Origin of the sequence: Pedobacter cryoconitis (genome assembly GCF_014200605.1) — a bacterium.
GTDB lineage: Bacteria > Bacteroidota > Bacteroidia > Sphingobacteriales > Sphingobacteriaceae > Pedobacter > Pedobacter cryoconitis_B.
This window is the reverse complement of record NZ_JACHCE010000011.1, coordinates 57,672-115,342: the sequence shown is the minus strand read 5'-3', so window position 1 is coordinate 115,342 and position 57,671 is coordinate 57,672. Positions and strand designations below refer to the sequence as shown.

53 protein-coding genes are annotated in these 57,671 nt (G+C 38.4%); 21 read left to right on the top strand and 32 right to left on the bottom strand.

Going from position 1 to position 57,671, the window contains the following annotated elements; genetic code table 11:
• Window positions 1-217 precede the first annotated feature (217 nt).
• On the bottom strand, window positions 218-1,078 hold the full coding sequence (locus HDE68_RS24105) for a LysR family transcriptional regulator (RefSeq protein ID WP_183884873.1): 861 nt from the start codon (window positions 1,076-1,078) through the stop codon (window positions 218-220).
• 94 nt (window positions 1,079-1,172) lie between these two features.
• On the opposite strand from HDE68_RS24105, the gene HDE68_RS24100 reads away from it, so the two are divergent.
• Genes HDE68_RS24100 through HDE68_RS24090 form a run of 3 tightly spaced genes read left to right on the top strand, consistent with a single transcriptional unit; the run spans window position 1,173 to window position 3,244 of the window.
• Entirely contained in the window at window positions 1,173-2,213 is a 1,041-nt protein-coding gene (locus tag HDE68_RS24100; protein ID WP_183884871.1) for a threonine aldolase family protein, read from the top strand.
• Window positions 2,214-2,251: 38 nt separating this feature from the next.
• Window positions 2,252-3,025 (top strand): hypothetical protein, encoded by a 774-nt coding sequence (locus tag HDE68_RS24095; protein ID WP_183884869.1) that lies wholly within the window; start codon window positions 2,252-2,254, stop codon window positions 3,023-3,025.
• Window positions 3,026-3,067: 42 nt separating this feature from the next.
• On the top strand, window positions 3,068-3,244 hold the full coding sequence (locus tag HDE68_RS24090; RefSeq protein ID WP_183884866.1) for a hypothetical protein: 177 nt from the start codon (window positions 3,068-3,070) through the stop codon (window positions 3,242-3,244).
• Between the two features lie 210 nt (window positions 3,245-3,454).
• Here HDE68_RS24090 and HDE68_RS24085 read toward each other — a convergent pair whose 3' ends face one another.
• Window positions 3,455-4,510, bottom strand: a complete 1,056-nt coding sequence (locus tag HDE68_RS24085; protein ID WP_183884864.1) for a two-component regulator propeller domain-containing protein — start codon at window positions 4,508-4,510, stop codon at window positions 3,455-3,457.
• A 203-nt stretch (window positions 4,511-4,713) separates the two neighbouring features.
• Here HDE68_RS24085 and HDE68_RS24080 point away from each other — a divergent pair, with 203 nt between their 5' ends.
• The gene (locus tag HDE68_RS24080; protein ID WP_183884861.1) at window positions 4,714-5,604 is read left to right on the top strand and encodes a winged helix-turn-helix domain-containing protein; all 891 of its coding nucleotides are present in this window, start codon (window positions 4,714-4,716) and stop codon (window positions 5,602-5,604) included.
• A gap of 629 nt (window positions 5,605-6,233) precedes the next feature.
• Here the strand turns inward: HDE68_RS24080 and HDE68_RS24075 are convergent.
• Window positions 6,234-7,361, bottom strand: coding sequence for a hypothetical protein (locus tag HDE68_RS24075; protein ID WP_183884859.1), 1,128 nt, complete (start codon window positions 7,359-7,361; stop codon window positions 6,234-6,236).
• Window positions 7,362-7,766: 405 nt separating this feature from the next.
• Window positions 7,767-8,600, bottom strand: coding sequence for a helix-turn-helix domain-containing protein (locus tag HDE68_RS24070; protein WP_183884857.1), 834 nt, complete (start codon window positions 8,598-8,600; stop codon window positions 7,767-7,769).
• Between the two features lie 172 nt (window positions 8,601-8,772).
• Between HDE68_RS24070 and HDE68_RS24065 the strand changes: the two genes are divergently transcribed.
• The 5 genes from HDE68_RS24065 to HDE68_RS24045 all read left to right on the top strand — a co-directional run bounded on the left by HDE68_RS24065 (window position 8,773) and on the right by HDE68_RS24045 (window position 14,066).
• The gene (locus HDE68_RS24065; RefSeq protein WP_183884855.1) at window positions 8,773-10,137 is read left to right on the top strand and encodes an amidohydrolase family protein; all 1,365 of its coding nucleotides are present in this window, start codon (window positions 8,773-8,775) and stop codon (window positions 10,135-10,137) included.
• Window positions 10,138-10,140: 3 nt separating this feature from the next.
• Window positions 10,141-10,503, top strand: coding sequence for a VOC family protein (locus tag HDE68_RS24060; RefSeq protein WP_183884853.1), 363 nt, complete (start codon window positions 10,141-10,143; stop codon window positions 10,501-10,503).
• A gap of 2 nt (window positions 10,504-10,505) precedes the next feature.
• The gene (locus HDE68_RS24055) at window positions 10,506-11,633 is read left to right on the top strand and encodes an L-dopachrome tautomerase-related protein (protein ID WP_183884851.1); all 1,128 of its coding nucleotides are present in this window, start codon (window positions 10,506-10,508) and stop codon (window positions 11,631-11,633) included.
• A 28-nt stretch (window positions 11,634-11,661) separates the two neighbouring features.
• Window positions 11,662-12,711, top strand: a complete 1,050-nt coding sequence (locus HDE68_RS24050) for an aldo/keto reductase (protein ID WP_183884849.1) — start codon at window positions 11,662-11,664, stop codon at window positions 12,709-12,711.
• Between the two features lie 323 nt (window positions 12,712-13,034).
• A complete protein-coding gene (locus tag HDE68_RS24045) occupies window positions 13,035-14,066 on the top strand; it encodes an MAC/perforin domain-containing protein (protein WP_183884847.1) in 1,032 nt (343 codons plus the stop codon).
• 23 nt (window positions 14,067-14,089) lie between these two features.
• Here the strand turns inward: HDE68_RS24045 and HDE68_RS24040 are convergent, their stop codons facing one another.
• Window positions 14,090-15,142 (bottom strand): serine hydrolase domain-containing protein, encoded by a 1,053-nt coding sequence (locus tag HDE68_RS24040; RefSeq protein ID WP_183884845.1) that lies wholly within the window; start codon window positions 15,140-15,142, stop codon window positions 14,090-14,092.
• Window positions 15,143-15,294: 152 nt separating this feature from the next.
• Entirely contained in the window at window positions 15,295-15,966 is a 672-nt protein-coding gene (locus HDE68_RS26600) for a helix-turn-helix domain-containing protein (protein ID WP_260171855.1), read from the bottom strand.
• 611 nt (window positions 15,967-16,577) lie between these two features.
• On the opposite strand from HDE68_RS26600, the gene HDE68_RS24030 reads away from it, so the two are divergent.
• The 3 genes from HDE68_RS24030 (at window position 16,578) to HDE68_RS24020 (ending at window position 18,177) form a co-directional block, all read left to right on the top strand.
• Window positions 16,578-17,291 carry a helix-turn-helix transcriptional regulator gene (locus tag HDE68_RS24030; protein ID WP_183884841.1) on the top strand — a complete coding sequence of 238 codons (714 nt, stop codon included), beginning with the start codon at window positions 16,578-16,580 and terminating at the stop codon, window positions 17,289-17,291.
• 65 nt (window positions 17,292-17,356) lie between these two features.
• Complete coding sequence (locus tag HDE68_RS24025; protein WP_183884839.1) at window positions 17,357-17,752, top strand: VOC family protein; 396 nt, start codon at window positions 17,357-17,359, stop codon at window positions 17,750-17,752.
• Between the two features lie 149 nt (window positions 17,753-17,901).
• Complete coding sequence (locus tag HDE68_RS24020; protein WP_183884837.1) at window positions 17,902-18,177, top strand: hypothetical protein; 276 nt, start codon at window positions 17,902-17,904, stop codon at window positions 18,175-18,177.
• Between the two features lie 86 nt (window positions 18,178-18,263).
• Here the strand turns inward: HDE68_RS24020 and HDE68_RS24015 are convergent, their stop codons facing one another.
• Window positions 18,264-19,121 carry an AraC family transcriptional regulator gene (locus HDE68_RS24015; RefSeq protein ID WP_183884835.1) on the bottom strand — a complete coding sequence of 286 codons (858 nt, stop codon included), beginning with the start codon at window positions 19,119-19,121 and terminating at the stop codon, window positions 18,264-18,266.
• Between the two features lie 86 nt (window positions 19,122-19,207).
• Between HDE68_RS24015 and HDE68_RS24010 the strand changes: the two genes are divergently transcribed.
• A complete protein-coding gene (locus HDE68_RS24010) occupies window positions 19,208-20,644 on the top strand; it encodes an amidase (RefSeq protein ID WP_183884834.1) in 1,437 nt (478 codons plus the stop codon).
• A gap of 103 nt (window positions 20,645-20,747) precedes the next feature.
• Here the strand turns inward: HDE68_RS24010 and HDE68_RS24005 are convergent, their stop codons facing one another.
• From HDE68_RS24005 to HDE68_RS23985, 5 genes are read right to left on the bottom strand one after another with little or no spacing between them, the layout of a single operon-like run.
• Window positions 20,748-21,623 carry a sugar phosphate isomerase/epimerase family protein gene (locus HDE68_RS24005; protein ID WP_260171854.1) on the bottom strand — a complete coding sequence of 292 codons (876 nt, stop codon included), beginning with the start codon at window positions 21,621-21,623 and terminating at the stop codon, window positions 20,748-20,750.
• A gap of 53 nt (window positions 21,624-21,676) precedes the next feature.
• Window positions 21,677-22,057, bottom strand: a complete 381-nt coding sequence (locus tag HDE68_RS24000) for a c-type cytochrome (RefSeq protein WP_183884832.1) — start codon at window positions 22,055-22,057, stop codon at window positions 21,677-21,679.
• A 30-nt stretch (window positions 22,058-22,087) separates the two neighbouring features.
• A complete protein-coding gene (locus tag HDE68_RS23995; protein ID WP_183884830.1) occupies window positions 22,088-23,788 on the bottom strand; it encodes a GMC oxidoreductase in 1,701 nt (566 codons plus the stop codon).
• Between the two features lie 26 nt (window positions 23,789-23,814).
• Window positions 23,815-24,399 carry a gluconate 2-dehydrogenase subunit 3 family protein gene (locus HDE68_RS23990; protein ID WP_183884828.1) on the bottom strand — a complete coding sequence of 195 codons (585 nt, stop codon included), beginning with the start codon at window positions 24,397-24,399 and terminating at the stop codon, window positions 23,815-23,817.
• A gap of 49 nt (window positions 24,400-24,448) precedes the next feature.
• On the bottom strand, window positions 24,449-25,624 hold the full coding sequence (locus tag HDE68_RS23985; RefSeq protein ID WP_317617728.1) for an MFS transporter: 1,176 nt from the start codon (window positions 25,622-25,624) through the stop codon (window positions 24,449-24,451).
• Between the two features lie 246 nt (window positions 25,625-25,870).
• Here HDE68_RS23985 and HDE68_RS23980 point away from each other — a divergent pair, with 246 nt between their 5' ends.
• A complete protein-coding gene (locus HDE68_RS23980) occupies window positions 25,871-26,620 on the top strand; it encodes a DeoR/GlpR family DNA-binding transcription regulator (RefSeq protein ID WP_183884824.1) in 750 nt (249 codons plus the stop codon).
• A gap of 16 nt (window positions 26,621-26,636) precedes the next feature.
• Here the strand turns inward: HDE68_RS23980 and HDE68_RS23975 are convergent, their stop codons facing one another.
• Window positions 26,637-27,380, bottom strand: a complete 744-nt coding sequence (locus HDE68_RS23975; RefSeq protein ID WP_183884822.1) for a DUF1080 domain-containing protein — start codon at window positions 27,378-27,380, stop codon at window positions 26,637-26,639.
• Between the two features lie 574 nt (window positions 27,381-27,954).
• On the opposite strand from HDE68_RS23975, the gene HDE68_RS23970 reads away from it, so the two are divergent.
• Window positions 27,955-28,650: a hypothetical protein gene (locus HDE68_RS23970; RefSeq protein ID WP_183884820.1), complete on the top strand. Its 696-nt coding sequence runs from the start codon at window positions 27,955-27,957 to the stop codon at window positions 28,648-28,650.
• A gap of 1 nt (window position 28,651) precedes the next feature.
• Here HDE68_RS23970 and HDE68_RS23965 read toward each other — a convergent pair whose 3' ends face one another.
• A complete protein-coding gene (locus HDE68_RS23965; protein WP_183884818.1) occupies window positions 28,652-29,491 on the bottom strand; it encodes a helix-turn-helix transcriptional regulator in 840 nt (279 codons plus the stop codon).
• A 195-nt stretch (window positions 29,492-29,686) separates the two neighbouring features.
• On the opposite strand from HDE68_RS23965, the gene HDE68_RS23960 reads away from it, so the two are divergent.
• The 3 genes from HDE68_RS23960 (at window position 29,687) to HDE68_RS23950 (ending at window position 33,065) form a co-directional block, all read left to right on the top strand.
• On the top strand, window positions 29,687-30,754 hold the full coding sequence (locus tag HDE68_RS23960) for an L-dopachrome tautomerase-related protein (protein ID WP_221300940.1): 1,068 nt from the start codon (window positions 29,687-29,689) through the stop codon (window positions 30,752-30,754).
• Between the two features lie 80 nt (window positions 30,755-30,834).
• Window positions 30,835-31,059, top strand: coding sequence for a hypothetical protein (locus tag HDE68_RS23955; protein ID WP_183884814.1), 225 nt, complete (start codon window positions 30,835-30,837; stop codon window positions 31,057-31,059).
• Between the two features lie 878 nt (window positions 31,060-31,937).
• A complete protein-coding gene (locus HDE68_RS23950) occupies window positions 31,938-33,065 on the top strand; it encodes a linear amide C-N hydrolase (RefSeq protein ID WP_183884812.1) in 1,128 nt (375 codons plus the stop codon).
• A 148-nt stretch (window positions 33,066-33,213) separates the two neighbouring features.
• Here the strand turns inward: HDE68_RS23950 and HDE68_RS23945 are convergent, their stop codons facing one another.
• From HDE68_RS23945 to HDE68_RS23915, 7 genes are all read right to left on the bottom strand, one after another.
• Window positions 33,214-33,603 (bottom strand): nuclear transport factor 2 family protein, encoded by a 390-nt coding sequence (locus HDE68_RS23945; protein WP_183884810.1) that lies wholly within the window; start codon window positions 33,601-33,603, stop codon window positions 33,214-33,216.
• A 144-nt stretch (window positions 33,604-33,747) separates the two neighbouring features.
• Window positions 33,748-34,614, bottom strand: coding sequence for an AraC family transcriptional regulator (locus HDE68_RS23940; protein WP_183884808.1), 867 nt, complete (start codon window positions 34,612-34,614; stop codon window positions 33,748-33,750).
• Window positions 34,615-35,154: 540 nt separating this feature from the next.
• A complete protein-coding gene (locus HDE68_RS23935) occupies window positions 35,155-35,808 on the bottom strand; it encodes an MBL fold metallo-hydrolase (RefSeq protein WP_183884806.1) in 654 nt (217 codons plus the stop codon).
• A gap of 125 nt (window positions 35,809-35,933) precedes the next feature.
• On the bottom strand, window positions 35,934-36,182 hold the full coding sequence (locus HDE68_RS23930; protein ID WP_183884804.1) for a hypothetical protein: 249 nt from the start codon (window positions 36,180-36,182) through the stop codon (window positions 35,934-35,936).
• A 14-nt stretch (window positions 36,183-36,196) separates the two neighbouring features.
• Window positions 36,197-37,492 (bottom strand): TolC family protein, encoded by a 1,296-nt coding sequence (locus HDE68_RS23925; RefSeq protein WP_183884802.1) that lies wholly within the window; start codon window positions 37,490-37,492, stop codon window positions 36,197-36,199.
• A gap of 35 nt (window positions 37,493-37,527) precedes the next feature.
• Window positions 37,528-39,126, bottom strand: a complete 1,599-nt coding sequence (locus HDE68_RS23920) for a DHA2 family efflux MFS transporter permease subunit (protein ID WP_260171853.1) — start codon at window positions 39,124-39,126, stop codon at window positions 37,528-37,530.
• Window positions 39,127-39,141: 15 nt separating this feature from the next.
• The gene (locus HDE68_RS23915) at window positions 39,142-40,191 is read right to left on the bottom strand and encodes an HlyD family secretion protein (RefSeq protein WP_183884800.1); all 1,050 of its coding nucleotides are present in this window, start codon (window positions 40,189-40,191) and stop codon (window positions 39,142-39,144) included.
• 148 nt (window positions 40,192-40,339) lie between these two features.
• Here HDE68_RS23915 and HDE68_RS23910 point away from each other — a divergent pair, with 148 nt between their 5' ends.
• Entirely contained in the window at window positions 40,340-40,795 is a 456-nt protein-coding gene (locus HDE68_RS23910; RefSeq protein ID WP_183884798.1) for a MarR family winged helix-turn-helix transcriptional regulator, read from the top strand.
• 67 nt (window positions 40,796-40,862) lie between these two features.
• Here the strand turns inward: HDE68_RS23910 and HDE68_RS23905 are convergent, their stop codons facing one another.
• The gene (locus tag HDE68_RS23905; RefSeq protein ID WP_221300936.1) at window positions 40,863-41,693 is read right to left on the bottom strand and encodes a YXWGXW repeat-containing protein; all 831 of its coding nucleotides are present in this window, start codon (window positions 41,691-41,693) and stop codon (window positions 40,863-40,865) included.
• 311 nt (window positions 41,694-42,004) lie between these two features.
• Between HDE68_RS23905 and HDE68_RS23900 the strand changes: the two genes are divergently transcribed.
• The gene (locus HDE68_RS23900) at window positions 42,005-42,625 is read left to right on the top strand and encodes a flavin reductase family protein (RefSeq protein WP_183884797.1); all 621 of its coding nucleotides are present in this window, start codon (window positions 42,005-42,007) and stop codon (window positions 42,623-42,625) included.
• A 55-nt stretch (window positions 42,626-42,680) separates the two neighbouring features.
• Here the strand turns inward: HDE68_RS23900 and HDE68_RS23895 are convergent, their stop codons facing one another.
• Genes HDE68_RS23895 through HDE68_RS23885 form a run of 3 tightly spaced genes read right to left on the bottom strand, consistent with a single transcriptional unit; the run spans window position 42,681 to window position 46,443 of the window.
• Window positions 42,681-43,604 carry a carbohydrate kinase family protein gene (locus HDE68_RS23895; RefSeq protein WP_183884795.1) on the bottom strand — a complete coding sequence of 308 codons (924 nt, stop codon included), beginning with the start codon at window positions 43,602-43,604 and terminating at the stop codon, window positions 42,681-42,683.
• A gap of 45 nt (window positions 43,605-43,649) precedes the next feature.
• Window positions 43,650-44,969, bottom strand: a complete 1,320-nt coding sequence (locus tag HDE68_RS23890) for an MFS transporter (RefSeq protein WP_183884793.1) — start codon at window positions 44,967-44,969, stop codon at window positions 43,650-43,652.
• Between the two features lie 37 nt (window positions 44,970-45,006).
• Entirely contained in the window at window positions 45,007-46,443 is a 1,437-nt protein-coding gene (locus HDE68_RS23885) for a mannitol dehydrogenase family protein (protein WP_183884791.1), read from the bottom strand.
• A 155-nt stretch (window positions 46,444-46,598) separates the two neighbouring features.
• Between HDE68_RS23885 and HDE68_RS23880 the strand changes: the two genes are divergently transcribed.
• Window positions 46,599-47,606: a LacI family DNA-binding transcriptional regulator gene (locus tag HDE68_RS23880; protein WP_183884789.1), complete on the top strand. Its 1,008-nt coding sequence runs from the start codon at window positions 46,599-46,601 to the stop codon at window positions 47,604-47,606.
• A 21-nt stretch (window positions 47,607-47,627) separates the two neighbouring features.
• Here HDE68_RS23880 and HDE68_RS23875 read toward each other — a convergent pair whose 3' ends face one another.
• From HDE68_RS23875 to HDE68_RS23845, 7 genes are all read right to left on the bottom strand, one after another.
• The gene (locus HDE68_RS23875; protein ID WP_183884787.1) at window positions 47,628-48,167 is read right to left on the bottom strand and encodes a hypothetical protein; all 540 of its coding nucleotides are present in this window, start codon (window positions 48,165-48,167) and stop codon (window positions 47,628-47,630) included.
• A gap of 226 nt (window positions 48,168-48,393) precedes the next feature.
• Window positions 48,394-49,569: a PepSY-associated TM helix domain-containing protein gene (locus HDE68_RS23870; protein ID WP_183884785.1), complete on the bottom strand. Its 1,176-nt coding sequence runs from the start codon at window positions 49,567-49,569 to the stop codon at window positions 48,394-48,396.
• A 6-nt stretch (window positions 49,570-49,575) separates the two neighbouring features.
• Entirely contained in the window at window positions 49,576-52,146 is a 2,571-nt protein-coding gene (locus tag HDE68_RS23865; RefSeq protein WP_183884783.1) for a TonB-dependent receptor, read from the bottom strand.
• Between the two features lie 146 nt (window positions 52,147-52,292).
• Window positions 52,293-53,243 (bottom strand): FecR family protein, encoded by a 951-nt coding sequence (locus HDE68_RS23860; RefSeq protein ID WP_183884781.1) that lies wholly within the window; start codon window positions 53,241-53,243, stop codon window positions 52,293-52,295.
• A 57-nt stretch (window positions 53,244-53,300) separates the two neighbouring features.
• Window positions 53,301-53,828, bottom strand: a complete 528-nt coding sequence (locus HDE68_RS23855; protein WP_183884779.1) for an RNA polymerase sigma-70 factor — start codon at window positions 53,826-53,828, stop codon at window positions 53,301-53,303.
• 103 nt (window positions 53,829-53,931) lie between these two features.
• Window positions 53,932-56,322, bottom strand: a complete 2,391-nt coding sequence (locus HDE68_RS23850; RefSeq protein ID WP_183884777.1) for an outer membrane beta-barrel family protein — start codon at window positions 56,320-56,322, stop codon at window positions 53,932-53,934.
• A 115-nt stretch (window positions 56,323-56,437) separates the two neighbouring features.
• Window positions 56,438-57,499 carry a helix-turn-helix domain-containing protein gene (locus HDE68_RS23845; RefSeq protein WP_183884775.1) on the bottom strand — a complete coding sequence of 354 codons (1,062 nt, stop codon included), beginning with the start codon at window positions 57,497-57,499 and terminating at the stop codon, window positions 56,438-56,440.
• Window positions 57,500-57,671: the final 172 nt, after the last annotated feature.

Genomic DNA, 57,671 nt, shown 5'->3' with positions numbered 1-57,671 from the left:
GTTTAGATTTTCGTTGAACAAAAACTTACGATTACCATGTCCAATAAACCGATTATCTATTATTTTTTAAAGCTACTGCAGAACTTAAATGATAAGTTGCAGTATTTCTTTAACTGTATTTTGCCATTTCACTATTGTATTCTTGAAAAAGAGCGTTTAAGGAAGACATCCAATGTATGAAATCTTATATTTTAAATTTTAATATCACTCACCAATATCATGTTATTAATGAGATTACGTTTCTAATGAGTGGATTATCCTCATTTTTTCTCCAATAAAGATAAAGAGGAATGGTAAAAGGAATTTCTATAAATTTCACGCCAACGACAGAAGAGAACGAAACACTTATTGGAACTATGGAGATACCAATACCTGTAGCCACCAATGACACTACCGTTGATGCAAAATCTGATTCAATAACTATTGAAGGATTGATCTGGTAGTGATCAAAAATATTTTGAATTAATGCGGGGTAGCTATATCCCGGTTGTAAAGCAGGTAAAATAAATCTTTGCTTGTTGAGTATATCTGGTTTTAAATCACTATTTGACTTAATATCATGCATGTCAGATACGACAAAGGCAAAACTCTCCATTTCTATTAGTTTGGAGTCTAACATTTCACTAGAGTGTTTATATCTGCTAAATGCCATGTCTACTTTAAACTTGACTAAGAACTCTACTTCCTGGTCGTATCGCAATTGGATAAGTTCAGTTTTCACTAATGGATACTGCCCAGCTATTTTACTTAGAAATTGAGGTAATAACCTATGATCCATCGACCCAGGATGTGTGATGCTGACTGTGCCGAGAGAACCTTGCTCAATTTTTTTTGCATAGGCGATTGTAGCATCAAATTGCTCCATAATGGGTTCCCAATGATCTTTCAAGAATTTCCCTGCATCAGTCAATTCTACACTACGTTTGGTTCGTTTGAAAAGCTGAACGTTTAGCTCTTGCTCCAGTCCTTGAATATGTCTGCTGAGGGAGGACTGGGTAATATTTAACTGGTAAGAAGTTCTCCAATAATGGAGTTCTTTGGACAGCGCTAAGAAATATGATATCTGGTTTGATGTCATGACACTAATGTTTAAAGTGCATTAATAAATATAAAGTTAGCATTTCCAGGCATCAAACTCGAATGTACCTTTGTAGTATTATAATTGATATCAGATGAAAATTTATAGTTTTAAAAACGATTACAGCGTTGGTGCCCATCCCAATATACTCAAAGCACTTTGTGAGAGTAATGATACACTGCAACAAGGATATGGCGATGATGAATATTCGCTTTATGCGGCTAAGCTTATCCGTGAAAAACTTGGAGCAAGCGATGCCGGAATTTATTTGGTTTCAGGGGGAACACAAGCTAATTTAACTGTTATATCGTCAATACTTAAGCCCTACCAATCGGTTATTTCAGCTGCATCCGGACACATTAACCATCATGAAACAGGTGCAATTGAGGCTACAGGCCATCGAATTGAAGCTCTGTCAACTCTTGATGGCAAATTGTCACCAATGTTGATTCAATCATATCTCACGTCTGTTATGGAGATACATATGCGCATGCCGAAATTGGTATATATCTCCAATTCAACTGAAATTGGTACTCATTACACAAAGCTAGAACTGGTTGCCCTTTGGGAATTCTGTCAAGAAAATAACTTATATCTTTTCCTTGATGGTGCCCGTCTGGCATCTGGATTAAATGCCGGAGATATCAAATTCTCCGATCTTGCAAAGTACACAGATGTGTTTTACATAGGAGGAACAAAAAATGGAGCTTTACTTGGGGAAGCAATCGTAATTAATAATCCTCTATTAAGAGAAGACTTTGGCTATAACTTGAAGATGCGGGGCGCATTGCTTGCAAAAGGCAGGCTATTAGGTATTCAGTTTATCGAACTATTTAAGAATGACTTATACTTCGAGATTGGAGCACACCTTAACCGTACCGCTGCAGAACTTTCCGAAGGAATTAAAAAGCTAGGTTACGAACTATCCATAGACTCCAAGACAAACCAAATATTTCCTGTATTCCCTAATTCAGTTATTGCAGAGCTGGAGCAAAAATATGATTTCTACGTATGGGAACATCTTGTTGGCGAAAAGGCAGTAGTACGCCTGGTTACAAATTGGGCAATATCGAACCAGATAGTCCAGCAATTTATTGCAGATTTAGCGCAGTGTCATTCTCAACAAATTAACTAATCACAAATTTTAAAAGGATGCATTTTACAGATGGCAATATGAAAACGAAAATACTCTATTTTGACGCGCCAAAATTAACGCAAAACAACTCAATAATTGTTTTTACCGGAACAGATGAAAGAGGGTTTTATTTGATACCGAATGAGTCGTGTTTCTTCCCTGGTGGAGGAGGCCAAGAAACGGATAAAGGTGAGTTAGTTATTAATGGCGAGTTTTTTAATATAACAAACGCCAAGTTTATTGATAAGCAGCTTAGAATATATGTAGATCAAACATCGACACCCCTCTACCCGGGATTGTCAGCAGACATCATTATCGATCCTGTTAAAAGGTCGCTGAATTCCCTTTTACATTCCGCAGGTCATTTGCTTTCATCTGTAGTATATGAGGAATTGAGACTAGACCTTCAACCTATTAAAGGATTCCACTTCGAAGCCGGAAGCCATGTTGAGTTTATTTCCAAATCAGGAATAAACCAAGTTGACCTTAATGAAATCAACTACCGACTTCAACAAAATGTTGCAGCAAAGCATCCATTCACGTCAAAGATCGTTTCTTCGAAGTCGAAGGAATATGAAGACGCTTTTAGTATTACCGGGTTCTCACCTGAGGAAGATGACGCTGTACGGCTTGTAACAATTGGTGGTTTTCTCTCCTATGCTTGTGGAGGAACTCATGTTGAGCATACAGGGTGTCTGGAAGGGTTAAAAGTTAACGGATACAAGCAAAAAAAAGGAAATCTAAAAATAAAATATGGGTTTGAAAAGGCTGTAGAAGGTATTAAAAGCAATACTAGTCATAATTGTAGTTAGGTATAGAGACACCACAATTTATAGTTGATAAGACTTCTTGATATGAAAATGAAGAAAGAAAAAGAAATTAAGGAAAGTGGAGATTTAGCAATAGTGCCATTTGAACCTAAATATAGTGGGCCGTTCAGAGCATTGAATGCTGAGTGGATCAGCACATACTTCAAGATGGAAGATAAGGACTATCAATCATTTGATACCTTTAAAACTATATCAAAATGAATGAATTACATGTGCCCGGCAAATCACTAAAAAGTTTTGTATTAACGAAGGAGTTCAATAGTTCGAAGAATTTGCAAGTTCCTGCTTAAACTTTCGATATATCGGTGTTGGTTATGGTGAACCAGGCGTAGATAAGTCGTTTGCTGTATACTATAGGAATTATATTGATTAATAATAATTGACAAATGATTGTAAAATCAGTAATACACATTATTTCTGACCCTCTTTACTTTTAAAGTCCGTGATGGTCTTTCCATCATAACGATACACTCCGAAAAAAGATCCATATAAAATACTTCCATCATTAGCTTCTAAAATCCCACAAAGCATTCCTTTACCTCCTTCATATTTTGACTTTATTTCGGTTAGAGTGGGCTTTTTATTGTACAAGGATTTTTGATCATAACGGGAAAGTGCCCAATCCCCATTGGGTTTTACTGCACCAGTAGTCCAGATGTTTCCTTTTTTATCTTCGATTATAGCAGAAGCACCCCGATGCGTTACCTTAGTAAAGGTACTGCCGTCATAGCGCCAAAGACCATCTGAAACGAACAACGTATCGCCTTTTTTATCTTCGATTATCGACCCGCCGAACCAAATATTTCCTTTTCTATCTTCGATTAAACCTCTAACCTTGTTAAAGGCTTTACCGTCTTTATTTTTAAAAACAGTAAATGTTTTTCCATCATAAAAGCAAGCCTCGCCACTTGTGCCAAACCAGAATTTCCCGGTTTTATCTTCCATGATAGTAGTAATATCATTATTGGGCAGTCCGTCTTTCGTTGTAAAATTTCGAAAAAATTTCCCATCGTAACGACTTGCTCCACCTCCGGTGCCGAACCAAATATTACCTGTTTTATCTTCATAAATTTGAAAAGCTTGATTACTGGCAAGTCCCTCCCTAGTTGTAAAATGTTTAAAGGATTTTCCATTGTAATAATAAACTCCTGAATCAGTAGACGCGAACCAAAGGTTTCCTCGTCGATCTTCCAGAACATCCCAGAATCTGCGTGAACCAACTTTACTTGTAAGATTAGTAAAAGATTTTCCATCATATCGAAAAACACCACCAAATGATGCAGCAATCAAAATGGTGCCATTTCTGCCTTTTTTTATGTTACGAACCATTGTGTTAGGCCCGTAGGAAGTGACTGTGTCTTTGGTTTCGGGCTTAATATTAACTTTGGGTACGTTTGTTTGGTTATGTCCACAGGAAGTGTGAAAAATAGACATCAGGAACAAAGCATATAGGTGTATGTATTTCATAATTTATTTAATATGGGTAATAGCTGCACAGTTCCAATAGCTGTCAATGCAGCTACCTTCTTTCATTTTTTAGTAAACACTAAGACATTTTTATTTGTCGAAGTATATCAATTTGATTCAGCGAAATTACTTTGATATCTTTCGCCTTGAGAGATTTGGATTGTAAATAAAAATGTAAACTTTGTAAATAAAAACCTGACACTATGTTTGATAGCCGAAATCTCCTGTCCGGGAAAGGCAAGTACCTCTTTGGATTCATACTGCTTTTATCTATTTCTGCAATCTACGCAGCTTTCAGTATGAATGATAGCGACGACTTCGCTACCGCAAGAAGGGAAGTTTTACTCCGGAGGATCGGGCATGAACTACTTTTACAGTCGGGCGACAGTACATCAAGGGTGCTTCCGGTAAAAAAGATCGTTAAAAATGAGTACCAGATCAGTTTTGAGAATGAGCTTACTTTTCAAGCGGATTTCCTGGTAAATACTACCCGGCGTCTATTGGCCAAAGACCCGCTCGCAGGTGATTATGTTGTTAATGTTCTTAACAGTGGCAAACCCGGTATAGCCTATGGATATGCTATATCCAAAAATAAAAAAGATGATATTGTAGCTTGTATAGGAAGAAAGCAGCCCAGAGCACGTTACATGATCACCATTAAATTTAAACCGCCTAGCATAAATACAGTAAAGAATGAATTTCTGCTAGGCGGTTTGCCCTTTTTAGCATTTGTTGGTTTTATTTTTTTGAGATCTGTTAAGCCGAGTCGGGTCTTACGTGATGGTCAGAATACTGGTATAGTCACTTTGGGATCAATGTTGTTCGATGCAAAGAATCGTAAGCTCATGATAAATGGAAAGATGATAGAGCTGACCAGAACTGAAACCCGTGTATTGCATATTTTCGCATCTTCTCCTAACGAGACCATAGAGCGAAGCCGGTTACAAAAAGAGATATGGGAAGATGAAGGTGTTATAGTAGGTCGCAGTTTGGATATGTTCATATCCAAACTTAGAAAGAAACTGGAATGTGATCCGAACATCAAAATTGTTGTAATACGCGGTAAAGGATATAAGCTTGAAATTAGCGCTTAAGAAGAATCTTCCCGCTCCGAACTGATCTTATTAGCATTCAAATCCGGCATTTGTAAAACTCTATCCTGAACAACTAATGTGGTATAATTAAAGAACTACCCTAACCGGAGATCGAATCAAAAATGACGTTTTACAAGGGATTAAGCCACATTAAAGATCCACTAAAAACTACAACCCAAAACCAGAGTCGTCCATTCGGGACATCTAAATAATAAATCTGACTTGCGTTTTTTAGGATAAATGGTATATTTACTATATAGCATTTGTAGCTAAAATATATTAAAAAAAAAGGTGCGTTATTCGGGGAGTCGAATTTCAAAAGCCATCCAGATATTGTTTAATTGCTGATTTTTACAAAGGTGCAAATGCCAGCGGTATCACCAGATTCTATATCAAAACGTACAAACCCCTGCAAACTATAGTTTGCAGGGGTTTGCTTTTCCGGGGGTGTAAAAACTTGCACCAATTCTCCTATAAAAAGTGAGCGGTTCTAGGTATTGTTTCACCCTTAATCATTAAATAATGAAAACGAACTTCAGCCTGCTTTTTTATCTGAAAAATCATATTAAAAAACCGGATATTTAATAAAATAGCCGGCTCTTAACCAGTTCTTTATATGATTAATTGAATTATATCCCTCTTTCTGTGTCTTTAGTAACCTCAGGAATGAAAACCAGGTAGTCGTAACCTTTTATAATTCTTTCCAGCTTCAAATTCTCTACTTTAAGCTTGTTTTTAGAGATTGCTTGTTTCAAAGGTCTCAAATCATAGGCATACCAGTTGCCATCATTTACGACGGTTAAGAAAGATTTATATTGAACTAAATCAGTCAGTTTTTCACCTTTTTGCTTTCCGATGAGCATAATGTGTAATGACTTCCGGTAATTTGCCTCTTCAATATTGGAAACCAGGTTGCCGATATCGAATACTTCCATTAAACTCTCTCCTTTAGGCATGTGATTAGCACCAAATTTGAAAAGATTCTTCTTGTCTTTCCATTCAGGGAGTTTTCCAAAAACCAGATTTTTCATGTATTGAACTCTTAAACGATGAATTTGATTTAAATATAGTTCCCTGCTTAATTTTAGTGCTTCAAGCTGCTCTTTCTCATTGGCTGATAAATTCAGAGCGCTCAATGCGTTCATTTTTGCCAGACAATCGTCAGAGAACAAATAGAAGGTGGTGTTATTTTTTGTGTCATAAGCAGCGGAATTAGCGATCATCTGCTTATAAATTTCTTTTGCTTTAGCATTTTTGGATTGCTTACTCAATTCCGAAAGCAGTAACCGATCTGAAAATATATTAATTTGATCAGCTCCATATAATGTGATATTCTGCTGAACTATGTTTTTGAATAGATCAAACTCAGCTTCACCTTGTAAAAAAGATAAAGCTGAACCTGATTCATTACGGAATTTGTCTAGTTCAGCAGGAGATAAGGATTTAATTTTTGTTGATATTGTGTTGATTGTATATGGATCAATTTCCAGAATATAGTTGTCGAACTTAATATTATTGATAATCGCGTTTGTGAAGTAAGGGACTTCATTGGTGGAATGCAGCTCACCCAATAACACAGAATTGCTTTTGCTGATTTCATCCTGTAAAGTTGTCCAGCCTTTACCTTCGAAAGTATTATTATTGTTTTTTTTAAAGGTGGAATAGTTTTTTTGAATTAAACTATCCATTAAAGTGGTTTGTGCGTAACTGAAATTGGCAATAAACAGGATTAGAATTAGTAGTTTGGTTTTCTTCATTTCTTTTTTTCAGAAAGATATAATTTATTTATCATTAATTTTCCAGAAAATACCATTCTTTTGCCGCCAACTCCACAAGTTCCTTATCATTAAAAGGAACCCTAAATTCAGGAATCGAAACACCAAAACGCCCATCTACCAGAGCAAAGTGATCCCTTGAAAAGAACTAAAAGTATTGTATTGACGATTTCTCCGCAACAGGATTTTTTTAGGTTTTCGAAGAACAAAATTTATAGAGCTACACCGCAGCGTTGGTCAACATGCAAGAAGCTAAAACTTGCCCACTATCTACTTTCGGATAATAAACAAAAACCAGTTGAGGTATAGAGAGGTAGGCTTTGAAAACCTGTCACATTTTTCTTATGCTTTCAGGAAACAGTCCGGTTATGCACCCACAGAAACTCCCTACCCCTTCTGCCGAAAACTCATCGGACTTAATTCCCTCATACTTTTAAAAAAGTGAGACAAATGACTTTCATCAGTAAAGCCAAACTCATCCGCTATATGTTTCATACTCAGTGAAGGGTCCTTCAACCGCTTTTCAATCAGCTTTATGCGGTATTCATTTATATATGCGCGGTAACTGATCCCAAATTTATTCCTGAAATAGTCACTAAAATAAGTAACAGCAACATTAAAATGAGGGGCGATCTGCTTAATTCTAATCAGATACGGATCATAAATATGCTGGTGAATATATGAAATAAGCTCTTCCTTATCCGGCTGACCGTCATCAATACGGATACTCAGCTTTGCTGCTGCTTCCCTGATCAGTCCGAATATGGATAGTATCTGATAATAAATCAGTGGTGAAGAAGCCACATCTTTCCTACAATTATAAGCTACAATATTTTCTACAATCTTCCGGAGAATAGAAACACAGGGTTCGTCCATTTTCAGCTTCACCTCTTTCAGCAGCTTATGACTCATAATGGCCTCTGGTGTAGATAATATCAATGCATCAGGCCTATTCATCTTATGTCCGGCAAAGTAACTGTCTGTAAATTTAATGAAAGTAAAATGCGTACTTTTTCTGATTTCAAAATGATGATGGTCCTCAGGGCTCAGAATAAACAAATCTCCTGTAGTATAAGGAATTTTATTATTATTCAACAGGTGGATGCCCGAACCTTTACGAATGTAAACAAGTTCGTAATAAGTATGGCTATGTGCCGGCAGATGGAATACTTTCTCTTCAAAATCGTGAATCACTAACTGATCAAACTGTGTTCTCTTCATAAGACATTCAAAAATAGGAGAAATCTACAACAAAACACCAGATTTATACAAAGCAAACAAAATACGTTTACCGAATTTTGTATTCAGCAGAGATAACAAGACTCATCAAAAACAAAGCACCGCCGCTATAGGTTTATAAATAAATAACCACTTGAAATAATCGTATCAGTATATGAAAAATATTATCACAACAGGAGCTTTACTACTCAGTATAACACTGCTCATGCCCTCCTTCAAAAGTGTAGATTTACCCGGTAATACCGGCACCTTATTGAAAGATGTCACCCTGATTGATGGAAATGGCGGCAAGCCACAAGAACATATGGATATCCTGATACAAGGTGACAGCATTGCCGCCATAGGCAGCAAATTAAAAACCGGAGGGCTCCATGTCATTGATCTTAAAGGAAAAACCATTATGCCGGCACTCATTAGTGCACATATGCATATTGGTACACTAAAGGGAACAAACACTAAAGCAGCAAACTATACACGCGATAATATCCTGGCCCAGCTAAAAAAGTATCAGGACTATGGGGTAAACAATATCATGATCATGGGTACAGACCGGCCAATGCTATTTGAAAGTGGTCTTCGTGATTCGTCGGCCAACAGCTTATTGCCTGGCGCGCGGATACATTCTGCCGGTTATGGCTTTGGTGTCCCTAAAGGCGCCCCACCTGTAGAATTTGGAATGGACAATGTATATCGTCCTGCCTCCGCATCACAGGTTCCAGCCGAAATGGACAGCCTTTTAAAAGTAAAACCAGAAATGGTAAAAATGTGGGTAGATGATTTTGGCGGTAAATTCACCAGGATGAAGCCTGAAATCTATCAGCGGATCATCACCGAAGCACATCAGCGAAATCTGCGCGTAGCAGCACATGCCTATTACCTCAGTGACGCACGTAAACTCGTTAAAGATGGCCTGGATATCATTGGGCATAGCATCAGAGACAGCGTAATTACTGATGCCCTGGTACAAGAGATGAAAGCAAAAAATGTAGTTTATATCCCTACCCTGTCATTGGATGAATTTGCTTATATCTATGCACGTAAACCAGAATGGCTCAACGATCCTTTTTTTAAGACTTCACTAGAACCTGGTGTATATGAAATGATCACTTCAGAGAAATACCAGCGCGACCTGAAAAATTCACCAGACTATGCTAAAAACGTAAAAGCTTTTGAAACAGCACTTAAGAATCTTAAAAAGCTCAATGATGCTGGTATACTAATCGCGATGGGCACCGATAGCGGTGCTACCCCGGTAAGAGCACAGGGTTTTAGCGAACATCTGGAACTGGAACTAATGGTGCAGGCTGGATTAACGCCATTACAAGCCATTACCATAGGCACCAGAAATGCCGCTCAAGTATTAAAGATAGATCAGAAATTCGGTACCATAGCAAAAGGGAAAACAGCAGACTTGCTGATTATGGATGCCAACCCAGCTACAAACATTAAAAACACCCGTAAAATTTTCGCAGTATACAAAGCAGGAAAAGAGGTGAGTAAAGGACCATTAAAAAAATAAGATATGCTTGATCTCATCAGACTAGACCATCTGCTGATTATCATCCCGCCAGGATCAAAAAAAGCAGCAAGAAAGTTTTATGCCGAAATACTGCTTCTAAAGGAAGTTCCTGGCGGGCATCCCCGTGGAGCAATATGGTTTGAAATGGCAGACATACAAATACATCTCAGAGAAGAAGAAGGTCATAAAACTACCTCAGACCGGCATCCGGCTTTTGTTGTAGCTAAACTGGAAGCAGCCATAAACTTTCTGAAACAGCGGGCGATTCAGGTCAGCTACTCCAGTGAAATTAATGGCCGCGAACGCTGTTTCTTCCGCGATCCATGGGGTAACAGATATGAACTTATTGAATATAAAGAAAAATAAATATGATGAAATATCTTATCCGGACATCTTTTTTGCTCTTAAACCTATTTACTGCAAGCAGGCTAATAGCTCAGCAGCAGCAGCCCGAAATAATCGCAAGTATAACCCCTCCTGCACCCGATATGTCTGGTATTGCTGTCACTTCGGACAATAGAGTGTTCCTTGGTTTTCCGCGTCATGCCGACAATCACCAATCTTTTGCGCTGGCAGAATTAGTTGATGGGAAACCGATCCCCTTTCCTGCCGCCAGCTATGTCTACCCATCATCCAAAGCCTATAAAGACTGGCTGGTATCGCCACATGGATTATATATGGATAAAAATGATGTATTATGGATTTTGGATGATGGCAAGCGTGACGGAATAAAGGAAATACCCGAAGGTGCTGCTAAAGTAGTCGCACTGGACAGCAGGACAAAAAAAATTATCCATACCCTGGTGATCCCTAAACCAGTACTTTCTGATGATGCCCATTACAATGACCTGCGGGTAGACCTATCACATGGAAAACAAGGTACGGTATACATTGCAAATTCAGGCTTTGGGGAGCGTTACTCCCTGCTGATCATCGATGTGGCTACCCGTAAAACAAGGGAAGTTTTGCTCAACCATTACAGCACCTCACCCGAACCTGGCTTTATGGGCTTTCTGGAAGGCAAACCACTCATCTACGATTTTAAAGCCCAAACCTTTCCTTCTGGTGGTATTGATGGCCTGGCACTGAGCCCTGATAGTAAAACCTTATACTGGACAGCAATTACCGGTCGCCGGATGTACAGTCTGCCCACTGCAACCTTGAGCAATCCTGCTGTCAGCGAAAAGCAATTGAGCGATTCAGTGAAATACGAGGGCGAACATCCTGCCTGTGATGGATTGACGGAAGATGAAAAAGGGAACATCTATTTTGGTGCATTTGAGCAGCAATCGCTTGTGCAGCGAACAACTGACGGCAAATATCATTTACTTGCACACGACAAAGATAATTTCGTGTGGCCCGACGGTCTGGCTTACCGCAACGGTTACCTATACGTAACTTTGGGACAGTGGAACCGACTCCCCAGCTATAATGGAGGCAAAGATTTACGCAAACCACCCTATCTGGTAGAGCGTATCAAAGTAAATACCAATTAACAGATTATATATATTAAAAAAAATAAAAATGGAATACAGACAATTAGGCGCATCGGGATTACATGTACCTGTACTAAGTTTTGGGACAGCCACATTTGGTGGTGGTAATGATTTTTTCAAAGCCTGGGGAAGTACAGAAGCCGAAGAAGCAAAGAGATTAATCGATATCTGCCTGGAAGCAGGTGTAAACTTCTTTGATACTGCAGATATTTATTCAGATGGACTGGCCGAAGAAGTCCTTGGAAAAGCTATTGCTGGTAAACAAAGAGATAAACTCATCCTTTCTACCAAGTCAACCTTTACTTTTGGCGAAGGGCCTAACAACCAGGGTTCATCCCGTTTTCACATCTTAAAACAGATTGAAGGCAGTTTGAAACGCCTGGGCACTGATTATATCGATGTGTACCATATGCATGGTTTTGATGGTAATACTCCAGTAGAAGAAACACTGAGAACGCTTGATGATCTGGTACAGAGTGGTAAAGTCCGCTATATTGCAGCCTCTAATTTTTCCGGATGGCATTTAATGAAGTCGCTGGGAGCTTCAGAGAAAAACAGCTGGAACCGCTATGTAGCCCATCAGGTATATTACTCACTGGCCAACCGTGAATATGAATGGGAACTGATGCCGCTTGGTCTTGATCAAAATGTGGGCGCTATTGTCTGGTCTCCCCTTTCTGCTGGCCGTTTAGGTGGTAAATATGGCCGTAATAAACCTATTCCTAAAGAAGGACGGGTAGCACAGGGAGGCAGTCCGGTTCCGGAGATGGTAGTCAAAGAAGATGTATTTTACAATACCATTGATGCATTGGAAGAGGTAGCCGAAGAAACAAACAAAACGGTAGCACAAGTAGCCCTGAACTGGTTATTGCAACGCCCAACCGTATCCAGCATTATTATTGGTGCACGCAATGAAGAGCAGTTGAAACAAAATCTGGAGGCTATTGGATGGAATTTAAACGCAGACCAGGTAAAGAAACTGGACGAAGCCAGCACCGTACCGCCAACCTACCCTTACTGGCACCAATGGCAGAATAAGTCCCTGAATCCTACACCGGATTTCTATACTAACTTATAAATCCGACCTTAAATTATTAGGACTTACCAGCATCTTCAATCATTGTTGTTATCCAAAATTTAACCAGTTGTGAATCACAACTGGTTATCTATTCTCCTGTAAGCATTATAAATTATTCCAGCTGTCTTTCCGGCCAATAATAAACGCCTCTGCATAGGCCACGTTTATGATGATCAATTTCATTTTTTTCTTCTAAATGAAATAGCAATAATAAAAATGAAAAACTACCTTTGCTTTATCTTTAAAAAATGACATATAATTTTAAAATATATCGTTAAAAAGCCAATTTTAAAAACAATAATATACGCACAGATTCAAACTAAATGAAAAAAGAAATTTTAGTCATAGTACTTATTGCCTTATTTGTTTCCTGCAAGAAAAAATCTGACGAAATCACAAATCCAGATAAGAAAGAAAAATTATCATCAACTATTGAACTGGTAGTTAAGGGAGCAAAACAAGAAGATTTACCTCTATATCAATCGTCTGAAACCTATAATTTTTTAGGATTCGGATATGATATTACAGATAAATTTAATGATGAACTTTCCGTAAGGGCAAGTGTAGTAAATATCCCAGCTTATGCTGCCAGCGAGCCTCATGAAATTAACTTAATGAAAGGTACAGAAAGTTCATGGACAACTATTCAAGCTCAAAATGCAGTAGATCTATCAGAAAATTTTTCCAATTCATTTAAAGAAACCAGGGGTTTAAGACTTTTTGGAAACACCGCAGAAAAGTCATTTCCTGAATCAGTAGCCACTGATAAAAAGTATGTTTACGGATACTATTCCAATTACTCTGTTTGGAAAAGATGCAGGTTTTATTATGACCAATCTGTAAATAGCTTTCTAACAGCTGATTTTAAAAGAGATATTACTTTATTGAGTGCTCAAGAGCTTATACATAAATATGGGACACATGTGCTGAGCGGAATAGAAATAGGTTCAAAATTTGATGTCGTTTATCAGGCAGAGGCCCCTGAGAGAAATAGAGGGGATATTATTATGGAGGGATTACGTTATGCATTAAAAGAAACTTTTGGCTTAATGAGTGGCCATTTAGATGACGTGAACTTAGAGAACTTAAATGCAAATTCTTCAGCAAAGATCTATTATAGCTCTATTGGTGGTGATATTAGCAAATTGAAAACTGAAACTATAAATAATAAGCTAAAGTTGAATATTACCAACTGGCGTTCTTCTACAACAGAAGATAAGGCCAGATTTATTGGTATTGATACTAATGGTTTATTACCTCTTTATACTTTTATTGATAATAGCACAAAAAAAGCGGAAGTAAAATCTTATCTCGAACAGTATTTTGCCAATAAATCGGTCAAGCTGATAAATTAAATTTACCAGCTTGACCTGTCTATTTAAAACTGCATCAAAATCTCATCCAGAAGGTTTTGTCTCATCTTTGAGTTTTTTTGGTCCAGAAGTATAATGACACCCCAGTTTTTAACCCTATTGTAAAAAATAATCGAAGACTGTCCCATCGAATCTCCTGATTTTAAATAAATTGTATTTTTATCATCCGTTATGATATTTGTCCCTAATCCCATTTCTCTATTTTCATTTTTATAGAATGTTTTTTCCGTGAGCATAGCAGCTTTACCTATTAAACTTTCTTTATTTAAAACCGCTTTTAAAAACTTAACCATATCAGCAGCACTGGATTTGACTAATCCGGCAGGTTCCGTAACATTCCATTTAATAAACTCCTGAATACCACCATCAGGATTATGACCAGTTGTTCTGTTTTTTACGTTAAAATCTTTTGTCAATGTATGAGTCATCTGCAGAGGCTTAATAATTCTTTCTCTAATAATTTCACCATAGTTCTTGCCATATATGTTTTCTAATATTTGTCCAAGTAAAGTATACCCCATCGTAGAATAACGATATTTACCATAATCTTTTAACTCACTGCAATTATTGATTATAGTAACCAATGTTTTTTCAGTTACACCAGTTAAAGGCTGTTGCGGATTTAGTGCGATTAACTTTACAAAATCTATATCAGGCAAACCAGACTGATGAGAAGCGAGGTCTGAAATTTTTATTTTGTTTTTAAGATTTCCCTGCAATACGTACCCCTCTGGAAGAAAGTTATCGATATAATCATCTATTTTTATTTTATGCTCAATAACCGCTTGTGCAATCATATTTGAAGTTAAAATCTTAGTAATAGATGCAATTTCGAATAGGGAATTTTTATCAATTCTAACCTCACTTTCTGGATTCAACTTGCCATAGGCGGTATAGTACACTTCATTATTATTGATCAAACCAAGGCTGATACCTACCTCAGGATGTTTTTGATAATTATCCCTGATGATGGAATCAATCTTTTGGGTGATATTCTGCCCAAAAGAAAAGTTGCTTACTAATAATAATGCTGCTAAAAGTTTGAATGAAGTTTTCATTGTATCGTTTTTTATGTTAGAAATTATTTCGATACAAATATGTGATAGCAATCAAACCTGTGCGACCGGGTAAAAGTATTCGTACGCATTTATTTCAAAAAATACGTACGGGTAATTAAAAATGCAAGTACGAATAATTACAAATAATTGTTTTACAGATTTTTACGATAAGAAGTTGGTGTATTACCAGTCTGTTTTTTAAAAGCTGTATTAAAAGAAGATTTAGAATTAAAACCTACCTCGTATAGAATTTCTAAAACAGTTACCTTACTTTTTGTCACATCTTTTAAAATATCCATTGCACGCTCTATACGATAGGTATTCACAAAATCATAAAAATGCTGTTCTAATTTATGATTAATTAAAATTGAAAGGTCCCGAACGGGGATTTCAATAGCATCAGAGATATCCTGAATGGTTAAAGAAGGATTAAGAAATGGTTTTTCTTCGGTCATATACTTCTTTAATTTCAATAACTCTTCACTATATACTTTTTCAGTTACAGCCAACTGCTCATTATTTTTCTCTTCGGAGATGATATGCTGTACGAGCTTTAATTTTGAATCGATATTTCTAAATAGGCCTGGATTATTTAATGCTTTATATAAATACCAAAAAATAATGATCAGTTCAAATATGAAAAGTCCAATTTTCAACCATTCAGAAACATTAGGATATTCACTAAATTTAAAAATGTTTTTTAGCAGCGCAATAAAATAAAAGGCTGATAATGCCAGCGCAAACTGAAATAACCAGTTAAGTGATTCAACAATTGCTCCTGCATAATTTTCAAGATATATCTTTTTCGCTTTTCTTAAAGTCATAAAAACGGCAATAAGATATAATACTATTTGAACATGTATCAAAACATGATTGAACTGTATTTCCAGCATACTCCCACCCTTCTCAATAAAACTAATTTCAGAAGCCAGGTTCACCATATAAAAGCGGGGCAACAAAACAAGGTTTGCTATAAAAAAAGGAACAATATGAATTAAATGCCTTGGTCTTAACTTAAAATCAGCATAGCAGACGGATAAGACATATAAATAAAAAGATGGAAGTTGTAATAAAAAAATTGAGCTAATAAAAACCCTTGCATTTAAAGGGATTTCGAGCAAATAGCCCAGGTTTGCACTTATATCAATTGCAGTTAAAATTAGAAAAAAAGCAAAAAGACGATTACTTAATTTATGTTCCGTTTTGACCGTAACCAAAAAAAATGATAGAAATAATGAAATGAACATTGTAATTACAGCAATTGTACCTAATAAATTAACCTTATCCATTAATTATTTTCCATAGTTTGTTTACAGTTTCACGATATTCCATCTTTATCCATTCAATAGTGTGGCTAATTTAGCTAATTTTAAAGCATACTTTTACAAGTATTCCATCAATTTATTAACCGGTATTTAGAATTTTATCTGTATTAATGGACAATAATGATACAAAAAGAATTTCAAGGCTAACTGGAATTTTAATACAATTACAATCAAAGAGGCTTTTAACATCAACAACACTTGCTCAAAAATTTGGCGTAAGTATCCGGACAATTTATAGAGATATAAAGGCTTTGGAACAAGCTGGCGTCCCAATAATTGCTGAAGACGGGAAAGGATACTCACTGATGGAAGGTTATAGAATCCCACCGGTTATGTTTACTGAAAATGAGGCCAATGCGCTGATTACCCTGGAGCAAATCGTACTAAAGAACAGCGATAGTTCTCTTATCGAGGCCTATACCGATGCAATCAGTAAAATAAAAGCAGTGTTATTGTATAAAGCGCAGGATAAAGTTGAATTGTTAGCGAATAGGATTGCGATCAGTCCTGTGATACAAAACAAACGTACAAGCAGTTCTTTAACAGTCATTCAAAATGCACTAACAGCTTTTAAAGTTTTAAATATTACATATCAGTCAGAAAAAAATCAGCAAACAGAGCGAAGAATTGAGCCCTTTGCACTGTATTACACTTTACAGGAGAGCTGGGCACTGATCGCCTATTGCCAGTTAAGAAAAGATTATAGAATGTTCCGTCTGGACAGGATAGAAAAGATTGAAACACTGGAACTACATTTTAAACCTCACGATATAACACTTGCTTCCTATTTAAAGGATAAAATGGAGAAATTTCAAAACCCCTGACACACTGCTGTCACGAAGCCACTTTACTTTTGTAATACATCATTTCAACAATTAAATGAATTATTATGAATCTAACATCATTAAGAATTATTACCACTGACATCGAACGTTTAGTTCAATTTTTCGAAACAGTCACTGGCCTGACTGCGCAGTGGTACACAGAAGAATTTGCAGAGATCTTAACCAACAAGGGTACGCTTGCTTTAGGAAGTACCCGGACAATGAGTTTGTTTGGGGAAGGACTTGTACAACCAGGCACCAATAAAAATGTGATTATAGAATTCCGCGTTGATAATGTCGATGAAGTCTACAAGCGCATTAAGAATTCTGTTAGCGACATTGTGCAACAACCCACAACAATGCCCTGGGGGAACCGTTCCTTATTGTTTCGCGATCCGGACGGGAATTTAATTAACTTCTTCACCCCTGTCACACCCGAAGCAATCAAAAAATTCAGTTAAAAAAACTGAACCAATTACAAATCATTGTTAAATCATCTTCTAATTCTTCCTGATATGCTGTAATAAATTAATATCATTAAATTTGCCGGCCAAATGAATAAACGGTAGCAAAAGAATTTGAATATTATAAACAATTATTAAAACCATAAATGGAAGAAAACGATTTTGTATCCATCTGGCTGGAAGAAAGTGGAAACCCGGCTATAGAAGAATTAAACAAGCTGAACCTGGATGTTGCCGATAAAACTGCAAATATATTAGCCGATAAAGGTCTTTCTGAAAATGACCTTTCTGTCTCCCTGGACATCAATCCGGATGAAATCAAAAGATGGCTGACCGGAAGGCATACTTTCAGTATGAAGACAATAAACGAGATCAATGGTATACTGGCAGATTATTCCACAGGAACAATAAATAAAAGCTAATTTTAGCAAAGGTATAAATACCGGTAAAGTCATCATAATCAAAACTATAAAGCTCCTGTAATATATATTAGCAGGAGCTTTATACCCTAAAGCACCAACTCATTTTTCCTGAATACTGAAGGGCTCACCCCTTTATATTTCTTAAATATTCTGTTTAAATGGCTCTCGTCCGAAAACTTCATCTCACTCACAATCTCATTGATCCTCATATCACTGCTTAAAAGCCGCGTTTCAATTATTTTGATCTTATATTTCAAGATATACTCCTGCAAAGTTTCACCCGCATGCTTTTTAAAAAACTTACCAAAATAATTAGGTGATATATTAAAATGACTACAGATCACAGTAACTTTCAACCGGTCCGGAAAATAGATATTATCCTGTATATATTGAAAAACTCCCAAAAGCTTCTGATCAGTAACCGGAGAAAGGTCTTCAGGTAAACTACCGGCAATAGATCTCGCAACCAAAATAATCAAACTATTCATCAGCTGCTGAATCAACTCTTTACTATAGAGATTACTGCATCGCTGTTCTTCTACTATACTTGCCGCCAGCGATCTCACTAATACCTTATCAATCTCATCTTTTAAAATGCATCCTGGTAAATGCGTAGCATGGTGCAGTATAAATTTCAGTTTTTTTACCCATTGCACACGCTCTCTGTCATTTACACCAACAGGATCAGACTTGAGATAAATATCATTGAAGCAAATAAACAGCACCTTAGTGGTTGTAAGTACCTGGAACGAGTTAAGATCGTCGGGAGTGATCAGCAGTAAATGGCCTGCAGCATAATTAAATGTATTCTTATTGATATACTGTATCCCTGTTCCCTCAACTATATAGACCAATTCGAAGAAATTCTGGCTATATCCTGAATTTGAACACTCATTGATCTCTTTATAAAGGATCTCAAATGGGTAATATAGATTTTGTTTCACGCCCAAATTTACTCTTTTTATGGCAAAATAATACAGATGTACACCTACTATATCAGCATAAATTTGCTATCACAAAAAAAAATAGCATGAACTTACAAGAATATAGCAGCTTTGATGGCATAGGCCTGGCTGAGCTGATCAGAAAAAAAGAATTAACAAAATCTGAAGTTGCAGCCTGTGCAATAAAAGCAATTCAAACTATCGATACTAAATTAAATGCGGTAGTTGAATATTATGAAGAACGGGCAGTTATCTCTAATACACTTTCGTCGAATGGCCAGCCTTATGATGGCGTTCCAATGTTATTAAAAGATCTGGGGGCCCATGAAGCAAATAAAAATGCAGAAATGGGGAGCAGAATGGCCCGGGGCTTAAAATTTGGCCATGATAGTGAATTGGTAAAACGTTATAAAAAGGCAGGCCTTAATATTTTAGGCCGCACTGCTACTCCAGAATTTGGTGGTTCAACCCTGACAGAATCTCTCGCCTGTGGCATTACCCGCAACCCCTGGAACCTCAATTTATCTCCCGGAGGTTCTTCAGGAGGGTCTGCTGTTGCAGTTGCAGCAGGAATAGTTCCCATAGCGCACGCTACAGATCTGGCAGGTTCGATCCGGATCCCCTCAGGATTCACTGGCCTTGTTGGTCTCAAACCCAGCAGAAACCTTAATCCTGTAGGTCCTGATGCGGGTCAGCTTTTCCTTGGTCTGGCCACTGAGCATGTTTTAACAAGAACTGTCAGAGATTCCGCAGCAGTCCTGGATGCAACAGCCGGACCTGCAGCAGGTGAATTCTATTATACACCTAAAAACACGAAATCCTACCTGTCGGCCATGTTAGAAAGACCAGCATCACTCAAAATCGCTGTAAATACTGATCCATGGATCAGTACATTTGTAAATGCCGAAGTCCTTCAGGCAACTACCCTGGCAGCAAAACTTTGTGAAGCTCTTGGTCATCGGGTAGATTCGAACCGTTTTGATCTTGATGAAGAACAGGTCCTGAATTGTATGGAGACCATCTGGGCTTGCTATACAACATATGGTATCAATAACTTAGCTGCGATAACAGGAAGAGAAATTTCAACAAAAACACTTGAACAGAGCAGCCTTAACGGCTATCATGCCGGAATAAATTACACTTCACAGCACCTTATCGCAGCCGTAGAATATTCCAATACCGTATCCCGCACAGTTGGTGATTTCTTTGAAAACTATGATGTAATGATCACACCTACAAATGCGATTCAGGCCCCTTTGGCAGACCAGAATATTCAGGACCTTAACTGGCATAACTGGGTGCTGGAAGCTTGTAAAGTTGCTCCTTTTGGCCAGGTATTCAACATTTCAGGTGCCCCGGCAATCACGCTGCCTTTGGGATGGAGCAGCAAAGGAATGCCTATTGGTATCACATTTTCAACAAAAATCGGAAATGAAGCTATGTTGTTTAATCTGGCAGCCCAGTTAGAACTTGCTCAGCCCTGGAAAGACCGTAAACCAAAAAATCACATCTTTTACTCTTAATCACAGAGAACAAAAAAGGCTTGCAAATTAAATGATTGCAAGCCTTTTTTAACCTGATCAGCCTTTAAATCCAATCAGGTCAGAAATCAGTTAGTCTAATAATTTATCTCAGAATCTGATCCTTAATAAAATTGAAGCTCTGAGTAATAGAACCAATCATATCAGGTTTATAATTCGTTTCATGCTCCACAAAAAAGTATTTCATTCCAGAAAGCTTCGCATGTTTGAAAATATCCTTATAATCGATTGTTCCCGAACCAATTTCCGCATTCAACTTCGGATCTGATTTATCCATGTCTTTAATATGCCACATCACAAACCTTCCAGGATTAGCTTTAAAAAGATCGTATGGCTTAAGACCAGAGCGGATAACCCAATAAATATCCATTTCAAAATCAACCAGTTTTTTATCCGTCTGCTTTAACAAAATATCCATTCCTGTTTCATCGCCATATTTGATAAACTCAAAATCATGGTTGTGGTAAGCCAGTTTCAGCCCGGCATTTTTACAGAGTTGACCTGCATAGTTGAGTCTTTTCGCCAAAGTCCTGTAATCCGCGGCACTAGTCCTGGTCTCTGGTTGTAGCCAGGGAATCGTCACATATTTTAGTCCCAGAATTTTAGCGGCAACGATTGCAGCCTTAAGTTCAGCCTGATCACCTGTTTTCAAATAGGGAAACATATTAAAATGACCGCTGATTGGTTTTAAATGGTTCTCTTCAAGGATTTTTTTGAGTTCCACCGGTTTCAGGCCCCAAAACTGGTCCTTGATGTTAAAACCATAAAGCTCCACCTGTGTGTAACCCGCCAGTGAAACTTTTTGCAATGTTCCCTTTACGTCTTTGGGCATCAGTTCACGAAGAGAATAAAGCTGTAAACCAACGTCTTTTCTTTTTTGGGCATTCGCAGTTAGTATCCCCGTGAAGCACAGGACAGCAACAAGCAGCATTCCCGATAAATTTTTCTGTAATTTTAACATATAGATATTTTATTTAATAGGTGATATTCTTATTGCACATTGAAAATAGGTAATTATTTCTTTACCGACAGGATATATTTGACCATTAGAACTGCATCGCTTTTTTTCATTGAAGGATGCGCTGACATCGGCATTGTTCCCCAGACACCAGTCCCTCCATTGATAATCTTATCTGCCAATGCGTTTACATTCTTCTCAGTAGGTTTATATTTTTGGGCGATGCTGAGATAGGAAGGCCCGATAATCTTATTCACCTTGTTATGGCAGCCCATACAATCAGACTTACTGATCAGCCGCTCACCTGCACTTACCTTATCTGAAGCACTTGTAGAGATAGCAATGGATTCGCTGTTTTCTCGTCTGGCCCCATCTGCATTTGAAAAGGAGGCCATTAGTATGACTAATACCCCCATTGTTAAAATTGTTCTTTTCATTGTTTATGTGTGTGTGTCGTTTTATAGCATTTACAAATTATTCTTTTTCATTTCACTGACCGCGTAATCGCAGGCCCTGGCGGTAAGTGCCATAAATGTTAACGAAGGATTTTGGCAGGCAATTGAAGGCATACATGAACCATCGGTGACAAATACATTGCTCACTTCATGCATCTGGTTCCATTTGTTCAGTACAGAGGTCTCAGGATCTTTACCCATTCTTGCTGTTCCCATTTCATGGATCGCCATACCCGGATAACATTCAGAGTCAAAAGTTCTCACGTTTTTCATTCCTGATGCCTCCAGCATCTCCGCTGCATCATTCATCATATCCACACGCATTTTCTTCTCATTCTCCTTGTATTCACAGTCTATTGACAACACAGGCTGTCCCCATTTATCTTTTTTAGAATGATCAATGCTGACCTTATTCTCATAGTAAGGCAACATCTCTCCAAAACCACCCAGACCGATTGTCCATTTGCCGGGTTTGGTCATCTTTTCCTTAAATCCTGCCCCAAAAGAGAGTTCTGCAACATCACTTTGCCAGTTCTCGCGGCTGGCCCCACCCTGATAACCAAAACCACGCAGGTAATCTCTTTTGTCATTACCAATGTTCTGGTACCGGGGAATATAAATTCCATTTGCCCTGCGTCCATAGGTGTATTTATCTTCAAAGCCAGGTGCATCCCCCGATGCTCCGCACCTGAAATGATGGTCCATCAGATTATGGCCAAGCTGACCGCTGCCATTTCCAAGACCATTGGGATGCGCTTCAGAAGTCGAGTTAAGCAAGATAAAAGTTGAACCAAGAGTGGAAGCATTAACAAAGACAATCCTTGCATAAAATTCCATGGTTTGTTGTGTCTGTGTATCGATCACCATCACTCCCTTAGCCTTTTTGGTATCCTTATCATAGATAATATGATTGACGATCGAATAAGGCCTCAAAGTCAGTTTATTGGTCGCAACCGCAGCGGGCAGGGTTGCTGACTGCGTACTAAAGTATGCACCAAAAGGGCAACCACGGCTACAAAGATCACGATACTGACAATTGCCCCTGCCCTTGTGCGGAACGGTCAGATTGGCCACGCGGCCTATCATCATAATCCTTTCCCTGTTATACTTCTCCTCAATTCTCTTCTTCACCGTTTTTTCCACGATGTTCAGGTCCATTGGAGGCAAAAAGCTTCCATCAGGACAAAGTGGCCAGTTTTCCTTTGACCCACTGATACCTGCAAATTTTTCAGCATAATCATACCATGGAGCCAGGTCATCATATCGGATTGGCCAATCAGCCCCATGTCCATCTCTGGCATTATCCTCAAAATTCGTCTGACCAAACCGGTAACTCTGCCTGCCCCACATCAGAGATTTCCCGCCAACATGAAAGCCCCTGTACCAGTCAAATCTCTTTTCTTCTGTATAAGGACATTCAAGATCATTTACCCACCATTTTGAATTTGCTTCCTGAAAAGGATAGTCCCTTTTCTGAACAGGATGAGTTCTTTTTTGCTCCTCGGTCAACCGGCCTGCATGTTTAAACTCCCAGGGGTTCTTCATCGCGGTGTCGTAATCCTTTATATGCTCTATATTTTCTCCGCGTTCCAGCATGAGCACGCGGAGCCCCTTTTCAGTTAATTCTTTCGCAGCCCATCCGCCGCTAATCCCTGAGCCAACAACAATTGCATCGTAGGTATTTTCAGCCTTTAGATTAGTGTTTATATTCATGGTGTGTTTTATTGTTTATAATTGAATTAAGTTGCCCAGGATTTCTGACCAGGTTTCAATACGGCAGAACCGTCATACCTTCCGGGTATCTGTACATATGCCCTTGCCTGTGTACAACCGATCTCTGAGGAGAAATATCCAAGCAGCGTCAGGTCACGTCCAAGGATAAAAAAGGTTGTCAGCGGACTTGAATCTTCAGTTCTGTTGGTTCTTTCGGCAATCACTATCTGCCTGATGTCCCCTGCATAGCGGTTTTTCTCTGCAATGGTCATTACACTAAAATCCTTTTTATAATCATGCAGTGCTTTTTTCCTGAACTCCAATAAGCCCTGATAAAAAGCCAGCCTCTGCTTTTCCGGATAGCAGTCTGCTATCATCATTGGAATAAATTTACCCAGCCCTGCCAGCTTTGCACCTGCAGAGCCTTTTGTGGCAGGGATAACGACATCTGCGAAATCCGCCAGTAATTTCCTGTCCTCAGGTGAAAAACTGATCCGCTCACCCAATTCTGGTAGAACAGTAAAACTCTCGAACAAAACACCCATCGTGGTTGCAGACAGCGCTCCTCCTAACAGGAGCGCGACGTTCTTCAATGCCTCTCTTCTTTTCATTTTATTTATGTATTAATACTATTGCAGGATCATGCTTTTGCTCAAAAAATTAAACACTGGATTTCCTGAATGCATAGGTTATTGCAACACTTAAAAGTAATATCCCGGTGAAAGTCAGCGCAGCAGTCAGAGAGAAGTGGTAGGCAATAAATCCCAGAAGTGCCGGTCCTGCCAGCTGACCTGCGTAGCCCATTGTACTTATTGCAGGAATCGCAGCCGAAGCCGGTATACCTTTAAGCCTGCCACCTTCACTAAAGAAAACAGGTACTATGTTTGCAGCTCCTACCCCTAAGAGTACAAAACCCAGAAGGGTCACTGAAATCCATGGGGTTGCCACAGCAATAAAAAGTCCCAGAGCAGCAATAAGGCCACCGCCAACCACTACCGTTTTTCCGCTAAAGCGTTCCACTATACGATCTCCCAAAAGACGCATGGCTGCCATTGCAATTGAAAAAGTTGCATACCCAACTCCTGCAAACTCTGCATCTATTCCTCTGCTCTCCTTTAAGAAAAGGGCACTCCAATCCAGCATAGCTCCTTCGGACAGAAATACGGCAAAACATGCCGCACCCAGGAAAATTACTCTTGGACTGAGCCAGCCCGATCTGGTTTTTATTTTATTTTCCTGCTGTGTATCATTTTCCGGTTCAACACCTTCCTGCTGTTTGGAGAACAGCGACTGGTATTTCCATAACAGGATAACTATAAGCAGGGTTGAAATTGAAATCGCAGCGGCTAAAGGATTGAGTCCTGCCCTCATCAATAATCCCAGTCCCAGGGAACCACATAAACCACCTACACTAAAAAGACCATGAAGTGAGGACAATATAGGACGTCCATATTGATTCTGAACATGAATACCATGAGAATTCATTGCTACATCAATGACACCTATCCCCCCACCAAAAACAAAAAGTGCTGCTCCCATCATCCAGGGATTTGGCATCAATAACAATATAGGGAGGAAAATAGCAGCGATCAGTCCCGAAATCAGTATCACGATTCTTGTACCATAAAGTTTAGAGAGGTATCCGCTCAGCGGCATCATTGAAATTGCCCCTGCCCCAAAAAGCAGCAGCAGCAGCCCAAGGTTACCATCATTCAAGTGTAGTCTTTCTTTTGCAAAGGGTACCATAGGCGCCCAGCTTGATAGCGCAAAACCGCAAACCAGGAATATATATTGGGTTGCTTTTTTTGCGCTGATTGTTATCTGGTTATTTTCCACCTTGCAAATAAATGCAAACATTTGCAAATTTGCAAATAATAGCAAGACATAAAACCTGGAAATTTGCTATCTTGTATCAATTCAATTCAATAGTATCTGAAATTTTACGCGCTCTTGCTTTAAACTCTGCAATAGAGCGCAGGATTTTTTGCTGCTTGCGTAAGTCTCCTGATTACACGATTAGATGATACCGGGATTTTATGCAATGAAAGTTTTATGCAATGAAAGAATTATATTTGCAATGAAATGATAAGAGAAAAACGGTTCGAGCATATAATCTCCAGTCTGAAGAATACAGATATGGTCACCTATAGTGTGATGTCTGCAGATCTTTCAGTTTCTGAGGACACTATCCGCAGGGATATTGACTATCTGCATGATAATGGTCTTTTATCAAAAGTCAGAGGTGGGGCAATTTCACGTAACAAGAATCCCCTTTCCTTTCAGGACCGTACTAATTTTCAATCTACGGAAAAGGAAGTGATCGCCATGAAGGCCCAGTCTTTACTTAAGCCCGGAATGACAGTATTCATGGACGGTGGAACAACAGTTTGTGCAATTGCAGAATGTTTACCTACCAACACCTCATTGCGGGTAATAACAAATAATATAGCTTTGATTCCTTTGCTGGGCCAGTTCCGCGACATAGAAGTCATTGTACTTGGCGGGAACTATGACAGAGATACGCAAACAAATACAGGTGCCAGAACCTGTGATGAGGCCGCTCAATTCGTAGTCGATCTTTATCTTATGGGCACTTGTGCAATCTCAAAAGATTTTGGCATCACTGCATCAATGAGAGAAGATGGTGCTGTGAAGAAGGCAATGCTGAAAGGTTCCAAAAAGGTAGTTGTACTCAGCAATAGCAGAAAAATAGGCACTAACGAACCTTTTGTAGTCTGCGGTCTGCAGAATACTCATGTGCTGATCACTGAACTTCCCAGTAATGACCCTAAACTTGACGAACTGCGTTTTAAGAACCTTAAGATCATCTAGCCCAAGGCCGGGTACATTATGAATGTACCTCAGCCTTTGCTAATTTCCTTATTTTGATATTTTTAAATGAGATCCCTTTATTCCAATCCTGCAAGGCAATACGTCCTTTCAGATGTTTCCCGAATTCTGGAAAATTCTTAAAATTAGTATTCGCAACTGCCTCTTTCCAGTGAATTGAATTCAGGTTTTCTTTAGCAGTTACTATCCCATTGAGTATAAATTCAATCTTCCCATCCTGTTGTCTGATCACCGAATGGTTCCATTCATTTAAAGGTTTAAGTTCTGCCGGATTCAACTGGGGAGAGAAATTATAGAGACAACCAGAACGCTTCATTTCTTTCTCATAATCATGATGCCCCTTTTCCAGCAGTTGATATTCCGGACCTGAAGCCCAGGCAGTAGGGATATCCGCCCGTTCAACTACATTGATAAATACTCCGCTATTCCCCTCTTTAGATATCTTCCAGTCAAAACTAAACTCATAATTTTCAAAATCCTGATCAGTTACCAGATCTCCATGTGTGGCATCAGTACCAGGAAGACAGATTAATTCTCCGTTCTGGGCCACCCAGGCCGAAGAAATATTACCCTGATTGTAGAGGTGCCAGCCATTTAAGGTTTTACCATCGAATAGCAATTGATATCCCTGCGCTTTCTCCTCACTGGAGAGTTCGTTATCCTTAGGCTTCGGGGAACTGCATGAGGAGATGACTGCAGCGGTTAGTCCTGCAACAACGATTAATCCTGTAACTTTCTTCATAAAAAATAGTATATAATAAAACAAAATCTATTTTGCAATATAATGCAAATTTGTATTTTTTTGCAAATAATTATATAAAATTATCGCGTATACTACTATTAAAGACGATGATGGAAACTGGATAGGAATAACTTAGGCGTTGTCCTATTAAGAAAGCATGCGTGGTATCCACCATGAGCATGCTTTCAATGTTAACTAACTAAATTGGCTTTCGCCTTTACAGAGTTTAACCAAAACACTGTAAATCCTTATATATCTTACAGTTATTCGTCTAACACAGTATTAATAATGATCATAAATTTCTCAGTTCATAATCCAGTCTTTCTATAAAGACAACTTTTATAGCAAAATGTTGCATAAAAATTAATTTAAATTGATAGACGAAACCAGAAAACCTGATTTAATTGAACTGGCAAAACCAGAAAATTAAGAGAAACAAATAATTGTAATTCTTAAATGATAATATGTAATTTAGAAAATAGCATTTGCAGATAAAAGTGAGTGAGGAAAAAAATAAAATTAATATCAGAATTGTATATAACCATTAGCACTATAAACCAACAAAACTCAAACGATGAGTAACTATTCATTAACAGCTCTCCTTTCAATCCCTGATGAAGCAGGTTTTTTATTTCCCGGCAGACATTTCGAATACATCTCTGGCGGCCCGCTTTACGAGGTCATGATTAATAAACTCGAAACAATTCCTCAGATTGCTAAAATCATTGTGAACACCGATTCTGGTAGGATTAAAAAAAATTACGCCCATTCAAACAAAGTAAAAGTTATTAATGTCTACACGGCAGAACCTTACGAAACTGAATTAGAGCTTACCTCCGATAAGTTAACTTCAGCCCTGCTTGAGCACGTAGAAGGTGAGCATTTCCTGCAACTCGGCCCAATTTTCCCCTTTCTCAAACGACAGACAATCGAAAGTGTGATCGAAAACTACAATAAATATGTAATCAATCCAGAAGACCGCAGGCACGATTCAGTTTTTACCATCAAAACGCTTAATCGCAGATATTACGACAGCGACAAAGATATTATACGTGAAGACCGTCCAAACACCTTTATAGAAGATGGTATATTACATGTGTTTAACCGTAAGACCTTCCTGGAAGGTGGCAACCGTAAAGTCGGTAAAAGCCCTTTTTCCTATCCTATTGATGATATTGAGAACCTGGCTATAGATTCAGAAGATAATTATCAGCTCGCTATTCTTGTAGATGCGAACCGCCGTCGCTTTCCACGTATTTTCAATAGCTAAATTAGCCATTCATTGCATCTCTAAATGCTTTAGGGCTAATACCTTTTTGTGATTTAAAGAATTTATTCAGGTGGCTCTCATCTGTAAAACCAAGCTCATTGGCTATCTCAGTAATACGCAGATCACTGAAACGCAGTCTCGCCTCTACCAGCCTGATTCTAAGGTTGGCGATATACTGCTGCAGTGTTTCATTGGTATGTTTCTTAAAATACTTACCAAAATAATGACCTGAGATAGCAAATTGGTTGCTTAAACTTTCCGCCCTCAGTTTTTCAGGATTATAAATATTGGCCTGAATATAATTCAAAAGCTCAAGCGCCTTTTCTTCTGTACCTTCTTTAACCGCAGCAGGCATGTATTTCGCAATATTACGGGCAACGATTACAATGAGCGTATCCACCAGTTTAACGATCAATTCCTTATTATACAGATCACGGTTTACATATTCTATCATCATTGCTTCAATCAATGAGCGTACCAATGGCTTATCAGAAAAGTTATTGAGAATACAGCCCGGCTGATGACTCGCATTATTCAGAATATATTCCAGCCTTTTCACATCATCCGTATGAAAATCCTTTGAACGGATATACACATTGCCAAACCGCAGAAAAAAGAACTCAGTAGTAGTCTCAATCTCAAAAGAATGACAGTCTTCGGGGGTAATCAGAAACATGTGATCTGCATGATAGCTGAACTTATTATTATTAATGCACTGTTTACCTGTACCGGATAAAACATAGACAAGCTCAAAGAATAAATGTCTGTACTCTACTTTAGGGCATTCATCTAATTTTTTATAAACAACCTCAAAAGGTTCGTACAGGATTTCTCTGTTCATAACTGCTGATTAATTAAGATACAAATATAAACTATAACCAAAGCTCAATTCCAAATTAGCCTAAATATACTGTTGTATAGCAAATTTATACTGATATAAATCAGGAAATCAGTTCATATTTGCCCTATCGAAACAATTAACAAAAAATATTATAAGAACAATAACAAGATGATTAAATTAAAACTAATGTTTTTTATGGCCGTATTCTTAACCGCAAACACCATATCAGCACAAGAACTAAAACAGAATCAGCACACAAAATCTGTTGATCAGGAAAATAATACACAGCCAGAGCCCGAAGAAGTAGCAGCAATGGATGTACGTCCAGGAGATGTTGCAGTATCTGCCGAAGGAAGAGTATTTGCAACAATTCATCCATTGGGCAGCCAGAAAATACAATTGGTAGAAATCATCAGCGGAAAAGCTATTCCTTATCCGGATGCCAGTTATCAGAAAAACAATAAAAAAGCCAGTGACGCTACATTTGATGCCATGCTGGGGTTGATTTTTGATAAAAACAATAAACTGTGGGTAATTGATATGGGTTTAGAACTCGGAAAGACGAGATTATGGGCATTTGATATCAGCACAAACAAAGTGATAGAGAAAATAGAATTACAGGCATCTGTGGCCCCTAAAGGTACCTTTGCACAGGATGTAGCTATAGATGAAAAAAATGGATGGGCCTACCTCGCTGACATTGCCAATCCAGGGATTATTGCCTTAAACCTGAAAACTAAAAAAGCGACAAGATTTAGTGGTCACCCCTCTTTACAGGCAGAAGATAAAGACATGATCATCAATGGAAAAGTTGTTCTTTTTGGCGGAAAGCCAGCCCGTGTAGCTATCGACCCAATTACCCTTTCTGCTGACAGGGAAACCCTGTTTTTTGGTGCAATGAACAGTAGTTCCTGGTATAAAGTACCTGCAAAACTTTTCAGGAAACAAAAAGATAACTATACCATAGGTCATTCGATTACCAGAGTTGGAGAAAAGCCTTTTAGTGATGGTGCACTAACAGATGCAGATGGCAATCACTACTTTACGAACCTGCAGGAGCACGCCATTACTAAATTGGATGTTAACGGAAAACTGAGCAACATTATAAAAAATGAACAGAAGTTGTTGTGGCCTGACAATGTATACCTGGCTCAGGATGGATGGTTATATATTTCTACCAATCAATTGAATAGTACTACAGGATTTACCGGGAAACCCGATGATGGAACACCACCTTTCTACATCTACAGATGTAAATTATAATTATCAGCATTATCAGCCCCCATTGCCATAGAATTTTACAAAAAGTTATATATATTGAGCCTATATTAAAATTTGAACTGATGAAAACTATTAAAATATTCTCCTTTTTAGCATTTATGTTTACTGTGCCTTTCAGTTCCTTTTCTCTGGATAAAACCGGACAGGTTTATCTCATGCGTGCTACAGGTTATACAGGAGCTGTAATCAATTACAGACTATATATTGATAACCAATTGGCGTGTAAGTTAAAAAAAAATCCTTTTCTATACAAGATATCAGTGCCGGCGAACATACCGTTAGCGTAGCAAGCTGAGGAATATCAAACGGAAAACAATCAGTACCGCTAAAGATAACTGTAGTTGAAGGTAAAGTCAACTATATCAGCGTGGTGAGTACACAAAGCGGTTATTTGAATAAAATAACTTGTCAGGAAATCACTAAAAACTCAGCTGATCCTCTTTTAACGAAAGCAACTCAAAATAAAAACTGTTTACCGGATAAATAGAGTTTAACAAATCAAAAATAGCCATAAATCAAAATCCCCAGCTTCCGGCTCTCTTTAAATATCTCACACTGATCTTTCTTTCTGTCTCTGTAATATTATCCCAGAGACAGAATAGAAGACACTATTTCAGCCAAAGAAAATCTCAATATAGGATTTAAGATTTCAAAATACGGCCATTCGTCTTCTTCTGGTAATTTATCCCTTCCTCTAAGCTTATGTTTTCTGGTATCATCATATAATCCTCAGCATAATTCAAGCATGGAATGTATGATCTGTTTATCGGACTTATCTTCTTTAGCCCTGTAGTATATTGTTAAGGCAACCAACTTTCTGTGACATCATCCATAAGATTAATTCAAAATCATCATTATAAAGCAACCGACATATAAATCAGCGGGTCATTAAGGCAATAACTATCGAATATTTAACTAAAAGAGTCGAAAAATAAATAATAAGAAATGAACAAAAGTCACAACGACCTTCAAAAGCAAATAAAGTCGACTATCCGAAACACAATTAACTGAATGAAATGAATATAGCGCAATAAGAAACAAAATATACCTTTGATAAAACAAAAATATACACAATAAAGACATAAAATACAGTATAAATAAACAGTAATTCAAACTACTGAATTCAATTTCGGTCATTCTTATTTTAAAATCTAAAACAAAAATTATGTGTACAGGAATTCAAATTAAAACAACAGGTGGCGACCCCATTTATGCGCGCACTATGGAGTTTTCAAGCCCTCTTAATTCAGCAGTTCTGGTTATCCCAGCGGGACATTTATTTAAAGCTATTGATATTGATGGTAACCCAACAGCAGTGACGCAAGGGAAAACACAGAGAGGAATCACAATAACGACAGGGGTCACAGCATTGGCCTGGGTATCCAAATATGCAATAACAGGAATTAACGGAATGGCCCGGGAAGTTATTGCAGACGGAATAAATTCCGAAGGATTAGCTGTTGGCTCATTTTACCATAATGGCTATGCAGAATATATGAAAATTGCACCAGCTGACCTTAAATTTTCTTTGAGTTCTGTAGACGTACCTGCCTGGTTACTTTCTAACTATACAACCGTAGCAGAAGTTAAAATATACATCAAAAATCTAAAAATTAATACGGGAGCACCTAATGTTAATGGTAAGCAGGGAATTACCTATCCCCTGCATTATAATATCCATGATGCACAAGGCAATGCGCTTGTAATTGAATGTATAAAAGGTGAATTAAAAATTTATGATAACCCAAAGGGAGTATTGACCAATAATCCTACTTTTGACTGGCATCAAACCAATCTTCGCAATTATGTCAATCTTTCACCTGTAGACAAATCTGTTGATACCACCGATATAGCAACATCGACAAAAAAAGATACAATAACCGCTTTAGGACTTGGAAGTGGTCTTCTTGGGTTACCAGGCGACTTCACACCGCCTTCCCGCTTTATCCGTGCTATTGCATTCACCCAAAGCGTATTTCCTTTTGAGAAACCATTAGACGCTGTTACACAGGCTTTCCATATATTGAGTTCTTTTGACATACCCAAGGGTGTTTCAAGATCAGGTATAGATGAAAAAGGTGAACCAATTTGTGACACAACTTTATGGACCAGTGCAGCCGATCTGAAAAACAAAATATACTATTTCCATAGCCGTAATAACAGGACTGTCCGCATGGTAGACCTCGGAAAATGGACTTTTACTCCACAATCAAAAATTACATCATACGATATAATTGATAAACAAGAAGTAGTGCAAATTAACTCAAAAAGCGCCCTTGCGCCACTAAATTAATCTTAACGTCGATCAGAGTAAGCGTTCAGAGTAATTACAAAAGAATAAATTAGTTCGGTTCACACAATCCCGGAATCAAGAACAGCCCCACAGAAATGTGAGGCTGTTCTTCCGTAATTTGCAAGTGCTATTAACGAAAAAAAAATGGCTATTTTTCATAGACATGAAATACTTTCGATATAATTACCCATTCTCCATTGATTTTCAGCAATGAGTGATAATCAATACCATCCTTGCCCGCCGCATTTTTTTCATATTCTACACGGCCTGTAGCTGTGGTTGCTGTTTTATGCAAAACATCGATCTGAGTTTTCAGCTCAGGTGCCGGGCCGTGCTTTGCCACGGAATCATACAGATTTGTAATATTTCCCTCAATAAGGTACTCTTCCCAATGCCCGTACATAATCGCGTCCGGATGAAAAATTTTCTGCAGCTCCTCTACGTTTCCTGTTCTCAGACCTTCTGCATAACGCTCAAGTACTGAATTAACTTCTTTGTAATCTTCAATGGTACTGATATTCCCGTTTAACAATGTCATAACCGATTTTTTTAAATTAATTATTTTATCCTGCAAAAATAAAGTGTCCAATCATCAGACATTTTTCTAAAACGTCCGGATAATTTTTCTTTTTAGTCCAATTTTAAAAAGCAGGGCAGAATGCAGAAAGGCACATTAAAAAAATCAAATCTGGTAAAACGTAGGTGCCTGTCCGTAATAATTTTTAAAGATCCTTGAAAAATGCGAAACGTTTTCAAATCCCAGTGAAAAACAGATATCCGATACTGAGAGTTGGGTCCTCTCCAGCATTTCTTTTGCTTTCTCAAGACGTTTCTCCCTTATCCAGGTGGCTGGAGGTATATTATAGACTGCCTGAAAATCCCTTTTAAAACTCGAAAGGCTTCTTCCAGACAGATAGGCCAGCTCTTTAAGTGAAATTGGTGAAGCATAATGTTGTTCCACAATATGACGGATTTCAGTACGTAGCGGTTGATAAATTTGTAAGATCTGCTGAAACATAGCAGGGTTGCCTATTGCCATATGATACAACATTTCCATCATTTTCAGACGAAGCTGACCTGGGTAGACTCCAGAACTGTCATGGAAATAGGGTTTGAGAGATTCCAGAAATGTAATCAGGCATTCGGTCATAGGATACACCCCGGATTCAGCTACCTCTTCGGTTTCTTTTGGGGTTATTTTTTCTACAGAGGCAAGGAAAGACTTGATCAGCACATCTTTTATACTAAAAATTACCCCGTGATAAATAGCGTTCAGATCAGGGCTCCCCTTCTTTTCATAATGAACAGCCGTTGCCTTCTTCAAAAGGATCATTTCATTTTTCCCAATTTGGCAGGTCTGTTTTCCATAAGTAAGTGTAACACTTCCTTCTAAGATAAAAAACAATACATGTTCTTCAAGATACATGGTCCCCTGTTCTTCCACATGGTGAATGCACTGTTCAATTACTGTACACTCATCAAGGACCAAACTATTTTGTGAAGTTTCACCATTGACAAGCTGGGCAGGCACTTTTATTATCTTTTTCATTATATACAAATCAATACTGAACGCGTCATATTCAAGAATACCAAATATACAATTACAACAGCATCGCCCCGATTTTTACGCTAAAAAAACAGCACGATCCTGCTGAAAAACAACGCAAAAACGGATAATTATACCTCAAAAAAACAGGCTGAAGAACCTTCACGTAAGTCACTGTATACCAACATATTAAGCGCAACTTGTCCAGGCATCATTCAGAGATGCTCCAGAGGTGCTTCAAACCTTGTCCGGTTTTTATCGGATAAACACTGAATTGAAAGTGAATTACTTTTTGAAAAAAAACTAATTACTCCAGTGTTTAACTAGCCCTGTAATAGTGATTCCATCTAAACCAAACAGGATTAATGTCATTTCACAGGAAATCAACGTATTAACAAAGATCAGAAGAAAAACCGGAAACGTGGTGATCTGCTAGTAATAAAGCATGTGTTTGTTCAAGACCAAAAAAGTGTTATAAAAAGCCTTGAATTATCGCTCAACAGGCTCAGATTACTAAAATCCTCAGGGTAGAAATCAGCCGGCTTATTTAAAAGCAAGAGGATCAGGCTGATTTTTCCGCATCCGGAAATTCACAAATGCTTCTCTCGTGTTCAGCAAAAAATAGAGATTATTGCGGAACAAAAAGCTGAGTTCCCTGCCTGGGGTTTGTCCGAAAGAATGCCCTGGCCAGATCAGCACCTGAGGCGGAAGATATTTCTTTATAAATTGTACAGAATCAAATAAAGAATTTACCAGCAGATCATCACTAAGCCCTACACCTTCAATAAAGATAGTATCGCCTGTAAAACAATGATCACCAATCTGATAACAGGTACTACCCTGAGTATGACCGGGAGTTAATAAAGCTTTAACAGTAAAATTGCCAATGATCAGTTCTTCTAAATGCTGCACAGCAATCAGATGCAGACAATTGAAGTTATAAGCACTGATCTCAATTGCAGACATATATACAGGGGCAGCATATTCTTCTGCAAAAACAGCAGCCAGATCTGTATGATCACGATGTGAATGCGTTAAAAGAACCCCTTTCAACGAAATCAGATTATCTTTCAGAAAATTATTAATCAACTCATAATCCCAGGCAGGATCTACCAGAATACCCGAATTACCTTCATAAATAAGATAACACTGATTTTTTATCAGTCTGTTAGATACCCGAAAAAGTTTGACTTCCATGTTTCCTGTTTTTATCCGGCAATAACCTTTAGCGCTTTCGGTTATAAATTATATCCCGCAAAATCAGCGCCGGTTTATAAAGGGTTCATGTCAATATATAAACAAGAACCCTCAATTCAAAAAAATTAAAGGAGTTTACCTCCTCTTTTCTCAAACACGTCTAATAAAACTGCATGCACTTCTACCCTTTCCAGTTGTTGTACTAGTTTTTTACTGATATCTTCATCAGCTACTATACGAAGAATTTTATCAGTGTCATCAAGATCCTGGCTCCATTCGATAATACTGCTAAAACCAGTAATCGCCTTTTTAATACTATCCAGATCAAATGGCGTCCTGATAACTGTTGAAATAATGAGTATAAACTGAGACATATTTTTAATTCTATCTACCAATATTTTAAACCAGTTAATTTTGCAATTGTAAGCTGTGCAACACATAACTGATATTTGTATTGTAAATTGGTTAACTCTGCTTTTTGTACATTGGTACTTGCATTAGTCAATTCCAGGTAAGTCCCAATTCCATTTCTATAACGGCTATGCGCAAGTTTTTGTGCTTCTTTAGCCTCTGTTACCTGTCTTCCGGAATTGACCAGACTGGAAGTATTACTTGTAATATCAATCATAGCCTGCTGAATATCATTCCGGTAAGCATTGCTCAGGCTTTCTTCCGAAAATTTAGTTTGCAAAAGCTGGCTTTGTGATAACCTTATCTGTTTTTTAGCTCTTCCACCCTGGTAGATTGGAATATTCAGGGTTACACCTGCAGCATAATTATACCGGAATTTATCAAGATCAGGCGTAAAACCATTTTTATAACCAGTACCACCGCTCATAACCAGTGAAGGTTTACCACCAGTCTGGCTGACTTTAAGTTCTGCTTCAGCCTGCTGAACCCTATCCTTAATCAATCTGAATTCCGGATGATTATTTTGTGCTTCGGCCAGCGCTTCATTCAGATCATATTTATTCTCTACCGGGAAAACAAAATTTGAAGAACCGGTCTTAATTCTTGTTCCTGTAGCATACTCCATTAAAGCATATTGCTTATTCAGACTATTTTGCAGGTCTATCTTACGGTTTCTTTCCTGATCAATAGTGGATTGAATGGAGAGTACATCGTATTTAAGGGCGTCTCCATTTTTAAATTTTATTTCGGTATCTTTCCTATTGTCTTCCAGAAAGCTGATCACGCTATCCTGTATTGCGATTGCTTCTTTAAGATAAGCGATCTGATAATAAATACCACCCACCTGAAATGCCATCTGGTTCTGATTAAATTCCAGGTTGTCTTTAGCATATTGCAAACCTGCTTTAGCACGGTCTACGCCTGCTTTAACTACACCAAAATCCCAAATTGTATAGCTTGCATCTAGAGAGGTATTGTAATTACTTTTAGGCATAATATTGAAATTAATAACCTTATCCCCGGCAGGAATACTGATCTCAGAGACTGGATTCGTGTATCTGTAGCTGCCAGTTGCCTGTACAGAAGGCAGACCTGCAGATCTGGCCAGAGTGATACGTTGTTGTTCGACATCTACAGCCTGTCCCAGTTCTTTGAACTGAGGGAAATAGGTAAATGACTGAGCAATTAATGTTTTAAGAGTTCCCTCGTTTTCCTGCGCATGCAAAGCAAAAAACAGAGAAACCAGGGTTATAGTAAGGAATAACTTTTTCATATTTTTATGATTAATAACAATTGACAGCGTTCATATTAATGTGCTGCAGCAGCGACTTTTGCCCTTGTTTCAGCATCCATCGTTTCATTTTTTAACAGGAGCATAAATGGGATTGTACAGACAAAGAAAATAGCGATCAGCAGAAAACCATCTAAATAGGCCTGCATTTGTGCCTGATTAGATAAACTGTGATCCAATACCCCATTTGCAGCCTGTCTGGCTATTGAAGGATTCATTCCTTTAGCAATCATCCCTTGTGTTATCCCATAGAGACGCTCGTTTAAAAGCGGGTTATTTTCCTGAAGATTAGAAACCAGGTCCATCCGGTGCGTTGCAAAACGGTTAGTAGCGTAAGTATTCATAATTGCAATCCCAAATGCCCCTCCTAGCTGCCGGAACATATTATTGAGAGAGATACCATAAGGCATATCTTCTGTTTTTAAGCCTACTACAGCCTGGGTTAACAAAGGGACAGTTAAACAGCCTGTACCTACCCCGCGACAGATCTGGGTGATGATAAACCACCATTTATCAGCGTCCGGGGCAGCTTGTGAAGAAGTATATCCATGTAAAATAAACAGGGCAAAACCCAGAGAGACAAAGTAAATTGGCTTTATTCCTTTCCCTAAGCCTGCCCCAATAAATGGCATCGCAAATATGGTAACCAGTGCACCCGGAATCATTGATAAACCAGATTCTGTGGGCGTATACCCCATAACTCTCTGAACCATTACCGGAAACAGATAAACAGAGCCAAATAGACCAAAACCGCATACAAAAGTCAGGATATTACTTCCAATCAGGTTTCTGCTTTTCATAACCCTCAGATTGATTGCAGGGTTTTTAGTAGTCAGTTCCCACCAGATAAACAGGCCAAGTCCTAATATAGCAGCAGCAGTCAGGTAACGGATGGTCTCATCCTCAAACCAATCATCAGACTGCCCTTTTTCCAGAATATACTGGAGTGCACCTATACCTATAGTTAATGATAAAATACCGATATAGTCAATTGGAATAGATTTTCGGTCAATATTATATTCATCAGCTTTTTTGTCCACAAATTTCCAGGTTAGCAAAGCCGCAACTATTCCGATAGGAATATTGATATCAAATATCAATGCCCAATGATAGTTATCTACGATATATCCACCAAGAATGGGACCTATCGTTGGTCCGATTACTATACCCATCCCAAAAATACCACCAGCAATTCCTTTTTCTTCAGGTTTGAACTGATCAAACAAGATCCCCTGCGAAACCGCAAGCAGTGCACCGCCACCTACTCCCTGTACAAACCTCCAGAACACAAGCATCCATAAAGAACCTGCATTGCCACACATATAAGAGGCCAGTGTAAACAGGATAATTGAAGCGAGGTAATAGTTCTTCCTTCCAAAATAGCGGCTCAGAAATCCTGTTAACGGAATAACAATTACGTTTGCAATGGCATAAGCCGTCACTACCCACGATGCATCTTCAAGTGTTGCCCCCAGCGTCCCGCTAATATTGGTTAGTGCAACATTGACAATCGAGGTATCAATCAGCTCCATGACGGCCGCGGTAATACAGGTAATTACAATGAGTATTTTTATAAATTTATTTCTTTCGCCTTCCATTTTAAAATTTGGTAACATTGAAATTATCCATGGTTATTTTACCTTTACAGCGATGTCTGCACTCAAACCAGCTTTCAGCATTCCCTGAAGTGCTTCTGCTTTATTGATTTGAATAATAACGGGAACACGCTGTGTAACCTTCACAAAGTTTCCGGTAGAATTATCTGGTGGCAGCAAAGAAAATTTTGCTCCTGTAGCATCACTGAAACCTGATATAGTACCCGTAATTTTCTGATCAGGATAGCCATCTATCACAATATCTGCCGGCTGCCCGACTTTCATATGTTCAATCTGGGTTTCTTTGAAATTGGCTACGATCCAGTAATTATCATTGCTCACCAGGTTAAATAGTTGCTGCCCGCCCTGCACATATTGTCCGCTTTTAAGATTGGTTTTTCCTAGTTTACCAGTAGAAGGTGCTATAATCTTTGTATAGCTTAAATTCAGTTTAGCTTTTTCGAGTGCAATTTCACGGGCAGCAATATTTGCTTTTGCACGCTGGATCATTGCATTTGCATTTCCTCTCTGCGTACCTGCCTGCTTCAGCTTACTTTTACTGGAAGCCAGCATCTGAACAGCAGTCTGATAAGAAGACTGACTTCTTTCGAATTGTCTTTGTGTAATTGAGCCTTCTTTAAATAAGGTTTCATCGCGGGCCAAATCACGTTTTGCCTGTCTGAGCGTTACTTCTTCTACACTGATCCCTGCAGCCGCAACATCCTGATCAGAGCCAATGGTTGGAATTTGAGATTCAGCACTGCTCAGATCTGCTTTTGCTGAAGACAGATCTGCTTCAGCCTGTCTGACTGCTAAAATATACTCGCTGTCATCGATCACCACCAGGGTATCCCCTTTTTTTACCTGCTGATAATCCAATAGTCTAAAATCATTGATATAACCAGATACTCTGCTCAGTACGGGGACAGCATTTGATTCAAGCTGTGCATTGTTTGTACTTTCATAAGTCAATGAATGGGAAATTTTGTTAAAAGCGAAATAACCAATACAAATGGCCAGAGCGCCAATAATTAGTGGTTTTACAACTTTTTTAACGGAGGATTGAGTTTGTTCTTCTGGTTCCATAATATATATTTAACGCGACAAAAGTAAACTAAGTTGACTAATGTAGTCAACTTAGTTTACTTATTTTATTAACAATAATGTCAATATTAGATTGAAATGACACGATTGTTAAGTATTGAATAAATAATATTTATACTAAATTTGCATTATGGAATATGCTTTCGATCAGGATAGGTTAATTTTTAAACAACTCTATATTTTAAAACATCATACCGATAAACTTGCTGCTGATCAACTGGCTAACCTGGTGCACAGTGATTTCAACATAACCTTTATGCCATATTTTATGAATATTGGTCATCAGGGTATATCCAACCATAATCTGGTCAATAAGATTATGGTAACCAAACAGGGAGTGAGTAAAACAGTTAAGGAATTGGAAAGATTAGGTCTTGCTTATACCCGGAAAAGCGAGACAGATGCCCGGTCAATTATGATCTTTTTGACTGAAGATGGAAAGAAATTGCATGACACCATTTGTAAAATGGCAGATGAAGTGACCTCTGATTATATTAAATTGGTTGGCGCCAAAAAATATGAACAGTTCATTGATACATTTATCAAGATTTCGAAATGGCATGAAAGCCAGGAGAAATTACAATAAACCGGTATAAAAAAGCGGGTAATATATTTGGGGCTCACCTCATATTATTGTCCCCGCTTTTCATAAATTATCCTCTGCCTCTGCGGCCACCTCCGCCTCCCTGCATTCCTACACCCATTCTCATTTCATGCCCGCGTTCGTCAAACCGATGGCCTCCGGGTGCACTCATACTATGTATGGCCGGTTTGGGATTGGTATGATGGAACTGTCCTTTTTCGTTGCCCATATTCACTTCATGAGCTGTCTGTTCTTTACTTGCGGAAATATGATTTTGTACACCTCTCATTTCATCCCGGCCAGGACGGTAATTTATCCCGCCTCTACCATTAAAACTAGCTCTGTTTCTATTATTTATATTAATGTTCACTTTGTTAACATAGGTATTATGGATGTTTTTACCTACACGCCATACTGAGGTATTATACATGAAATGCCCGCCTTCCCAACGGCCACCATAGAAACCACTGCCGAAATAGCCAAAGCCGTAGTTAATTCCACCGTAATAGCCTACCTGTGCGCCCCAGTAGCCAGGATGCCAGCCATAAAAACTATCATAAAAGCCCCAGTAACCAGGAGTCCATAATAAACTAACTCCCGGAGGAAGTATCCAGACACCTGGTACCCAATAATAATCATCTGTTGCCCATGACCAATAACCTGGAGTCCAGATATATCCATCTCCCGGACATTCAGGCTGAACATAATCGGGTAATGGCGGAGGTGCCTGCTGAGTTTTAATCGTAACAGATGCCTGATCATCTGTATAATTCCCGTTGTCCTGACCAAAAGCAGAACTTATGGAAAATAAGCAGATAAAGGATAAAATCATCAACAAACTTGCAGTAATTGCATTCTTTAGAAATAATTTCCTAAGAAAGCCGGGTTGGTTCTTTTTCATGATTTTTTTAAGATTTTAATGATTAAGATTTTAAAATATATGTAGCATATAGTCATATCCGGCAAAGATTAAACCTGAAAAATGAATGAAATCTGATGTTTTAGGCTCTTGTTTCTAGCCTGGCGCTGAATGAATATTCTAATGATTTAAGATGTTCCCCCCGGAATATAACACCATAACAATTTAAGGGATAATAAAGTTTTTATACGGATAAAAACAGAAGGTTAAAAAGGCATCCATAGTTCATTCCAGCCTGAAGTATGTATTTAAAGATTAACAGAGATTTGCTGTCAGAAAAATTGATGATAGATATGAACGATAAACCAGCATTCTTAACGATACAACCTAAAGTCCTCTATTTTGGTACACCAGTAGCACTCCTCACCTCCATTGATCAGGATGGAAAGCCAAACATAGGCCCGATCTCTTCTGTATGGGCATTGGGTTATAACTTAATCCTGGGACTGGGCTGCGATGGAAAAACTTATCAGAATATACTGGAGAATAAAGAATGTGTTGTCAATTTACCTTCACCTGATCTTTATAAAAACATAGAAAAGATTGCTGGTTTAACAGGGATGAACCCTGTACCAGAGAATAAAAAAGACAAATATCTTTATGAAGAAGATAAATTTTCAGCAGGAAATTTTCAATCCATGCCCGCCGAAATCGTTACCCCGCCTGCCATAGCGAATTGTCCGCTGCAGTTAGAATGTGTGTTGCAAAATCATTATATCGTAGAATCTGCTGGAGATTCCACCCCTTTAATTGCTAGTCTGCATCTCAGGGTAGTCAATGTCAGGGTGCATGAAAATCTGGTCATCAACCAGAATTATATAGATCCCGCAGCATGGTCACCGCTTATTTATAATTTCAGACATTATTATGCACTGGGCGAAAAAATGGGTAAAAATTTCAGAGCAGAGGTATAGTAGTAGCCGGTATAAGACAGGTTTTATACCGGCAATTTTTAATACAGGTAAAACTTTATACAGGCAAGGCCGATAAGTGGTGACCGTCCCTGAATGCAGCGAAATCTGCTAATGTATATTCAGGGCATGCACCTTCCTGTGAGGTAATAAAAGCACCTAATGAAACTGCCTGAGTCATAATCTGAGCAGCAGTAACACCATTTTCTAATCTTTTTGATAAGAACCCGGCTAAAAAAGAATCTCCGCTGCCTACCGTATCTTTAACTTCAACAGGTACTGTAGGATACAAATAGAAATCATCATCATGGGCATAAAGCGCCCCTTTACTCCCTTTAGAAACAATGATTTCATGCAGCTCAAATGTATCCTGCAAATACTTTACGCTATCTTTTTCAGTGCTATAGGTTTTGCCCAGAAAGTCCAGCATCATACGCAATTCAGCTTTGTTAAATTTGGCCAATTGTGTTTTATGCAATAAATCTTTAATAACCCGGACATCATAATGAGGTGGCCTTAAATTAATATCAAAGACATTATAAGCACTTGCTTCAATTAATTCAAAGAGTGTATTTTTCGATTTTTCGTTGCGTGTAACCAGGCTTCCAAAAACAAGAGCATCAGTGGTTGTCAGTAATTGCTGATCTGCCGGGATAACTTCAATAAAATCCCAGGCAACATTTTGTACGATCTCATAATGTGCATCATTATTTTCGTCCATTGTAGCGACAACAGTACTGGTGGGATGTAATTTGCTCACCTGGATACCAGCAGTGGAAATATTCCAGCTTTTAATTTTATTCAGTAATTCATCACCAAGTTCATCATCACCAACACTGCTGATCATGTGCACATCGATACCCATTTTGAAAAGGTGATAAGCAACGTTAAATGGTGCTCCTCCTGCCCTTCTTGCTCCTGTTGGAAAAATATCCCACAAGACTTCACCAAAACAGGCCGCTTTAATTTTCTTTTCTTCCACTGTATTTTTATTAAATGTTCTTTAAATTACTGGCCGATTTCATATTTAATGGAGAAGATCTTTCTCTCTGATACGCGATCCATACAAAGCATAGAACAACATAAACAGCTCACATATTACGGTAAGCCACCAGGTCCATCTCCAGGAGCCAAAAACATCTGCCAGCCCTCCCTGAAGAAGCGTAAATACTGCACCACCAAATACAGCAGAGATAAACACACCCGAAGCTTTTGACGTGTATTTATTCAAACCTTTGATGGATAACGAAAAAATACAGCTCCACATCGTGGAATGTAAAAGTCCGATAGCAACCAGAAACCACAGATTTTGTGTAACCATAGCTAAAATAGCCAATATTGTGGCCAGTATAGTTGTGGTAGCCAATTGCGTTTTTGCAGAAATTTTACTGAAGAAACTGGAAACCGCTCTTCCGATCAGAAATCCTCCCCAATACAAGGTCGATAATAAAGCATGTATTCCCAAATCTACGCCGCCAATAATAATGTCTGTCCGGCCAAAGAAACTCATCGGGTGTCCTGCATCGGCCAATTCAAAAGCATGCATATTGATATTCGCCCCGATAGCGACCTCTGTACCTACATAAAAGAAAATGGCCAGTACCCCTAAGGTAAAATGTCTGAAAGACCAGATACTTCTTTCTAATTTTTCTCCGGCAGCAGCCCTGGTATTGGCTATATCCGGCAAATGAAGTTTCCTGGTGACTAGCGTAACTAAAGCCACACAGGCAATCAGTGCTATAAGCGGCAGCATAAGCTGTTTGATTTCAATATCCGCGATTGAAATCCCGCTGAACATCACTACAGTGACAAAAAATGGCGCTGAAGTAGTCCCTATAGAATTAATAGCCGTAGTTATATTGAGCCTTTGTACAGGCTGGGTACCGGGTAATTCGTAAGAAGCCACATAAGGGTTGACCACCACCTGGATAATAGCGGCAGAGGTACCCATTAAATAAGAGCCCAGGATAAAAATAACAAAACCATAAGGCAAAACAACCTGACCAAAATGCATAGCTAAATGTGGATACTGATCACCAAACCACGAAGAGCACAAATACATCAGCAGTCCTGAGATCATAAATAAAAGGCCACGTATAATGGTGCTTTTATAGCCGGCAGCATTTACCCATTTACTGGCCAGAGTCCCGTTCAGTAAATAACCCAGGAAAAAGAAAAAGGAGATCAGCGTAGTAAATGTATTTTTCAGGTTTCCGGCTTCAGCCAGAAAAGTGAATTTTAATGGTGCTTGTAACTGCTCATTTACTGTCGTCAAAAAACCTACGATGAAGTAGATAAACGTAACAATAGCAAATGGCAATACACCATTGCGAAGTTTTGTTCCCATGATTTTATAGAATAAAATTCAAATTAGCCTGATGACCTTAAGCCACAATAGTTTGCAGTACAGATTTAACACCTTTATCTTTGATCTCCCTGACCAGCTGCAGGTATAGTTCTACAAAATAGGCAGCAGTTTTCAGATCAGTGCTTTTAAAGGCGGATAAATCTAAAAAGTCAACCGGCGCATCGCTGGCAATACATTTTTTGTCAGCTGCTGTTAACCAGGGTTCAGCTATCTGATAAGATTGTTCCTCATCATCTTTTTGATATTTAAGATAATGTCTGTAAGCTGCCAGCAGAAATGCTACCCGGATAGGGTCCTGCCCTTTTGCAAGCATCTTAATTAAGTTAGGCATAATATACACCGGGAATTTCGAAACCCCATCAAAACATAACCTGCTCACCTGATCGCTGACGCTATGGTTAGCAAAACGCGCTATCAATGTCTGTTTATATTCTTCCAGATTTGTGTTTTCAGGAGCAGGTACATGAGGCGTAATATCAATGTTCATGAAATCACGCACGTATTTAACGATATCCTCATCCTGCATGGCCTGATCCACTTTACGGTACCCTTTAAGGAAAGACGGATAGGATAATAAAGTATGGGAAGCATTCAAAAGACTCAGCTTCATATTCTCAAATGCAGTGACGTCAGCTGTAAATTCTACGCCCACTCTTTCCCATGCTGGACGGCCGGCAATGAAATTGTCTTCGATTACCCATTGAATAAAGTCTTCGCAATAAACGGGAGCCGCATCAGCGATTCCACTTTTTTTGTTCAGCCTCTGCACATCTTCCGGGCTTGTTGAAGGTGTAATCCGGTCTACCATACTATTAGGGAAGGTGACATGGTCATTAACCCAGACAGCCAGTTCTTTATCCTGAGCCTTTATAAATGCAGTAAAGGCATTCTTCGCAGTATTTCCATTATGCTCCAGGTTATCACAAGAAAGGATAGTAATGCTGCCGCTACCGGCAGCTCTGCGCTGACGAAGCCCCTGGGCAATAAAACCAAAAACAGTTTGAGGATGACCGGGATTTTCCAGATCGTGTTTGATCTTTTCATCTTCCAGAATAAAATTTTTAGTTGCTTTATCCAGGTTATAACCTCCTTCTGTTATGGTTAGGGTGATAATTTTAATTGCGCTATCTGCAATTTTAGCCAGTACTGCCCCAGGCTCTTCTACCGCCCAGAGCAATTCATGTATAGCACCTATCTGATAAATTTGATCCTGACCATCTCTTCCACATACGGTTAAGCTATAATCAAGATTTTGTGCTCTTAAATTTCTGACTATATTTTCGTCGGATGGCAATAAACAGACACCGCAAATACCCCATTCGCTCTGGTCATCATTCTGTAGTAATTGATCTGTGTAAAATGCCTGGTGTGCGCGGTGAAAATTGCCTACACCTATATGTAAAATACCTGACTGGATATTCTTACGCTCGTAACGATAGTTCTCTGCATTCATAAAAATTATATTGGTTTGCCAAACTTATGCCATGAAGGCTATGGTTGTAGCATCTATACTAAGAAATTATTCATGGGAACGTTACCAAAATTCGGGGAACGTTCCCATATGGGTTTGTTTTTCTTAGTTTTGATAAAATCCAAATCAAAGAGTTCATGAAGCGTATCACCATTAAAGACCTGGCCAAGTATTTATTGTTATCTACCTCGACCATATCAAGGGCATTGGTGAACGATAAAAATATACATCCTGACACTAAAAAGAAGGTACTTGAAGCGGCCGGAAAACTCGGATATAAACCCAACCCTACAGCTTTAAACCTGAAATACGGTCAATCGAAAAATATAGGTTTAGTAGTTCCGGAAATGATCACTCCTTTTGCTTCAAAAGTACTGCGTGGCATCCAGAATATTTTATACCCGCTGGGATACCGGGTTATCATCACAGAATCGGACGAGAACCCGCTGATAGAAAGAAAAAACCTGCAGCTCCTGGAAGAATTTAATGTGGATGGTATCCTAATTAATCTATCTCACGAAACCCATAATGAAGATTTATACCAGCAGATTATGGACCGCGGAATTCCTCTGGTATTTTTTGACAGAATCCCTGGTAAATCACTGGATGCCTCCAGAGTAGTGGTAAATGATCATATCAAGGCCTCTTTAATGATAGAACATTTAATTGATACCGGCAGAAAAAGGATTGCCCATATTATGGGGCCTTCAAGCATCCGTAATTCGGCGGAAAGAGCGGCGGGTTATCAAAGGATATTGACCAAACATGGTCTTTTTGATCCGGAATTGATGATCCAACCCGAAGGCATTACTTTTGAAGACGGAAGAAATGCTGCCATACAATTGTTAAACAAAAAAATAGGGTTCGACAGCATTTTTGCCTTCACTGATACGCTGGCCATTGGCGCCATGAACTATCTGCTTGAACAAAATATCAAAATACCTGATGAGGTAGCCATTGCAGGTTTCTCTGGAACTGAACTAGCCACGATAGTACATCCTCAGTTAACCAGTGTCGCACAACCTTTAGTACAAATGGGAGAAGCCGCTGCCGGATTAATTTTAGAAAAGATCAAAGACAGTGAGGCTTTAAGCAGAACAATTGTGCTGGATGCAGAATTAATCTACAGGGCTTCTACCCGGTAATATAAAATCAGAACAATCTTTTTATTTGCAATCCAGACATCTCCACTGTACTATACCTGAGCCCGAGCCAAAACGCTGCATGGTATATTTTTCAATATCAATCAGAAAAGATTGCCCGTTTTCATGTGCATTGATTGTGCAGCAGCCATTACAATCCGAATCAGAACACTGATCATAAACTTTGACATCAATTTCATTATTCCCTTGTTTTAAACGTAATGTCTTTAATTTATAAGTTCCGGCATCTTTAGAATGTATAGCGACGATATTATTTGCCTTTACCCAGCTTTCTAATTGTGTATTCTCTAAGAAAGCGAATTTACCCGGATATTCACATCCATTGAAATTGCGGCATTCTTCACTGCCAGGCTGGGAGTAAGATTCATAATTAGTCAGATTAGCCGTATTCCATTGATCCCCTGTGTTATCTTTCACAGGATTATTTACTGATTCTGGCGTACCAGTGTCTTTGTCTTTACAGGAATTTAGTGTAAAGAGCAGGATAAAAATGAGTAATAATTGTTTCGGCCAACTAAGGGAAACTTGTTTAAGATGCTTCATAGCTTTCGCTTTTACATTGTTTTTGAAATTGTTAATTCTATAGCCTGATCTAAGCAAATGACTAAATGATTCAGGTTGTTAAAACATTTTAGCAAAGATAAATCAAACATATTTAATGTAACGAACCTGATACAAACAAAGTATGTTAACACAGAAAAATTCTTTGTGATCAGCCTGGATGCAATTGCTTTGATGCGGGAAGTGCCATAGACCATAGAGATAATTACTACTTGTTCTTTTTACTCCGGATAGCGGATTTGTTTTTCTTCTTTTTCCCGAACCAGATGATCAAACCTGTGATTGGAAGAGAGGCACAAAACAAAGTAGTCAGACAGGTCAGAATTTTAGTCGGTAAACCATAAATCCCGCCGGTATGAAAGGCATAATTTGAATCCTGCCATTTTATTGCAGTACTTTTTTGCTCCTGGAGAACCTGCTTAATCAACCTGCCAGTATGATAAACATATTGATCACTCTCATCCCAGCCTGTATGATCATTAAATTTCAGATAAAAAAAGAGCTTATCTGTATTTTTCTCGTCCCCTTCTTCGGGGAAAGCAATCACCATTGATGACCAGCTTTTTCTTTTACTCCATACATTTTCAAAAGCTGCATCCAGCGGGTTAAAAACAGATGACTTTACCGGATGTGGTATAAATTCCTGTTGAATCGCACTCATGGTCTTATAATTTTCACCAAAAAGCCTGTAGAAACCAGCGGCCCACCAGTCAAAACTCCACAATAAGCCTGTTACTGCAAGAAATAAGATCAGAATATAACTGTAAAAACCACCAACATTATGAATATCATAGTTTCTGCGTCTCCAACGCACATTTCTTTTAAAAATGAAACGCTGTTTTAAAGCTGCCTTATTTTTAGGGAACCACAGGACTAATCCGGTAAACAAAGAAAAGATGATCGCCAATGTAGAAATGGCTATAAACCAATGCCCTCCATAATTATAATGAAGCAGCATCCTGCGGTGAATGGCCTCACAGATTTTAATCCAGTCATACCTTAAATCAATTTCTCCCTGAATTTTCCCGGTGTATGGATTGACATAAACTTCTTTATTTACTTCTGATTCTGAGAAATAAGTAAATCCCGGGTGTTTACTTTCTTCATAAATCCCGAAAGCATAACCCCTGGTTTTATCGCTGTTTACCTCAATATGTGTAATGACTTCTTTATTTTTTAAAGTTGCCCTTACTTTTTCTTTGAGTACAGAAATAGGCAGCGTACTCGTTTTAATTTCGGTTGCAAAAATCGCCCGATGGTACCACCAGTCTTTCAACTCTGTATTAAATGCAAAAATAGAAGCAGGAAGTAAGTTAATGACCAGCACCAGCCCGGTAATAAAACCGAGCCAGAGATGGATTTTTTGAATAAACTTCTTAAACATTAAACTTTAGAATCTAAACGAAGTACTTAGAATTAGCTGTCTTAATGGTTGCGGATTTTCATAAGACCAGTATTTTTGATTTGCGAGGTTATTACAGGCCAAACCAAATCTCCATTTTTGCTGTTCATAGAATGCAGTTGCATTCAGGAGCGTATACGAAGGGATAATTACCGTATTATCTGTATTATGGAAACTTTTATCTACATAGTTACCGCCAAAACCTAATCCGAAGTTAGTTAATGCTGTACCCGGCTGAAACTTATAGCCCAACCAGAAATTGGCAACGTTTTTTGGATTGGCAATCACTTCTTTTCCAATTCCTGATGCGGACTGTATATAATGATTTTCATTAAATGCATAACCTACAATCATATTCAAACCTGGGATAGGGTTTGCGACAAAACTAAGGTCAAATCCTTTACTCTTTTGCTTCCCATCCTGAAAAGTATATTGACTTGCATCCATACGGACAGCATCACGGACATTGATGTTGTAATAACTCAAAGTCGCTGTATACTTATTGTCTTTGGTATTAATTTTCACCCCACTCTCCCATTGGATACCATATTCTGGCTTTAATGCCAAAGTAGTTCCATCTGGCTGTGATACAGGTGCCATATTGGTGAAACCACTCATATAATTTGCAAATAGAGATACCTGATCTTTAACAGGCTGATAAATCAGACCCAATTTTGGAGTGAAAGAAGTCTGGCTGTAATTCTCCGTTCCCCCATCGCTGGTTTTTCTCTGATACCTGTCTGCACGCAAACTCAGCAGCACCATTAAACGGTCTGTCAGGTTCACCAGATCAGAAACATAAGTCGCATATCTGTTAACCTGGTAAGTATATCCATAAGCAAGCCCAAGAACTTTATCTGCCTGAGCCCTGGTGACATGAAGAATTGGTTCCTTGATGGAGATATAGTCAATAGTAGCCCTTGCAGTATACCTGCTTTGTATTTCGCGGGTATAATCAACGCCCCAGATGAAACGGTTCCGGATCGAACCAATTTTAAAATCACCTTTCAGATTGTGCTGGATATTCGTGTTTGTTGTATTAAAAGGTCCAAAAACCCGGATTGCACGCTTTATACTATCAGCACTGATAAACACAGACTCATTCTGATAACTTTTTTCTAATCTCTCATTATTCACAGAAAGGTTAGTATAAGATGCCCATTCTTTAGACAGCTGGTACCTGGCCTCAAAATAAGTACGGAAAGTATTGGCGATGGCATTAAAATCATCGGCAAAAAGTGTCTGCTTATAATCCAGAGGGATCTGGTTAACATTCTTTAATTTCAGAACATCGAAATTAAGGGAACCCGGCCTGGTTACATCTTCTCTTGTAGCTTCAATATCCATAGCAAGTGTAAGCCTATCGTTTACGCGATAAGTTAAACTCGGATCAATTGCAAAAGTATTGTTATGCCCTGTTTCCAGAAAACTTTCCTGTTTATTAATTGCCGCATTTACCCTTAATAAGGCTGTTTTATCTTCATTAAGCGGTGTATTGACATCAGCAGTAATTCTGCTCAGTCCCCAGCTTCCAACAGAATAAGACAATTCTGCGGCAGCTGTTTCAAACGGCTTTTTAGTGACCAGGTTTATGGCGCCGCCATAAGAAGAAACAGCATTACCAAACAATGTGGCAGATGGACCTTTAAGGACTTCTATGCGTTCAATATTTATAGGATCGACAGAAGTTCTTCCTGCTGCAACATACTGAATCCCATTTCTGGCGCCTAAAACGGCTATAAACCCCCTTAATGTAATCTGGGTCTCTCCTCTTGCACTGGTAGATGGCACAGCTCCCGGAATATTAGACAAAGCCTGTAATACATTTACACTCAATTGTTCTTTCATTAACCTGTTGCTTACCGTATTATATACCTGGGCATTCTCCAGATTTTTCAATGGCAGCTTGGCTACATAGTCACTTTTTTTTTCAGCAAATTTGTTTGCCCTATTCCCATTAACAGCAACTTCCTGCAAGTCTGTAGCACTGGAAGAAACCATAAAATCAACGGATATATATTCATCCGCCTTCACGATTGCTTTTCGGCTTTGCGCAGAACGGCCGATATGGCTTACACTGATTGTAACCTCGCCAGCTGGTATATTTTTAAACTCAAATTCACCGTCTTCGTTAGTTTCCGTGCTTTTTAAACCTTTAAGTCTTACAGTGACAAAAGCAACAGGCTCTTTGTCTGTAGTTTTTACGGTTCCCCTGATATTTCCTTTAGCCTGATGTTTTACTGCAATATCATCGCCACTGGCACTAAATTTCAGACCAGATTTCAGAGATAATTGTTCAAGGATATCTTTAACAGGTGCAGAAGATGGGTTTATTGTAATTGTTTTTTCAAGCTCTTTATCGATATTACTGTAAATAAAATTCAGGCCTGCCTTTTCTGACAACTGATCAAATACGTCTCTTAATTTAAGTGTTTTTGGACTGATTGAGATGACAGTTTCTGGATGGGTCTGCGCCCTTACGGTATTGAACGTGGTAAAAAATGTAATAATTGAGATAGTTAAGCACGACAATAGTGCTGAACTTATTTTTAAATTCATAATTTCGTTTTTGATCATTAATTGTGAGATATTGATGAGAAAATTTGCTACCGGCGTGTTAGCGCACGTTCGGTAGTTTTTCAGGATACCAGGTGTATGGGACTGCCTTTATTATTCATTTGGTGTGTGGTTATTTTTGTGTGTTGTTATTTCGCTTTATAAATTGTGATTGTATTCTGCTCTTGTTTAAACTTCAATTCAGAACTGTTTTCTATTAATTTCAAGATCCTTGACAAGGGCTGACGTTTAAACTTACCCGTTAAAGGGACAGTCAGATCAGGGGTACCTTCTACCTTGAAAGTGACGCCATAGTAAGCTTCCAGTTTTTGTATAACCTCCATAACCGGCGACTGCTTAAACCACAATATCCCTGCTGTCCAGCTTGTGGTATAACTTGTATCTGCTGCTTCAATTTTCCGGGTTTTATTCAGTATTTTATCATAAGTCAGCTTCTGGCCGGGGATCAGTATCTTTTCTACCTGATCTTTACTTTTAAAACTAATACTGCCTTGAGTAAGGGTAACAGCAAGATGCTTCGATCCACTTACATTGGATACGTTAAACCGGGTACCCAAAACTTTTACTTCTGTACCGGAGCTGTGAACTATAAACGGTTGTTCCGGATTGTGTTTTACTTTAAAAAAGGCTTCACCGGAGATTAATGTAACTTCTCTGGTATGACCAGGGAAATTACGGGGATACTGAAATGAACTTCCACCTGCTAATTGTACCTGGGTACCGTCATTCAAAACCAGGCTGATCATTTTTCCTTTGGGTACTTCGTATGTTTCCCGGGCCAGGGGAAGCTGTGCTGTGACTGGGCTGCGTTTGAAAAGAAATGCTCCGGCAGCAACCAACAAGATGGCTGCTACCATACCAAACAGGCTCCGTTTGAGTTTATAACCGGTTTGTTTTTGTGTGGCATTTTCTCTTATTTCTGCCCATATAGCATGCTTAAGGACAGGGTCTTCACTTTGATTCGTAAAGACAGAAAGATCATCTTCTTTTTCTAACCATTCTTCAACTAATCTCCGTTCTTCACTGGTGCATTTACCTTCGGCATAACGTTTAAATACATCGGGATGTATATTGCTCATACCTATAACTACCTTAACCTGGCAGCTACCCTACGCTAAATCAATAAAATATTTAATTTATCCAAGCAGTGCTGTTCTTAAACTTCGGAGTGCACGGGTCATATGTTTCTCTACCGTTTTCACAGATATACCCAGCTGATCTGCAATTTGCAGGTAACTTTTTGTCTGCTGACGGCTTAACAGAAATATGGTCCTGGCTGGCTCTGGTAAAGTTTCAATCTGGAGATTGATCTTCCTGGAAAGTTCATTACAGGTATAAACAGATTCCGGATTATAACGCAAGGTTTCAATTGAATTCTGATTACCGGTATGTTCATTGGCTTCTACAGTATCCTTCTTGTTTCTGAGATAGTTCAATACCTGATATTTTGCGGATTTACTCAGGTACTGCTCTGCACTTTTTTTATCCTGAAAAGTAGTTTTCTTCTCCCAGATAGACATAAATATATTTTGAGTCAGGTCTTTAGCCACAGCTTCTTCGGCACAATACCGCAGACAAAGATTATATACCCCATGCCAATGACTGTTAAAGAGCTCATTAAAAGCATCATCCACGTCTATGTCCTGGCTGTACTGTAATCTCATTTATGCTTTAGGGTAAATCCGGCGGTAAATATAGACCAATTTAGAATCAGTACAAATAAAAGATCTTAAATTAATCTAAATTTAGCATCCTTAAGGGCTGCTTTTAATTAGCCCTATTATTTTCAGCTTGCCCGGTCACCTTATTGCTGTAACCGGACTGACTTGATTTTCCAAAATTATAAGTTGCACTTAATCTGAAATAGTTATTGTTATTGGTCCTGTCAAAGTAGATATCAGTTTGTCCCACGTTATAATTTCCAGTGGTATTTGTCCGGCGAAAGATATCATTTGCAGTAAACCTTCCCTTGATAACATTATTGAAGAAATTCTTCTCCAGCCCCAATGTCACAGCAGATCTGCTCTTATTATAATATAATCCATAATATCTATCTCCCAGATACCAGGCCAGAACCTGAACTTTGAACAGATTACTGATGTTGAAAGTATTATTTGAATACAAGTATAATTGCGGTCTTGGTTTAACAACGACAAAAGAAAACTGATGATCTATCGACTTGCTATAACTTAAGCTAACTGTATTCATCGTGGTCCACCATTTGATATTAAAAGAGGCAGCAATAGAAGTGAAAAAGGTATGGTCTTTATCCAGATTTATTGTTTTCAGCACATAACTATTTGGCCCGTTTCCTCTTAATGCAGCCCCACTGATTGGATTTAAAGTGTAATTATAGCCAATTTTCAGGTCAAACATTTTATAATTAGTACCCAGCTCAAATGAATGAACTTTTTCCGGAACCAGGTTTGGGTTCCCTTCAATCGTAGTGAAAGGATCCTGGTAAATCACAAAAGGATTAAGAGACTGGTACCTTGGCCTTGTTATTTTAGAAACATACGAAGCACTCAGTTTAAACTGATCAGAAATAGCTGTATTGATTACCAGGTTCGGAAAAATATTGAAATAGCCGGCCTCAACGACCTGCCCGTCGCCAACCGTAGTATTTAACTGATAATTAGTCCACTCTCCCCTTACCCCAATCCCAAATTTTGTCCGGTTACTGAGCGCAGCACTGTAATTCATATAGGCAGCTGGTATCAGTTCTTTGTACTTAAAATTACTGGATAAATCAGTGTCCAGCTCGAAATCCTTCGTATTTTCAGCAACTAAAAAATTTGTACCTGAGGTGGTGTAAGCTGTACTGAATTTAGCACCAGCCTCCAGCTTACCACCAGAACCCGATATTTTTGTATAATCAAACTGTGTACTGAATATAGAGATCTGATGCCGCACATCATTCTTCAGAAATCTCAGGCCATTTGTATCATCGATAACACTAGTCTCCCCTATAAAATCATTAACATTTGTATTGAAATGCGAATATTGACTTCCTGCAAAGATTGCCGACCCCAGCGTATCCAGTTTTTTATTGTAATTTAAGATAACAGACTGGTTAAGCCTGATTTCATCTTTATCAATATTACTGGTATAAAAGCTATTGTTCTGCCTGGTCTCAATCCTATTTTGACTATTCTGACTTCCACCTAAATCTTCAAAGTTTCCACTATAGGCCAAAGAGATATCACTCTGCGGATTGATATTATACTGAACTCCCAGACCAAAATTGGAGAAGTTATTGTATTTACGTTTCCAGTCTGTGGTTAGCTCAGACTTCAAATAGTCGCTTTCAGCAGGCCTGGTTCTGGTGGTATATAAGACTTCTCTGTTTCTCCCTAAAAGTAAACCGTAATTACCGACTATTGAAAATGGTCCCATAGCATAATTCAGATCTACTAAAGTATTTGAATTGCTACCGGCAAATTCAGAAGTCGTAAACTGTTCACTGGCTGAACCAAAAAGTCCGTCATTGCTATTAACTTTTGTAATCACATTAATTACAGCTTTTCCTTCTGCATCATACTTAGAAGATGGATTGGAGATAATCTCAATCTTAGAAATTTGCGAAACAGGGATCGAAGCCATTCTTTCATTAGTAATCAGTTTACCATTCAGGTAAATGATAGCATCTCCTTTTCCAAATACCGAAATCCGGCCTTCCGTTACAATCACATTCGGCGACCTCGTTAATATTTCATTGACCGAGCTGCTGCCTGCAAGAATCGTATTGGCGACATTGACTTCCAGATTTCCATTGCTATTATACTTCATTAACTGAGGCCCGCTTCTGATCTGAACCTCGTTTAACTGGTTTTTATTTTCGTTAATGATAAGATCACCAATATCAATGACCCCCTGTCCATTATATTTCACCCTAACTGTAGTATCCGCAAATAATAAGGAAGTTAATTTCAGTAAGACCTCTTTATTATGGATACCGGAGATTTCAAAAACACCATTTGCAAAACTTAAACCCCCGATAAAAGTTGAATCTGCTGCGGACAGTACTCTGATATTGCCCATCAGGGTTTCCTGATTGGTATTGATTACTCTGCCAGAAATGGTATTGATATTTTGAGCTTGTGTTTTTGCGGATGAAGAAAGAATAAGAAGAATGAGCAGGGCGAAAATATACCTCATAAATTTTGCGGATTAAATTTGGATTCTTTACAAAAGTCCAAAGGAAATCCGGCATGCAGGTGTTGAAAACAGGAATCAGGAGTACGAATTTATAAATCAGTACTCCATAACTAACTTAAGATTTCAGGATATTCTGCTGATAATTCAATGGTGTAGTGCTTTTTAGCTTTTTAAAAGCAGCAAAAAAAGTGGATTTAGAATTAAAGCCTACCTCATAGCCTATAGACTCCAGAGTAAGGCGATTATCGGACGATATAATTTTGCAAGCTTCATTCACCCTGAATTCATTGACATAGGTAGTGAAGTTTTTACCTACGCTATCATTTAAAAACTGGGATAACTGATGACTGGAAATGTGAACCCCTTTAGATAAATCACTTAGCTTCAGGTCAGGGTTTTTGTAAAATTCTTTCTCAGTCATTATTTTGTCCAGCTTTCTCAATAAGATTCCGGCATCTTCTTCATTTACTTTTTTGACCTGGTTCTTGCTTTGGGTTACCAAAAACAAGTCGTCAGTTTTCTTTCTGTGTAAAAGAACAGAAATAGTCAGATAGAGAATAAAGGAGAAGACAATTGAACCATTGAGATAAGAGGTAAAAGGTGCATTGATCAAAGCAAGAAAATAAAAGACAAAGATGATGAGATTGCTGATATAGATCATTGAAAGCCAGATCTCGCGAGCACTCATCTGCTCATTTTTGACGAAGATTTTTGTCCATATCCCTCTGCCTGTAAAACCAGCTGCACCTACATAAAAAAGCCATTGGAGATAAATGACCCACACAAAATACCCATTCCATAACTTTGGATAATTTTGATAAGAAAACGTGGACCCCGTAGCGGCTATGATGATAAACAATATGATCAAATTCCATAACCACGTTTTTTTGATAACATTTATCCCTTCAATTGCTGATTTCAAGAAATAATAAAGAAAGGGGCCGATAAAAAAGCAGGCCGAAAGCCCGATTTGCAGATATATCTTAGGCAGGTCAGCATGAAAATACAGCAAGACAGACTTACCAATGCGCACACTTAAAGCAAGTAGTAAAGCACCCAGAAAATAATTGGAGAGATACTTTTTACTGGTAAAAAAGAGAAAGTATACGCTTAAAATAAACCCGTTGAAAGTTCCCAAAGCACTAAAGAAAAATAAGAGTTCTTTATCAGCGTTCATAAATATTTATTTTATAATCCATCACTTTTAACCACAACATCAAATAAAATTGCTTTGCTAAATTAAATAAAACTTAACAGGCAAAACGTATTAAATGGGATCATTTTTTATTCTGCTTCTGACAAGAAATTTTGTAACATAAATTAACATGAGCGATCTTATTAGCGATTTA

What these genes read in the sequence shown, in the direction of transcription:
- HDE68_RS24045 (WP_183884847.1), top strand. Translation starts at nt 13,035, where the DNA reads ATGAAAAAAGAAATTTTAGTCATAGTACTTATTGCCTTATTTGTTTCC.
- HDE68_RS23960 (WP_221300940.1), top strand. Translation starts at nt 29,687, where the DNA reads ATGGCCGTATTCTTAACCGCAAACACCATATCAGCACAAGAACTAAAA.
- HDE68_RS24085 (WP_183884864.1), bottom strand. Translation starts at nt 4,510, where the DNA reads ATGAAATACATACACCTATATGCTTTGTTCCTGATGTCTATTTTTCAC.
- HDE68_RS23950 (WP_183884812.1), top strand. Translation starts at nt 31,938, where the DNA reads ATGTGTACAGGAATTCAAATTAAAACAACAGGTGGCGACCCCATTTAT.
- HDE68_RS24070 (WP_183884857.1), bottom strand. Translation starts at nt 8,600, where the DNA reads ATGAAGAGAACACAGTTTGATCAGTTAGTGATTCACGATTTTGAAGAG.
- HDE68_RS23970 (WP_183884820.1), top strand. Translation starts at nt 27,955, where the DNA reads ATGAGTAACTATTCATTAACAGCTCTCCTTTCAATCCCTGATGAAGCA.
- HDE68_RS23955 (WP_183884814.1), top strand. Translation starts at nt 30,835, where the DNA reads ATGAAAACTATTAAAATATTCTCCTTTTTAGCATTTATGTTTACTGTG.
- HDE68_RS23965 (WP_183884818.1), bottom strand. Translation starts at nt 29,491, where the DNA reads ATGAACAGAGAAATCCTGTACGAACCTTTTGAGGTTGTTTATAAAAAA.
- HDE68_RS23905 (WP_221300936.1), bottom strand. Translation starts at nt 41,693, where the DNA reads ATGAAAAAGAACCAACCCGGCTTTCTTAGGAAATTATTTCTAAAGAAT.
- HDE68_RS24105 (WP_183884873.1), bottom strand. Translation starts at nt 1,078, where the DNA reads ATGACATCAAACCAGATATCATATTTCTTAGCGCTGTCCAAAGAACTC.
- HDE68_RS23975 (WP_183884822.1), bottom strand. Translation starts at nt 27,380, where the DNA reads ATGAAGAAAGTTACAGGATTAATCGTTGTTGCAGGACTAACCGCTGCA.
- HDE68_RS23885 (WP_183884791.1), bottom strand. Translation starts at nt 46,443, where the DNA reads ATGAATGCAGAGAACTATCGTTACGAGCGTAAGAATATCCAGTCAGGT.
- HDE68_RS23925 (WP_183884802.1), bottom strand. Translation starts at nt 37,492, where the DNA reads ATGAAAAAGTTATTCCTTACTATAACCCTGGTTTCTCTGTTTTTTGCT.
- HDE68_RS23870 (WP_183884785.1), bottom strand. Translation starts at nt 49,569, where the DNA reads ATGTTTAAGAAGTTTATTCAAAAAATCCATCTCTGGCTCGGTTTTATT.
- HDE68_RS24030 (WP_183884841.1), top strand. Translation starts at nt 16,578, where the DNA reads ATGGACAATAATGATACAAAAAGAATTTCAAGGCTAACTGGAATTTTA.
- HDE68_RS23850 (WP_183884777.1), bottom strand. Translation starts at nt 56,322, where the DNA reads ATGAGGTATATTTTCGCCCTGCTCATTCTTCTTATTCTTTCTTCATCC.
- HDE68_RS24095 (WP_183884869.1), top strand. Translation starts at nt 2,252, where the DNA reads ATGAAAACGAAAATACTCTATTTTGACGCGCCAAAATTAACGCAAAAC.
- HDE68_RS24075 (WP_183884859.1), bottom strand. Translation starts at nt 7,361, where the DNA reads ATGAAGAAAACCAAACTACTAATTCTAATCCTGTTTATTGCCAATTTC.
- HDE68_RS23910 (WP_183884798.1), top strand. Translation starts at nt 40,340, where the DNA reads ATGGAATATGCTTTCGATCAGGATAGGTTAATTTTTAAACAACTCTAT.
- HDE68_RS23940 (WP_183884808.1), bottom strand. Translation starts at nt 34,614, where the DNA reads ATGAAAAAGATAATAAAAGTGCCTGCCCAGCTTGTCAATGGTGAAACT.
- HDE68_RS24010 (WP_183884834.1), top strand. Translation starts at nt 19,208, where the DNA reads ATGAACTTACAAGAATATAGCAGCTTTGATGGCATAGGCCTGGCTGAG.
- HDE68_RS23945 (WP_183884810.1), bottom strand. Translation starts at nt 33,603, where the DNA reads ATGACATTGTTAAACGGGAATATCAGTACCATTGAAGATTACAAAGAA.
- HDE68_RS24040 (WP_183884845.1), bottom strand. Translation starts at nt 15,142, where the DNA reads ATGAAAACTTCATTCAAACTTTTAGCAGCATTATTATTAGTAAGCAAC.
- HDE68_RS23865 (WP_183884783.1), bottom strand. Translation starts at nt 52,146, where the DNA reads ATGAATTTAAAAATAAGTTCAGCACTATTGTCGTGCTTAACTATCTCA.
- HDE68_RS23920 (WP_260171853.1), bottom strand. Translation starts at nt 39,126, where the DNA reads ATGTTACCAAATTTTAAAATGGAAGGCGAAAGAAATAAATTTATAAAA.
- HDE68_RS24000 (WP_183884832.1), bottom strand. Translation starts at nt 22,057, where the DNA reads ATGAAAAGAACAATTTTAACAATGGGGGTATTAGTCATACTAATGGCC.
- HDE68_RS23995 (WP_183884830.1), bottom strand. Translation starts at nt 23,788, where the DNA reads ATGAATATAAACACTAATCTAAAGGCTGAAAATACCTACGATGCAATT.
- HDE68_RS24050 (WP_183884849.1), top strand. Translation starts at nt 11,662, where the DNA reads ATGGAATACAGACAATTAGGCGCATCGGGATTACATGTACCTGTACTA.
- HDE68_RS23880 (WP_183884789.1), top strand. Translation starts at nt 46,599, where the DNA reads ATGAAGCGTATCACCATTAAAGACCTGGCCAAGTATTTATTGTTATCT.
- HDE68_RS24060 (WP_183884853.1), top strand. Translation starts at nt 10,141, where the DNA reads ATGCTTGATCTCATCAGACTAGACCATCTGCTGATTATCATCCCGCCA.
- HDE68_RS24005 (WP_260171854.1), bottom strand. Translation starts at nt 21,623, where the DNA reads ATGTTAAAATTACAGAAAAATTTATCGGGAATGCTGCTTGTTGCTGTC.
- HDE68_RS23990 (WP_183884828.1), bottom strand. Translation starts at nt 24,399, where the DNA reads ATGAAAAGAAGAGAGGCATTGAAGAACGTCGCGCTCCTGTTAGGAGGA.
- HDE68_RS24090 (WP_183884866.1), top strand. Translation starts at nt 3,068, where the DNA reads ATGAAAATGAAGAAAGAAAAAGAAATTAAGGAAAGTGGAGATTTAGCA.
- HDE68_RS24025 (WP_183884839.1), top strand. Translation starts at nt 17,357, where the DNA reads ATGAATCTAACATCATTAAGAATTATTACCACTGACATCGAACGTTTA.
- HDE68_RS23935 (WP_183884806.1), bottom strand. Translation starts at nt 35,808, where the DNA reads ATGGAAGTCAAACTTTTTCGGGTATCTAACAGACTGATAAAAAATCAG.
- HDE68_RS23855 (WP_183884779.1), bottom strand. Translation starts at nt 53,828, where the DNA reads ATGAGATTACAGTACAGCCAGGACATAGACGTGGATGATGCTTTTAAT.
- HDE68_RS23890 (WP_183884793.1), bottom strand. Translation starts at nt 44,969, where the DNA reads ATGGGAACAAAACTTCGCAATGGTGTATTGCCATTTGCTATTGTTACG.
- HDE68_RS23860 (WP_183884781.1), bottom strand. Translation starts at nt 53,243, where the DNA reads ATGAGCAATATACATCCCGATGTATTTAAACGTTATGCCGAAGGTAAA.
- HDE68_RS23845 (WP_183884775.1), bottom strand. Translation starts at nt 57,499, where the DNA reads ATGAACGCTGATAAAGAACTCTTATTTTTCTTTAGTGCTTTGGGAACT.
- HDE68_RS23900 (WP_183884797.1), top strand. Translation starts at nt 42,005, where the DNA reads ATGAACGATAAACCAGCATTCTTAACGATACAACCTAAAGTCCTCTAT.
- HDE68_RS23915 (WP_183884800.1), bottom strand. Translation starts at nt 40,191, where the DNA reads ATGGAACCAGAAGAACAAACTCAATCCTCCGTTAAAAAAGTTGTAAAA.
- HDE68_RS24100 (WP_183884871.1), top strand. Translation starts at nt 1,173, where the DNA reads ATGAAAATTTATAGTTTTAAAAACGATTACAGCGTTGGTGCCCATCCC.
- HDE68_RS23875 (WP_183884787.1), bottom strand. Translation starts at nt 48,167, where the DNA reads ATGAAGCATCTTAAACAAGTTTCCCTTAGTTGGCCGAAACAATTATTA.
- HDE68_RS24055 (WP_183884851.1), top strand. Translation starts at nt 10,506, where the DNA reads ATGATGAAATATCTTATCCGGACATCTTTTTTGCTCTTAAACCTATTT.
- HDE68_RS24020 (WP_183884837.1), top strand. Translation starts at nt 17,902, where the DNA reads ATGGAAGAAAACGATTTTGTATCCATCTGGCTGGAAGAAAGTGGAAAC.
- HDE68_RS23930 (WP_183884804.1), bottom strand. Translation starts at nt 36,182, where the DNA reads ATGTCTCAGTTTATACTCATTATTTCAACAGTTATCAGGACGCCATTT.
- HDE68_RS26600 (WP_260171855.1), bottom strand. Translation starts at nt 15,966, where the DNA reads ATGACTTTAAGAAAAGCGAAAAAGATATATCTTGAAAATTATGCAGGA.
- HDE68_RS24065 (WP_183884855.1), top strand. Translation starts at nt 8,773, where the DNA reads ATGAAAAATATTATCACAACAGGAGCTTTACTACTCAGTATAACACTG.
- HDE68_RS24080 (WP_183884861.1), top strand. Translation starts at nt 4,714, where the DNA reads ATGTTTGATAGCCGAAATCTCCTGTCCGGGAAAGGCAAGTACCTCTTT.
- HDE68_RS23980 (WP_183884824.1), top strand. Translation starts at nt 25,871, where the DNA reads ATGATAAGAGAAAAACGGTTCGAGCATATAATCTCCAGTCTGAAGAAT.